The organism is Anaerobacillus sp. 1_MG-2023, assembly GCF_030547345.1.
GTDB lineage: Bacteria > Bacillota > Bacilli > Bacillales > Guptibacillaceae > Guptibacillus > Guptibacillus hwajinpoensis_B.
Genome location: NZ_JAUORD010000022.1, coordinates 1 through 46,945, shown reverse-complemented (window position 1 = coordinate 46,945; position 46,945 = coordinate 1). Strand labels below are relative to the sequence as shown.

Below are 46,945 nucleotides of genomic sequence, written 5' to 3'. Positions count from 1 at the left end.
TGCATTCACTGGCTCCATTCTCCGCAATTGATGGCTCAAAACTTCGCACAAGTGGCTTTTTCGTTCCGCAATACTCACCTTTCCCCAAGAGTGCGTAAGAACCACTTTATTCTAGCGTTTACAAAAGGGACGGAGGGACAGGTAAACCGTCCCCAAAATGATTTGATAAACAATAGTGCACGGAATAATTTCTATTGCAAACAGAATTAAAGTAGCTGGCATTTGTGTTAGTAAAACTCACAAACGTCCTACATTACAGACATTTTGGGAGGGACGAGAAACCTGTCCCTTTGTCCTCCGAGTGGCTCAAAAACTCCGCACAAGTGGCTTTTTCGTTCCGCAATACTCAAGGGATTACTGATTGACTCATATACTTAAAAAAGAAACCCGGATGAACTAATCGATATGATTAGATCATCCGGGTTTTCTTTGAGTATATTTGCGGAATATCTATTTAAAGTGAAGCTTGAGAACCGTTAATGATACTAGTATGCTGCTATAACTGATCCCGATCTACAACGCCACCATTGTTATTTCTAGATATCATTAACATATTACCGATTATAAATAGTGGAGAGAAGATCAAAACAAACCAAAAGAAAGAGAATTAGTATAAACATTCAAGAGGAATGTTTTATAAACATAATTTATATCCAGTTCCTTTTAATAGTGGTAAAGTGAACCTTTGTGAAATAGTAAAAACTCCACTATAGTGGTTTGACACTACAACACTATATATCCTCCCTCTCCTCCAAGTTCATTTACTTTTTTCAATTGTACTTTTCCCTCTTTAGCCATTTGCAAAAGTAATTGATGAACATCTTTATTAGTGTAACCTGCTGTTACTGGAGCTATATCATGCGTGTAAGCACCAGCCAACTTACCTACTTTTAAGTCTTCTTCTATCTCCTTCCGAAGTTCGTCCAATTAAAACACCTCCATAAGATTATTAGTACCAATTTCTATATAAACCAATATAATCCTGTGAAATTTATGAGAATAGATTTATTACTGGTCTGTCTCCTGCTCTACATTTATTTGATAATAAAAAAACATAACGATCGGAATGCCTTAAAGATAAATATAATATTTCATTTTGACTATATTCTCTCATTAGTTTTGGTTTACAAAAAAGTATAACTATCAAAGGTGAATTGATGTTATAAATACGACCCATATTGGCATTAAGGTTTTCTGTTTTCACTCTGAACCGTGCAATCCTGTTATGTATTTAAGATAAAGAGTCATTTGTACTGTCATTTTCTATTCTAAGATTTATTAATTTTTATAGTGTCCTCTGACATCTTACTGGAATTATCTTAAAAACACATAAATGAAGCACGGGTGAACAAAAATGATACTCTAAGAAAAATTGAAAGTTGGAATGCGAACTAGAAACAGAACAATACTGAACTGCCACAATAATTTCGAGCTTAGTGTATATAGAATTTGAAGCCTATATTCCTTAAAATATCGGCTTAAGTTACTTTGAGTCTCTATCCATTAAAAACAAATACAACCTTACTCTTTAGAAATTATCTAAGAATTTATTTTTTTGGTTTGAGTAGGATAAACCACTAATTCTTTATATAATTTTCAAAAATATCTTTATTTAACTTTGCTAGTGGTCTTTTGTGTAAGTTATCGTTATCTAAAAAATTCCCATATAGTAATCTATTTATTTCTTCTTCGGAATTAAATAAGTGGTTATGATTTCGAATTAATTCCTCCTTAAATTCTTTGTTATAAATTTGTCCTTTTTTTAATATTTCATAAACTGAGTCTCGATGAATACTATATAAATCTGCTAGTCCTAAATTTTCCACATTATCTTTTATCTGGTTTTTGTAGGAGAGCACTACCTGTATATCCTCATGATTATTCAAAAAATTCCCAGACTTTACTATATATCTAAAATTAATTAAAGTATCTAAATCAATTCGATCGTCATAAGGAGAGACAGAAATATTATCCTTGTGTTTTGTATGATTACAGCTCGGGCAAGAAGGAACAAGGTTAAAAAAAGACATAGCTAAGAAAGGATAAGTTTTTTTATTGAAAAAATGGTCCAAGTGACTTGTTCTTTTTTTTCCTCTATGTACACGGTTAACATTACTAATATAATTTCTATTACAATATGGGCATACTATTATTCCTATATTTTGAACCATCTCTAAAGCGTTATATCCATTACCATCTAGATTTGATTTAGCTTTTGAGAAATGATTGTTATAAATCGTAACTAAGTATTGTATATACTTAGGATATTTTTTAGATGGAGTTATATATTTATCTTTAACATCTTCTAAAACGCTGAAATTCCCTGTGACTATTTCTTTAAAGCTTTTTTTAGCTCCGTTATTTTTAAACCAATCATCAATGTCATTATAGTTATATCTGCTTTTTTTTATATGCTCTTTTAAAGAATTATAGTGCGTCAGTGCCTGACTTTTTAGTTTATTATTATAAATCTTTATCATTTTCACCTATCCACCTAAGCTCTTTTTCATACTGTTTTATTTTTTCTAGTATTTCTTTTTCCTTTTTCCTTCTACTATAGTGATCTAATTTATCAATATACATCTCTTTTAATTTATTCCTAATAAGTGGTTCACCTATTAAGCTAATTATTCCACTTATCTCTTCTTGCTCCTTCTCTGTAACAGGTTTATTACTATTTAATCTATTAATAACGCTATCAATATTGTATTTAGCAAATTCACCAATGGTCGAATTCATAAAAAAGCTCTTTGAAAATAAAGTATGGATATTACTAGCAAAAGTTTGGTCGATATCCTCTAACTGATAGCTAATAATTTTACTGCTATTTTCGTCCTCTATTAAGGAAATAATATTTTCTTTGGGAAGATCTGATAATATAAATGGTGAATGGGTAGTAATTATAATATGAAAGTAGCAATCGAGTTCTGTGGTGTTTAGAAAACTTATTAATATTGAAATTAATCTTCTACTCCACTCTGGATGCATGAAATTATCTGGCTCGTCCAATAATATAATTACTTTTTTAGACTCTTTTAAGAATTGTAGATTCAACCCAGAACTTATTGAAGATAACAGATTTATAAAAGCTTCTTCTCCTGAACTAGTAGGTTCAAAGTTTATCGATAAAATATTATTAAGATAATTTCGGTCATGATTAACATAATGCTCAATACATCGTAGTAATTTATAAAAGTTTGTATCCTGCTTATTTGTTATAGGAGAAACAATTTGATTTTCAGTGAAATATTTTTCATCTAACTGTTGAGTTACATTAATGAACTCTTTAAAGGCTGAATAATATAATTCTACACTTTCTTTGTCATCAAATGGACCGATTTTATCCATTATTAATCTTAAAATAGTAAAGTAATATTCTAATTCCTGTCCTGTTTTATAGCTAATCATGTGGATTTCATCAGTGATTTCTTGATTCAACTTTTCAAATGATAGATCTTTGTTATCTGAAATTATTTTTAAATAGGTCTCATACGAAAAGTGAAGATATTTTTCAATCGTTGATCTAATAAAAATTGTTTTATTATTTGGCTTATTACTGTTCTGACGCAAGTATTTCAAAAGGAATGTACCTTCGGGTTTTAAATTTAGTCTAGTTTCATAGGAGATTTCAGGTTTTATTTTCACTTCTATTTTCTTCCCTGTTTTAAATATTTCCTCGATATTTGAATTTTCATGTAAACCCTGAATTAAGTTGTACTTTTCTGTGAAGGGAATAGTATTACTGTTAATGTTATAACGGTGAAAATAACCTGTGTAGTCAGGTTCCTTTTGAAAACTAAATAAATTTTTATACCCTTTTCTAAAAAAACTTCTAATGTTTAAATAATTCAATTTTGAGAACTCTTCTTTTTCCAATTGAAGATAATTGCAAAACGAAAACTTTTTATTAGTATACTTTACAATCATACTATAAGCTTCGCTACAGCCGTTTGGAATATTGACAATATCTTTAATTAAGTCACGGCCAACTCCTTCAATTACAAATTCATTATCTCCTATATGGTATAGAATGAAATACTTATGCTTTTCATACATACATTCCCGCTTTCTATCATCCATTCTCATACCTAAAAGATCAATTATATTAGTTTTTCCCGTCCCATTTTTTCCAACAATAGAGGTAATATTATTAACTTTATTCTTAAAAACATTAAATTCTTGGTTATTATTTTCTATTTTTATTTCGTCATTTTGATAAGTTATGCTAAATCTATTTGAAAAAGTAAGACTTAAATCTTCAAGGTTTCGGTACTTTTGAATATAAGTATAAGTAAGCTCCATGTTTATCCACCTTTATATGATGTTTTCCTTATTGTACCAAAAAGGTAATTGAATAGTATTTTCTTCGATCGGATCGGTTAGCGAAATTACGAAATAAACAATAAATACTCAACAAGGCTGTGACTCAAATAAAATGGTCACCAAAATGTTATGGGACAACTTCAATAAAAGCCCTTTTTGCAACATCAAACTGCTCCTGAACGTTTCCTCTTAAGATGTTGGATTACTTGTAGTCAAAAACAGGATGCTGTTGATTTTGTATGTCTCCCATATGTCGCAAATCAATCTTTTATACTAATTATCATAATTTCTTGGAATCGTGGGGACGGTTCTAGCGATTCATGGCCAACTAATTTTTGTTCATTTACTTGACATTTAACCCGGTGAATGCTTTAGATTCTTTATTTTTTATCTTAATATAGAACCAAGAGAACCGTCGCCACTGATTTAAAAAAAAGAAACCCAGATGATCTAATCGATATGATTAATTCATATGGGTTTTCTTTGAGTATATTTGCGAAATATCTATTTAAAGTGAATTTTTAGAACCGTTAATGATACTAGTATACTGCTATGTCTGATCCAGATCTACAACGCCACCATTATTATTACTAGATAGCATCTCTAGAACCGTCCCCATGATTCCTAAGTCCTATTTAACCTTTAACTACTTATAAAAATTTAACAAAAGTGAGCTCAGATCCAAAAGCCTAGGCACATCTTTTGTGAAAGTTTGTTCTAATGAATCGTTCATGAGAGCTAAATCCTTGTTAATCTACATTTTGAGAACTGCTATACACTCTTTTGAAGTAAATCTTTTAATATTTCTATAGCATTTTCTTCCGTAATATTTTTCGAATCGAGTTCTCCTCTAAAAGCCTTAGCGAGAACTGCTTGTTTCAACTTATCAATTTCTTCAACAGCAGGAATAATATTAAGCAATTCCTTTTCCTTAGCAAAAGTCGAGTCTAGTAATTCAACTATTTTCTTCTGCTCTGTTAAAGATGGTATGAAAACCGGTATGTTTTTTATTGTCTTGGCATTTATATTCGGTTGAGTAATTGCAGTTGCACCAAGCCCAAGCATTTGTTGCCCTATTGGAGACATTAAATAGTAGAAGATGAATCTAGAGTCAATTGCTTCTTTAAAACGAAATCTTATTAGGTAGGCACTTGGTATAGCATCATAATCACCATTAAAAACTGCCATTGTTCCTATACTTCCGGTTCGGGTTACTAATAAATCCCCTTTTTTAAGTTGGAATTTATACAATTTCTCCTGGGTAACCTTAACGTAGGGGGGATTGTTTAACTCTATTTCACCATCTTTTGTCATATCGGTAGTTCTAATTGTTGGAAAACCATCAGAAGTATAGTCATTTTTGCTAAATCTTGGTCCATAAAAAGAATCCTTACAAATCTCATCAATATTAGTTAGCAGCCAAGATTGTGGATAGTCCTTTAAAGAAATTGCTTTAGGAAAATATTCTAGTAAGGTACTTTTATCGTTTTTTAGATTTTTTTCTTCAGTTTTGTTATTTTGTTTACGCCACTCCGCAGTCAACTCCCCACGAAAAGCCTTATCCAAAATCGCCGCTCGACGAAGCTCAAACGTTTCCTTTGCTTCATCAATCAATCGCTTCGCTTCATCAATTTTATTTAAAAGCCGTTCTACTTTGTCAGTAATTCGTTTTTGTTCATTTAAAGGTGGCAAAGGGACCGGTAAGGAATTCATGGTTTTAGGAGAAACTCTCGGTAAATTTATACCGCTACTATTAGCATTAGCGAATTGTATCACATGTGGTAAACCAAGATAGTAATTTAAGAGCTTATTTGAAATCAGGTTTTTAGAGCGATATACGAGTATATCTGTTGAAGCTATACCATCAAAATTCACAAATGCATGCTTGTTTAAATAAGGACGTAGTTTACCATAAATTACATCTCCAGATTTAAACACCACTTTTTTGCTTTTCAGACCTTGTGCATTACCCCTTTGTATTATTCCGCCACCTTTTTGCAAATCTTCTAGACCAATATAGTCTTCACTACCATCAGGTTGAATTTGTTCGTTCACGTGATTATAGTATGAATTTAGTTTTATCCACGCCCAATTCTCCGGCACTTCATAAGGCTGCTCTTCTTCCGGCACCAAAGCCTCATCCAACAATTCCTCAACCGTCTTCTGCTTCTTAACCTTCTTACTCATTACGACCCACCTCAGCAGTTTCCGCAACCATACTCACTTCAACTTCTGTATCTTCATACGTAGTCCCACGATCAACCGCACGAAGTTCATCCACTACTTCATTCAACAATCCAACAGCTTGCTCCAACTTCGCAATCGCTTCTTCCGCCGAGTCAATCGGATCAGGCAGGTTTTCATAGACAGACAAAGACTCATCTGCAATTAGCCCAATATCCAAACTATTTTCCTTCTTCGCAATCTCTTCACGAGTAAAGACATTAAATCGCTCATCTTTAATACTTGCTTTGTCTTCTGTCTGGTAAGCCTTCACAAACTCTTCAAAGTGCTTTTCAGTTAACGGGTTTCGTTTACCAAAGCTTGGCATGTTCGTGCGAAGATCATATACCCACACATCTTTCGTATTGTCCTTATCATCCGTTCCGCGGTTAAAGAACAGCACGTTAGTCTTAACACCCTGTGCATAAAAGATCCCTGTTGGTAAGCGTAAAATAGTATGTAGATCACACTTGTCCATTAAGTCTTCACGGATTTTTGCTCCAATGCCACTTTCAAAGAGAACGTTATCCGGTAAAACGACCGCAGCACGCGCTTTTCCATCTGGCTTTAGCGCACGATAGATATGCTGTAGAAAGTTTAATTGTTTGTTCGTTGTTGCATACGTGAGGTCATCACGGGTTGGTCGTTCTCCACCTTGCTTTGTACCAAATGGAGGATTGGTCATGATCACATCGTAGTTCTTTAGATCTTTTCCAAGCTCGGATAGCGTATCCCCAAGGATAATATCACCCTGGATATCGTGAAGCATGGCGTTCATAAGAGCCAATCGGTGTGTATCTTTTACGAGCTCAACGCCTGAAAAGGCTTTGTACTTTTGAAACTCGGCTTCTTTTTCACCAAGGTCAAAGTAGTCATCGGTTTGTTCACGAACGTGACGATCTCCTGCGATCATGAAGCCAAATGTTCCAGCAGCTGGGTCATTGCATCGTTCGCCTGGTTTTGGATCTGTTAAATGAACGATCACATCAATCAGTGTACGAGGTGTAAAGTATTGTCCCGCTCCTGACTTTGTTTCACTTGCATTCTTTTCAAGTAGTCCTTCATAAAGGTCTCCGAGTCCTTCTTCTTTCGCGCTATACCAGTCCAATTCATCGATCGAACGGATAATTTTCTCAAGGTTCTTCGGCTCGTCGATATTTGTTTTTGCGTTTGTATAGATTTGATTAAGGACCGGGTTGCTTTCTTGGCCTAGATCAATCAGTAACTTCTGATAGTGTGTTTTCAGTTCAAGTCCGTGAAGATTCGTTAAAGAATCCCAACGATACTCTTCTGGAATGGCTGTTTCATTTTCCGTTTCTTTCATCATCTTTAGGAATAACAGATACGTAAGCTCTGTTACGTACTGGTGATAGGTAATACCGTCATCTCTTAATACGTTACATAAATTCCATAGCTTCTGTACAATCTGCTGGTTGCCCATTCTTATGCTTGCTCCTTCTCATCATTAACATATAGTGCATAGTTGATTTTACTAACGATGTCATCCAGTTGTCCACCAAATATCTTATTTAATTGTTTATAACCGCCTCTGCTCTTAAACGGTTCAACGTTGAAAGCCTTCTCTGGATCGGGATCTAATACACTTTCATTGATCAATTGCTTCTCGATTCGTTCCAACCATGCCTTTTGGACTTTCGGCCATGGTTTCATCGCATAAATCTTCTTCATCGCATTTTTGATCCGCTCTTCATGGTCAACCAACGGATCACCAATGGCCTGCTGGCGAATGAAGCTAATGATGTCAGCTGCAATATCTTCATTCTTCGTGTCCCGCCATGCGGTTTGTAGACTCTTCTCAGTAAACCCTTGCTGATCAAGTGCAATTTTCAATTCTCTTAACTGCGCGCGCGTTAATTCTTTTGGTCGTGTACAAACAACTTGAAGGGCAGGAATCAAGTTCATGTTTTCTAGAATAAATTCATTAAAGCTCTGCAAGTAGTCTTCCGGTTTCTCCGCTTTGCCGTAGCCGCGCGTCACTTCTTTCACTTCATCTTTGTGTTGAGAGATATACTGAAGGACCGGTCTCCCCCGATTTTCATCGATATACTGAAGAACGTTCTGATTGGCCGTCAGTTCCTCCACAACCTCTTCAGGTTTCGATTGCTTCATCCAATCCACAAACTCATTAATTGATTTGCCACCTGAAATTACTTTGAAATCATCCTGATCCTTTTCCGTCCATCCTTGCTTTTTCCGCTGCACTTTCGCGATCAGTTCTTCTTTATGCTGGGTCTGATGTTCTGTGTTCTTCAACTGTTCGAGTTCTTCCACTAATTGACGAACGGTTATTTTGGGACTTCTCACCACCGGCTTCATAGATGTATATGGCTTGAGTGATTCATACAGCCCAACGGCATCATAAATGGAGAAATGATCCTTTCCAATATCATCACTTCTTCTCGTTGCTCGCCCTAACATTTGCTCATATAGAATCCGAGAGCGCACTCGTCTTAAGAAAACAAGATTCGAGATGTTCGGCACATCGATTCCAGTCGTTAACAAATCAACCGTGACAACGATATTCGGCAATCGTTCATTTTTAAAAAGTCGTATCGCCTGAGATGGATCTTTAATCGTGCCCGTCACCTTCATCACTGTATTGTCACTTATCGGACCGTGAATTTCCTCCAATGCCTCTTTGAAGATACGAACAACCATATCAGCATGGTCATCGGATGCGGCGAAAATCAACGTTTTCCCTAGACTCATTGGATCAATGTAATTGGCTAACTCGGATAAAATAGCACGATTGAAGTTTTCAGTAATGACCATTTTATTAAAATTGGCGACTTCAATATTCACTTCATCTTCTAGTAGCTCCGCCTCTATTTCGCCCGTTCGTGTATTGTAGACTTCTACTGATTCACCGGCAGACCATTGAATGCCATTCTTCTTTAACGTTGTTTCAAATTGATAGGGAGGCTCATGGTCAATGAGATAACCATCGACCACCGCTTCTCGATAAGAATAAGTGAAAACAGGCTTTCCGAAAATATCGACGGTGTGGAAAGCAGGGGTCGCTGTTAGCCCAATTCGAACGGCATCAAAGTAATCCAGCACCTGACGATATTTACTCACGTACTCATTATGATCTCGGAAAAGCTCTTCCACTTCTGACATTTCCTTATCAAGCGTATACCCTCGGTGCGCTTCATCCACGATAATACAATCATACTGATCGACAGTAGGGGCTTCCCGTCCTTCCTCTGTTTTGGAATAGAACAATCGTTTCACCATTCCCTGGACCGTCGCGATCTGCACTTTCGTTTCAGGGTTTGGCAGTGCATCCTGAAGTGATTGAAGCTCAAAAATCTCTGTAAACGAATGATAGCTTTCAAGCTTCGAATCTTTAAATGCCGCTTCCGCCTGTTCCCCAAGAGCCGTTCGATCCACTAAAAAGAGAACGCGATTAAAACGGTTAAGTTTGATGAGTCGATAAATCAAGCCAATTGCCATACGAGTCTTACCCGTCCCTGTAGCCATGGCAAGTAGAATTTCTCTACTTTCATTTTCAAGCGCATTCTCTACAGCCTTGATCGCTTTTTCTTGATACGGACGTAATTGCAAATAGTCTAGCGTTTCATCATGAAGCTTCTTGTTTGCCTCATCAACATCTTTCTTTAGTAAATCTTTTAACCCTTGTGGGGAATACGAGGCTTTGAGTGGTCGTGGGTGATTCGTTTCCTTACGAGCATCCAAAAACCAGATCCCAGACTTCTCTTCAAATTGCTTGATATAGGGACGTCCATTCGTTGCAAACAGAAAAGGAACAAAATAATCACCATATGGCATATGGATCATTTCCTCATCATGCTTGACAACCAATCTAGCATAGTTCTTTGCCTGTTCGATGTCAGAGATAATATTTTTACTTGTCCTTTTTGCCTCTACAATGCCAACAAACTCTAATCCGATAAAGAGAGCATAGTCAGCAAAACCTTTCTTTAGCGGCCACTCCGCAATCGCCATGTTCTTTCCTTTTTCAGGACGCACTTTCTTCCCAAATCTAAGCGTTTCTGTGTCAGCTTCCCAACCCGCTTTTCTTAATTGTTCATCAATAAGAACGCGAGTCTCCGCTTCGGTCAGTTCAAAGCGACTACCAAACGACTTCGCTCCTTTTTTACGCTGCAATTTATCGTCTGATGACACATATGCCTGTTGCTGTCTTAACTTCTCAAGCTCACTCTCAAGCTGAGACACTTTATCCTCATAAGTACTGGAAAGTTCTTGGAGTTCTTCTTCATCCACTACTTGCTTTTGAACAGGCTCCTGAAATGCTGGCTCTTTAAAATGCCAGTCTCCGTATACCTGCATTAACCAGACAGATAAACGAAAAGCCATATGTAATAAAGCATGGGCTTCCTTCTCGGTACCATACCCTGCTTCATGAACCGCTTTGTTCCCTTTACGCCTTATGGTATCTAACATCGTATATAATTCTTCTGTAATCAAATCGTCTCTTCTAAGTGCTTTTAACCGATCAACCTGGTTTGTATCATATGTTTCTTTAATTTCCTCATAAGCGAGAACATACTTCGTCAATGTTTCAGCAAACATGCGTAATTTAATTAGGGTTGTATTCGGATCGCCAAATACATTTCGCTCTGCTGTTTCCCCTAAGTTCGCTAATAAACCCCATTGATCATCTAGAAAATGAAAGTTGCTGTTTTTCATGTGAAGCACCCCCATAAATTCCGAAACCTTATTATGGTTTAATTGTAACAAATATAACCAGTTTGGGGTTAATAGCTGTTTAAAAAGCAGTAAGTATCCATTAATTTCTGCTCTTTAATTAATTTTTCTGATAATATAAGTTATATACATATATTGTAAGGGGATGTTACTGCCATGTTCATAGTAGAGAAAAAGAATAGTGACCAGCAATACCGGGGATACTTTGAACGTATTCAACGTAAAGATCTCCCACATATGAAAAAACCTCCATGGGGATTTACATGGAGATATGAATTGAGTAATCCTCACCGCGAAGTCTATAAGCTACTAGTTGAAGGTTCAAATGATATACAGGCAGGTATTTCATTTGAGTATCATGAAGGGTTTATTCTTGTAGAAGTGATTGAATCTGCTCCTTACAATCGAAATGACACTTCTGGTCTGAAAGTTGCTCCTACCTTATTTGCTTTCGCTTCTAAAACAAGCTTTGACAAAGGATTCGATGGCTATGTGGCCATACATATTAAAAGAGGTAATCAAAAGTTAATAAAGCTTTATCTAGACTTGGGAGCTAGTCACCTTTCGAATGATCGTTTGGTTCTTGATACGTTTGCATCAAGACAGCTAATTAATATATACTATAGATAAAGGAGTGAGATGATATGTTTGGAAATAATCATGTCACCACCGATAAAGAACGTGATGAATTAATTGATGATATTGATAAAAACCAGAAAGGAATCTACGCTCATCCTCATAAGTCAAAAGAGGATAAGGAAGAAACCATTCGGTTGATGAAGGAATTTATTGAGAAACAAAAACAGCGTTAGCATGATAATATGAGTCCTCTCTGAGGGCTCTTTTTTAGATACGAGTAGATTCATACGTTACTACATTACCCAGTGAATGCCCCGGTTCCTTCTATTTTCTATACTACTTAAAATCGGGAGAGCCATCCCCACTGATTGCTTGATTAATAAACTCTCACCGCCACGTTCTTCAACTGTGTATAATTCCGAAGTGCTTCTAATCCTTTTTCTCTGCCAAATCCACTTTTTTTATATCCCCCGAACGGCATTTGAATCCCTCCGCCGGCTCCATAATTATTAATAAAGATTTGTCCAGCTTTGACTTTCTCAGCCACTTTATGTCCTCTCGCAATATCTTTTGTCCAGATACCAGTAACTAATCCATAATCCGTACCATTCGCGAGTCGAATGGCTTCTTCTTCTGAATCAAAAGAAAAAACAGACAGCACCGGCCCAAACACTTCTTCCCTCGCTACTTTACTATAAGAACTTAAACCATCAATTACTGTCGGCTGAAAATAGTAGCCGCCTTCATATCCAGCTACTACCTCACGTGCACCGCCTAATAGAAACGTTCCACCCTCGTCATAAACTGCATTCATAAATTCTTCAATTCGTTCATATTGCGTCCCGTTCAGAATAGGACCAATATCAGGATCTTTCTCCCCCGGTCCAATGACGGCTTTTTCCATACGCTCAACTACCTTTTTTAAAAAAGCATTCTTCACAGATGACTCTACAAGCAATCTTGATCCAGCGGAACAGGTTTGCCCCGCATTTTGCAAAATCGATTTCACGACCCAATTGGCCGCAAGATTCTGGTCACAGTCTGCAAAAACGAGATTAGGAGATTTACCTCCAAGCTCCAACGTAACCGGGACAATATTTCGAGCAGCCGCTGTCATTACAGCTGACCCTGTCTCCACAGATCCAGTAAACGTAATATGATTCACAAATGGATGCGCCGATAGTGCTGCACCGGCTTCTGCTCCATATCCCATTACAAGGTTGAACACACCATCAGGAAGTGCCGTTCGGTCGAACATTTCAGCTAGCTTCACAGCAGTAAGCGGGGTATCTTCCGCAGGCTTCATTACGACAGTATTCCCGGTGGCAATGGCTGCCGCACAGCTTCTAGATGCTACTTGAAGCGGGTAATTCCACGGAATAATGTGTGCTGTAACACCAACGGGCTCACGTATCGTATAGTCTAGAATGCCAGGTTCCACTGGAATTGTTTCACCAAAAACTTTATCCGCTGCGCCAGCATAATACTCAAAGTAACGAGCAGCGGCTTCAACATCAGAACGCGCCTGCGATAGCGGCTTACCCGTATCAAGTGTCTCAAGGTGTGCCAACTCATCTGACGATTCACGAATCATATTAGCCATCTCAAACAATATTGCGCCACGTTCATGTGGCTTAAAGGCTTTCCACTTTTCCCCTTCAAAAGCTTCTGAAGCAGCATCTACAGCAGAATTGATATCCGACACCTTACTTCTTGGGCAGAAGACGATTTGCTCTCCACTTGAGGGAGCGTGCACCGGAATTTGTTCACTAGCTGACGCATACACCCATTTTCCATTCACATAGTTTTGAAGTACCTTCACTTCCTCCCCACCTTTCCATTTCAATTAAAGGCCTCGGCCCCCATCAATATTAAACACAGCTCCTGTTGTCATTCTGGATTCTTCTGAACAAAGAAAAACAACACCATTCGCTATATCAATCGGTTCAATAAGTTCTCCAAGTGGAACCGATTTCTTGAACGCTTCCCGTTTTAAAGCATCAGTATTAACTCCGGTAAATTCCCCTAGCATCCCAGTATCTGATGGGCCAGGATTAATCGCATTCACACGAATACCCTCATCAGCAAGCTCAATCGCAAGCGCTTTTGTAAAAGAAACTACTGCTCCTTTTGATGCGATATACGCGCTTAATCCTGGACGAGCACGCTCTGTAGCAATCGAAGCAACATTAACGATCACGCCGCTACCCTGCTTCTTCATGAAAGGTGTTACTTCTCGGCACATATAGAAGACCGATGTTGTATTCACCGCCATGATCTTTTCCCAGAATGAAGTCGGAATATCTTCAAGAGGTGTCGCCGGTTGCGCCATACCGGCCACATTCACCAGACAGTCAATTCTGCCAAACCTTTCACTCGCAGCGCTAATCACTTCTTTCACCTGCTTCTCATCTGTGAGATCCGCTTCAACATGATGAAGAGAGCCTTCTATGTTCTCATCTATATATACATTGGCATGAAGATCCGTTGCAAGCACATTAGCGCCCTCTTCTAAAAGTTTTCGCACCGTAGTACTTCCCATTCCTCCTGCAGCACCCGTTACAATCACTGTTTTTTCTCTCAACCGCATTCTCTTGACCTCCCTTAAGCCTGTTCATGAATCGCTCGAATAATGGCATCTCCGAGTACGGCTGTTTGCGATTTCCCACCCATGTCAGGTGTGAGAAACTCTGCATCTACCAGTACTTTTTCAATTGAATGCAAAATAATTTCTCCTAAATCAGGACGCCCATTATGTTCGAGCATCAAGGCTGCCGACCATATTTGGGCGATAGGATTCGCTATTCCCTTTCCTGAAATATCTGGAGCTGAGCCATGAATAGGCTCGAACATTGATGGGAATCTCCCTTCAGGATTTAAATTGGCTGATGGCGACAGACCGAGGCCTCCAACAAGTCCCGCTCCAAGATCAGTTAGAATATCCCCAAACAGGTTGGATGCAATCACTACTTCAAACGCCTCAGGACGATTGATGAAATAGGCCGCAAGTGCATCAATATAAATGCTCTCAAGAGCAATACCAGTGTGGTCCTGACTGACTTCACTCACAACCTCATCCCACAGCTTCATCGTATGGGTGATCACATTCGATTTCGTAGCACTCGTCACCTTTTTCCTACCGTGTTCCCTCGCATACTGAAAACTATATTCAGCAAGACGTCGAATGCCTTCCTTCGTCATTACGGTAGTTTGAACCGCCATTTCCTGACTAGTGCCATGATACATCCGTCCACCCATATTAGAGTATTCGCCCTCGGCGTTTTCACGAAAAACAACAAAATCAATTGGCGCCTTCGTTATAAGAGGTGCTTTTACCCCTTTTAATTGTTTAACAGGACGTACATTCACATACTGCTGAAACTCTTTTCGAATTGGCATGATTAAATCCCAGATTGTGATATCATCAGGAACGCGTGTGTCACCAATGGCTCCAAAAAGAATGGCATCGAACTGTTTAAGTTGATCAAGTGCATCGGCAGGCATCATTTTTCCAGATTTCATATAATAATTACTACTCCAAGGGAGCTCTTCGAATTGAAGGGAGAAGCTTGAATCAAGATGCGAAAGCGTATTCAGTACTTTTATCGCTTCATTCATTACTTCTGGTCCAATTCCGTCTCCAGGAATGATCGCTAGTTTCATCAAGCTCCCCCTATTTCCTCAAAAATTGCAGCGCTGCTTCACGGTAGAGCTGCGTTGTTTCCACAAGATCATCAATATCAACATACTCATCTGTTTGATGCGGAACTTCTCGATCGCCTGCTCCTGTCGTTAGTATCGGAATACCGGCTAAATGTAAAAACGTTCCATCCGTTGCCCCAGGCACACCATTGTAGACTGGCGCTTTTCCTGTAACAGCTGTATATGCGGCCGCAACTGCTTTAACGACTGGATCTTCTCGATCTGTGCTCGTCCATGGCCTATCTTCAATAACTTCAAGGCTTGCTTTAAAATCTAAATCCTGCTCTGCCAAACGATCTATAATGGACTGAATCTCCTTTTTGAGCCATTCATGATCCTGACCAGGAACGGTACGAATATCGAGTGTTGTCATGCATTGATCTGGTACGACATTGATTTGAGGCTCGCCAGCTGTTGGTGCCATCAGAATAGTTGGAGTAATGCTTGGCCACCCAAGCTCAACATGCTTTCCAAGTCGCTCCTTCTCACGTTGTTCTAACTCATCAAGCGCGACAATGATTTTCGCCATTCGCGTGTTTGGATTCACACCAGTCAGAGGCATCGCCCCATGCGCTTGCTTCCCGTATACCTGAACCTTGATTCTCATTGCCCCTTTTTGTGACACACATAGTTGATTCTCTTCAGGTTCACAAATAATCGCCCCATCAACTCCATTCGCCCAGCCCTTTTCGATAAAATGTTTAATCCCGATCATCATACCTTCTTCATCACAAGGCACACACATGATGATTTTTCCATTAATCGTTTCACGATCCTGAATGAGTGAATGGATGGCTGTAATCGCACAGGACAAGTTTCCCTTCGTATCATTAGTTCCTCTACCAAACATCCGTCCATTAACAATCTCTGCTCCAAATGGATCGTATGTCCATGATGATCGATCTCCCTCCGTGACAACATCTGTGTGCCCTTCAAATAATAATGTTTTTCCGGGTCTACCCGAATCGAGAATTCCGATCACATTCGGGCGACCAGGCTCAACTTCCTCCATATGCACTTCAAGACCCATTTTCTTCATGTAGCTCGCGACATATTCCGCCACTGCCTGTTCATTTCCATCCTCCGTGCCAGGTCGATACACACTTGGGATTCGAACAAGTTCTTGCGTTAAAGCCACAACCTCTTTACTATCACGCTCGACACGCTGTTTCTGTTCTACTAAAATCATCCGCCCCACTCCTTATGCACTCCAAAGTTTCGTAATCACTTTATTCTGAACTACGGCATGTTTCCTGCTTGTTAGCAAACTGACACCAACATAACCTACAAATGACACAAGAACTGGTAGCACAACAGTATGCATGCCAAATGCATTTGGCATAAATGTATTAAATAGAATATAGCTTCCAACTCCTGTTAGAATGGATGCCATAGCGCCACCAGCATTTCCTCTTTTCCAATATAGACCCATAACAACTGGCCATATAAACGCTGCTTCCAATCCCCCGAAGGAGAACAGATTGAGCCAGATCAGTAACTCTGGGGGGTTAATCGCCATCGCAAAGACTAGAACCCCGATGAGCGTCGTCACTCCCATACTAAAGCGCTTGATCGTTTGATCATTCGCATCTGGCTTTACATAATTTATATAAACATCTTTTACAATTGCAGAACTCACTAGAAGTAATAAAGAGTCCACTGTCGACATAATTGCTGCCATCGGTGCGGCAAGAACAATCCCCGCGAGCCAGGCAGGTAATACTTCCATCGCAATTTGCGGCATTACTGTGTCACCGACTTCAATTCCTGGCAGAACCGCACGAGCGAACACACCGGTTAAATGCATGCCAAGCATTATAAATCCCACGACGACCGTCCCTATAATAAGTGCTCGGTGCATGCCCTTAGAACTTTTATAGGACATCGCTCTTACAGCAACCTGCGGAAGACCTACAACACCAATTCCAACCAGAACCCAGAACGAGGAGACATATAGCGGGGTAAGCGAGCGATTAGAACCAAACGGTGAGATTAAATTTGGGTTCTCTGCAGCAAGATCAGAGACAATCTTCCCCATTCCTCCACCCGCTATTACTGTACCGACTAAGATAATAAGCGTTCCGACTAACATCACAACACCCTGTACTGTATCCGTAATCGCAACGGCTCGGAAACCACCAATAATGACATAAACCAGAACCGAAACAGCAAATATAAATAGTGCACCGGTGTAAGAAAGTCCTGTGAGAGATTCAATTAGCCTCGCCCCACCAACCCACTGAGCAGCCATCGCTGAGAATAGAAAAATGATAATGCTTAAAGCAGAGAGAATGACAACCCACTTGCTCTGATAGCGTTCTTTCAAGAAGTCAATCAGCGTTACCGCACGAATTTTACGTGCCATAATCGCAAATTTTTTCCCAAGAACAGACAAAACAAAATATCCAGTAGCAAGCTGCGTCATTGAGAGAAGCACCCAGCCAAGCCCCATCGTATAAGCAACACCAGGACCACCGATAAAACTACTGGCACTTCCATATGTAGCAATCATTGTCATGGCTAGAATGAATCCACCAAGCTGACGGCTTCCAAGGAAGTATTCCTGAAGGAAATTCGATGTTGATTTCAAATACGTAGAAGCATAGAAACCGACCATGAAGATAACAACAAGGAAAATAAGGAGAGGTAGCACTACTTGCCAGTTCATTGCTCACCCTCCTCATCAAACGGGACTTCTTTAAATAAGAATACAACTGCCAGAATGACAAGGACGAGTATAAGAGCCGTAACTAGAATACAACTGTAGAAAAACCAGGCAGGAAGGCCCCAAATATAGCTATACTCGGCTACAGGCTTTGAACCGAGTCCATAAGCAAATCCATACCATAAAATGAAATTTAAAATGACCAGGCCAACACCTATTAACGCTTCTCGATTCGCCACGCGATATCGCGGATCATCCTGAAATGCTTTTTGATTCTGTTTCATGTTTTTCCCCCTTTACTGAACTTCTCTCCATTATTAAACACCGTTCCTCTCCCTCCACAACAAAAATGAACCACCCTTCCATTCTTTATCTTTTTCCGATATATTTGAATTAACTGACTAATTAAATAATAGCATTCCTAAGATAAAAGAACATTGGACGTTCCGGAAAGCATACCAACTGGTCATTTAACCTCTTGTTAAATCCAAACGATCGGGGGATTACACTTTGTCAAATGCCACCTTTACCGTACATGACATGTTAAGAAGACCTCAATTCAAAAACGCGAGAGTCATCGCAGGAGCAAGGGGACTTCAAAATCTCATCACTTGGGCACACATTCTAGAGTTAACTCAAGTGAAGCACCTTTTGAATGGGAAGGAATGCGTACTTACGACTGGAATTGGCTGGGGCACAAACCTCCAGCATGCAGGCACTTTCATTAATCAACTGATTGAGAAAGACGTCGCATGTCTTTGCATAGAAATTGGCGATTACATTAAGAAAGTGCCAAATGACGTGATTGAAACCGCTGAAAAACGCAACCTTCCTATTATCATTTTCCAAAACGAGGTCCGATTCATTGATATTTCACAGGACATAAACCGTTTAATTTTAAGTGAATCAAGACTCACCCCACCACAGGAAAGCTGGATTAGTAAGTGGTTGACGGGAGAAATGAGTCACAGTAAGGCTAGCATGCATCTTGAACAAGTCATTTCCGAGTCCAGTCCGTGCGGCACTGTTTGTGTCATGACGGGCTTTGATTCAAGCATCCCTTATCAACAAGATATCTTTCAATCATTCTTCTTGAACGAAGGTTTTCAACCAACCGTTTTCCAGGATAGGGTAACAATTCTCTTTATTTTAATTGACCAGAGGCCCATCGATTCTAGAGAAAAACGCCTTAAAAATGTTGTCACTCAGCTAGACACAAAAGTGAGAAGTTTATACAATACCATCAGCTTTGGCGGAGACTTTCACTCTCTGTCCGGTATTTCCGAGAGCTTACGAAGGGCTCAGGAAACAATTACTATACAAGAAACTTTTCAAGTTCAAGAACCATTCTATAAAAACCTTCACCTCCAGCGCCTTATTTTAATGGATGATAAAGCAAACAGCCTCGAAGAATTAATTCGAGACTACCTTGGCGAAGTGATTCAATATGACGAAGAGAATAATACAGAACTGCTGGATACCCTCAGAGTCTATCTCGAAAATTATGGCTCTAAAAAAGACACAGCAGAAAAGCTCTTCGTCGTCAGACAAACGCTATATCATCGGATGTTGAAACTAGAGGAAATCCTAGGAGATAATTTCATACAATCAGACCGGAGACTTGGACTTGAAATGGCCATGCTTGGGTATACATACGTAAAGCGAAAGGAAGAAATTGCTTTAGTGAAAAACAAATAGAGTGAAATAAGAGGAGAGGGTGCGTCATCCCCTCTGGGTTCTATTTAGATAAAATATGTACTTTATTGAAAACACCTATGTCTTTTTAACTAACAATCGAGTTATAGTAATAATATGGTAATTAAATAGAGTAAGAACATAAAGTGAGGAGAAAAGAATGACTACAAAGAAAAAAGTTTTAACACACGATGCCATAATGTCTGTATTAGACTGGTCATACGATAAAGCAATCCATGGAGATATTCCAGGAATGGATGTTGCAATTGAATTTAGAGATAATTATCGTCAAAAAGATAGTTCGTTGGAAGAGAATGTTGATAGCATAATTAGATGGCAAAATACTAAAAGTGCAACTGGTGGTTTCTTATCTGAACTTGGTGGAATAGTTCTATTACCATTAACCCTTCCAGCTAACATCACTAGCGTAATCTTAGTTCAAATGCGTATAATTGCAGCATTTGTTCATTCGGGAGGGCACGACCTGAAATCAGATGAAGTAAAAACTTTTGTTTATACATGCTTAGCTGGTAACGGAGCAAAAGTTATGTTAAAAAAATTGAAACCCTTTAAGTATTCGGACAGATTGTCAGGCTCATCGTCCCACCAACTATTTTCAAAATAGTACCCACGGTATTTTCATTTCGCGCACCCTAGCGATTTTTTTCACAAGAAAAGAACGCCCACATGAGCGTCTTGTTTTGATTTCGACTATTTATAAATGCTTCGATAATATTGAGATACGCTAGCCCTGTTGTATGTCGAATAATCGTCATTTTTCGGAGTGTCTACCGGCTGCGCTTCTGCCCATACTACAAGTATGATCGTAAATATCAGTCCAATTACTATTGTTATTGGCTTTCTTTTCATAAAATAACGCCTCCCCCATTAATATCTACGCGCTATTTTATATATAAGAAGTACATTCTCATTCACTAAGAAATATATTTACGATTTATTAATCCAAACGGGATGACTTCCTCATTTCATTTTTCTTACGACCATGCGATATTTGTACTGCCACGCTATAATAATACTACAGTGAACCTACTTAGCTACGATAGGAGGGCCTCTCATTCCAGCAAGGATGGAGCGTCTTTTTTTGTCTAACCCTTGATCTTTCGGCCTTTATTCAATTTGCCAAGAACTTCATTAAGCGGCAAAAAGTCCGCATATTGTTTCTTTAACGACTTCTGCGATAAATAAAGTATAACGAATATGCATCCGCAACTTATGACCGTCCAATTTAACGCGATCCTCTACATCCAAGCGGCATAGGCGCGTATCAAATCCATGTCTACATTTCGAACGTCACTACCGAGTTCTTTTACGTCCATATAGTCCACAAAGAAACGATAGTATAGGCAGTATTTATTTACGGTTCCTTCCGCCCTATCTTCGGCTACCTTTGCGTTAATGAACTTCTCGTAATGAGTCCAATTTGTGGATAGATTTGCGGTAAGCTTCAGCTATTCTCGTTTGCTTAACGTTCTTACCTTGGCGCAAAACAAAAAACGCCCCCTACTCCGAATTAATTTCGGAATAAGAAGCGTTTTGACCGGTGCTGTACACCGTTTTTCGTAGTAGCGCTACCCTGCGTCTAAGTTATCGGGAAGTCAACGTTGATATAGCGCGATACCTACCGTAGATGGAGCATAGCGGGCTCGAACCGCTGACCTCTACACTGCCAGTGTAGCGCTCTCCCAGCTGAGCTAATGCCCCGTATTATGACAGGGATTTCCTGTCGACAAAATTCATTTTATCATAGCTTTTATTGTGAGGGCAACTTATTTTTTGAAATATGCGAAAGTACATAAAGTATAATGTACACAAAGTATTTTGAGGGGCTTTTACTCATTCTAAAACTTTTCTTCTTCCCCTGCTTCTTCTTTTAATTCCAACTTCCTTTTTTCCAACTCCAGTTTCTTTTCCTCTACCTCTAACTTCTTCTTTTTCAAGTCAAAATTCATTACAAAATATAAAAAGATAAACGTCATCCCAACGATTACGGATATAAATAAAAATAGGTCCAAACAAATCTCCTCCAATATTTAGCTTCGTTCATTAAGTATACTTATAAATATAAACATCATGTTCATTTTTCTTTATTCAACCTGCAATGTTGGTTGAATAAGCTGTTTTAAACCGCCTTACCTCTACCTGTTTAGTGATGCTATACTAAAAGATATATACAATTTTGATAAGGGAGATGAATTCATGAAAGATATCCTTATCCAATATATGAAACGGTTTTCGGATCTCAGTGAATCCGAATTAAGAAAGCTGACAATCGATATTCCTGTTGCTACGTTTAAGAAAGGAACGGTCCTTTTACATCAAGGTGAAGTTCCTGACAAATGCTATTTTGTTTTAAAGGGATGTGTCCGGCTTTACGGTGTCGATAAAAATGGAAATGAGAATACGTTCAATTTCTATACGGAAGAACAGAGTGTCACGATCTTTAATCAGCATACTCCCGACAAAATTTCTCCATACTCTCTTAGCTGCTTGGAAGACTGTACGCTTATTGTAGGTGATTTATCTACTGAGCAGGAAGCTTACGACATGCATCCGGTATTAGAAGAACTGACTCGCAAAATGATTGAAGAAGATATGGGTGCTATGAGAGATAATTTCTCCTCCTTCATTTCTTCGACGCCAGAAGAGCGCTACCACAATTTGATGGAAAAAAGACCCGATTTAATTGACCGGGTTCCCCAGTACCAACTAGCAAGCTACCTGGGAATCAAGCCAGAATCTTTAAGTCGTATTAAGAAAAGGTCGGTAGCTAATCTCAGGATTGTTGATTAGTCCATCGTTACTTTTCTTCCTTTCACCAATAACCAGATCCCAAAACCTAATTCACCGATGACCATGGGAGCCATCAGAATTAATTCTAGTAGCCCAATAACGTTTTCAATTTGTGGGACAAAATTGTACATGAAATGAATAATCGAGTAGCTGAAGCCTGCTATAACAACAAGGATACTAATCACCTTTGGTATCTTTTTTGTATTCATTGCTACCAGGGCCACCGCGATCAGATGAAGGCCAAAAATGATTAATCCAAATGACCAAATTGCTTCAAAAGCTGTGATGGAATCCATCGCTTGCTGTGCCACGCGCGATGACGTACCTAACTCTGAATTTTGAACAACACGATTGGTTATCAAAAGATGTGAAACGGCAATGGCTAGCATGGCTGTATAAAGGAAACGTAGCCACCCTGCTAATAATGCGTAACCAGGATGAAACGGCTTCAAGAAAACATAAAAGCCCCACGAAACAATTAAATCCATAATGATAATGATGAGCCATCCAAGTACCTCAAGACGAAACAAACCTTGAGATGCTTGGATGTTTCTTAATGTCGTTGCCGCATCACCGTCAACGACTAGTGAACTGTGAACATACCCCTGAGCAAAAACCGCAGCAACTATCATAACTAGTAAGGCAATACCAGAAAAGACTGCTGCTTTCTGCTGCATGTTTTGATTCGTTGTTCTCCCTAACCCCATATAAGTGCCTCCTCGACTTTGATGTTAAATCTATTGTATTTCGTCTGAGGAAGACTTTCATTGACTTAAATCAAGAATATACTATTTTTTAAAATTTGGGCAGGTGAATAGCTTAGTAGTTCGATTCTATTTTACTTCAAAATAAAACCCTCTTACGGTTGCAAGAGGGTTTCTTCTTGTTCTATTACATAATAAAAGTCGTATAACCAATAAAAGAAACGCTGTCCCCCAGCGTTTCTCCTCTCTTACCTTCTCTCACGACTCGTTAATCCCATTGCCACAAACCGTACAATGAGTGATGCCACGATACTATACACAATCAGTGCAAACACTGCAGAGAATTCAACGACATATTGTCCAGCGAATTCCGTCGTTGGAAAGATGTTTCGAAATGGATATAATAATGGCGCTGAAAAGTCATAGATCCACTGCACGAATGGAGCTGTTGGATTTGCGCTGAATAATTTCAGCAATATGCGAATTCCAAGAATCGCTTCGATAATGCCAAAAATCAGGCGTACGAGCGATACGAGGAATGATGATAGTGCTCTCATGTTTCTTCACCCTTTTTTAAACTGTCATATCCTTTCTTTACCCTGTTGCGATTGATCACACACGTGTCGTTTTTTTCCAGTGATTGATGGGCATAATGGATGTGGAGAAAGGAGCGTTTACTTTGAGATTACGTAACTTAGTTTATTATATATCCCGCTATCCGCCTGTATTACAACTAGGTGCACTGATTGTGCTGATTCTTATAACGATGGGCTTTATCATGCATCTGGTGGAGCCGGAAATGTTTCCGACCGTTTTCGATGGGGTGTGGTTTGCGATCGTGACGGCTTCCACGATTGGGTACGGTGATACATCACCTGAGACGGTTAGAGGGAAAGCTTTTGCGATGGTATTTATTATGTTTGGCGCTGGCTTTATGACGTTTTATATGGCGAAGCTTGCTTCTTCCTTTGTGATGACGCAGGGGGCGCTTGGCCGTGGAGAGAGAAGTTACGAGCGAGCCAATCATGTAGTTGTGGTTGGTTGGAATTCGCGCAGCAGACATACGATCAAGGCACTTTTATCCAATCAGCCTGAACGATCCATCGTGCTCATTGATCATTCGCTTACGGAAAACCCACTTCAAAAAGAAGGTATTCATTTCATTCGTGGAAACCCTGGTGAGGACAGCACATTAAGAAAGGCGAAGATTAGCGATGCGCATACCGTTCTTATCACAGCGGATCAGTATAAAAGTGAAATTGAAGTGGATATGCAGACAATCCTTACCCTTTTAACGGTTAAAGGGATCAACCCTTCGGTGTATACAATTGTGGAAATTCTTTCGCCTGAGCAAATTGTGAATGCTGAGCGAGCTGGTGCGAATGAGGTAATCGAAAGTGCCCACCTACTCAGTACAGTTATGACGAATAGCGTCTTTTCTCATGGGATTTCGACCACTTTACTTGAGATGCTAACGCATTTAAAGCCTAATCAGCTTGATTTCATGAGTGCTGAGTCGTTTAGTGAAGAGTCCTTTTGTGATGTAGCACAGCAACTAAATGAAAAAGATATCCTGATGATCGGTGTAAAAAGAGGGAGTGAGCTCGTCATGAACCCCTCCCCTTCATTTCTTATTGTATCTGATGATCTCTTACTCGTGATTCACACATAAGATGAGAGCGCGGCGTCTAGTTCTTTCACGTATCGCTCTCCGTATTTCAGCCATTCTTCATCAATTTCAGCATCTTTATTTGTGGGCTCTTGGAACTGATTAAACGATGCTGAGATATTCCCAATATTGCCTTCAGGATCAACACCTGCCTGATACATATGAGAGAGCATGAAAGGCTGTCCAATTTCAACAATTGCGCCATCCGCATCAAGCTCTTTTTTTACAGCTTTGATTGGTACTCTTAGAAAAAGATATCCGTCTTCATCATCGATTTTATAGTCGAAATAGCCGTGATCGTATTCCCAGCCGCCTCCATAGCTATAGCCTAATTGGCGGAGCTTGTCTTCCATAATACTAAGTTCGATCGTTTTCCCTTCAAGTACGGAATTCATTGGAATCATGTGCGCTTCCTCCCTGTTTACGTAGTCTACGCTTATCGTGTCCAATGAGAGAGATTTCATGAAAAAAAAGCGCAATCGCTCGGTTAGTCCCGACAAGTGCTAGAGCTAGACTTCACTGAATTTTATACTTACTTTTCTTTAAATAAAAAAAGAGAGCGCCGAGGCACTCTCTCTTGTTCGTTCTATTCGTTTGTCTTAAGGCGATCCTCAAGCTCAGCTTTTTCTTTTTCGAATCCTGGTTTACCAAGAAGCGCAAACATGTTTGTTTTGTATGCTTCTACTCCTGGCTGATCGAATGGATTCACGCCAAGTAGGTAACCGGAAACGGCACATGCTTTTTCAAAGAAATAAGCAAGGTAACCGAAGTGGTAAGGCGTCATTTCAGGGATGTTCACGATCAAGTTCGGAACATCACCATCTGTATGAGCAAGCATTGTACCTTCGAATGCTTTCTGGTTAACAAAGTCCATTGTTTCACCAGCAAGGTAGTTCAGCTTGTCTAGGTTCTTGTCGTCTTCTTCGATTGTGATCTCATGACGCGCTTTCCCAACGTTCAATACTGTTTCAAACAGGCTACGACGGCCGTCTTGAACGTATTGTCCCATGGAGTGAAGATCTGTTGAGAAATCAACGGATGCTGGATAAAGACCTTTGTTGTCTTTACCTTCACTTTCTCCAAAGAGCTGTTTCCACCACTCAGAGAAATAGTGTAGAGATGGCTCATAGTTCACTAGAAGCTCGATGTTCTTGCCTTTGTTGTAAAGGGCATTACGAACCGCTGCATACTGATAAGCCTGGTTAGATTCAATGTCAGATGTGTTCAAGTCATCTTGTGCATCTTGAGCACCTTTCATCATCTCTTCGATGGAGATTCCACTTGCTGCGATTGGAAGAAGTCCAACAGCTGTAAGAACAGAATAACGTCCACCAACATCATCAGGAATCACGAAGCTTTCGTATCCTTCTTCGTCAGCTAGTGTCTTAAGAGCACCTTTTGACTTGTCAGTAGTCGCATAGATGCGACGACGAGCTTCTTCTACGCCGTATTTTTCTTCAAGGAACTTACGGAAAATACGGAACGCGATTGCGGGCTCTGTCGTTGTACCTGATTTTGAAATGACGTTAACGGACACGTCTTTGCCTTCAAGTACGCTAAAGAGATCCTGCACGTAAGTTGAGCTAATGTTGTTACCTACGAAGAAAACTTGTGGTGTTTTGCGCTCTTCTTTTGTTAGCACGTTATAGAAAGAATGGTTCAGCATTTCGATTGCTGCACGAGCACCTAAATAAGAACCACCGATACCAACGACAAGAAGAACGTCAGAATCTGATTTGATTTTCTCAGCAGATTTCTGAATGCGTGAGAATTCTTCTTTATCATAATCATGCGGAAGCGTTAGCCAGCCAAGAAAATCGTTGCCAGCCCCTGTTCCATTATGTAGCGCATCGTGTGCAGCCTTCACTGCATCCGCCATGTATGTTACTTCATGTTCGCCAACAAACGACAATGCTTTTGAATAATCAAAACTTACTTTTGAAGTCATAATTAGCCTCCAATTATCATTTTTTGTTCTTCACTCACGTTTTACTTTAGCCCAAGACCCATTCGAAATCAAGAACACCGATCCATGTAAGCGATTACCTGGAGAGATTTCTTTCTAAACTCGTTTGACCTTGTGTCCTTATTCACTTCAGAGGACAAATTTCTTCGCTCGATTTTTGACACATTCGATTGAAACCTGAGTTTCAATCGCCTTTAAGCGGAGCTTAAAGGTCGCTGTGTTCGGCAGCCCAGGTGAGCAAATTCATTTGCTCTAACCGGGGCTGCCGAACACAGCGTAAATGGGTCAAAAATCATCCCTAGCTAAAAAGCATAACAAAAAGAACCGCTCCAAAACGGAACGGTCCTATCATTTCACCTTATAGAGAAGCCTTCAAAATCGCCATCACGTCGTCGCGCTCAAGGGATTTGAAATTACCAAACGCCCCATTAGCCATCGCACGGTCAGCGATAAGATCAAGCTGGCTATCGTCAATGTCGTAATCAGCAAGACGGTTTGGTGCACCAAGGCTGCTCCAGAACGCACTTAGCTTGTCGATACCTTCAAGCGCAACATCGCGATCTGATTTACCTTCTTCGCTTACGCCAAGAACTTTGACAGCAAGACGCTTGAACTTATCAACGTTCACGTCAAGATTATGTCTCATCAAGTTCGGGAAGAGAATTGCAAGTCCACCAGCGTGTGGAATATCATAAACAGCTGATACTGCGTGTTCAATGTTATGAGAAGCCCAGTCACCGCGAACACCCATCTGTAGAGATTGGTTTAGCGCTACTGTACCACTCAACATGATTGTTGCACGGTGGTCGTAGTTTTGCATATCTTCAAGAAGTTTTGGAGCTGTGTTCATCACTGTTTCAAGTACAGAGAACTGCATGTTTTCTTGAAGCTCTGTATTTGATTCAGGGTGAAGATACTGTTCAAGTACGTGAGACATCATGTCCACCATGCCGTAAACTGTGTGGTTTTTTGGCACTGTATACGTGTTCTCAGGATCTAGAATAGAGAATTTCGGGTGTACAAGTGGATGTCCCCAACCGTATTTCTCTTGTGTATCCCAGTTTGTGATAACAGAACCTGGGTTCATTTCTGAACCAGTTGCTGCTAGCGTTAGGACTGTACCGAATGGAAGAGCTGCTTCAGGAAATGCTTTCTTCGTTACGAAGTCCCAAGCGTCTCCATCATATTTAGCACCTGCAGAAATCGCTTTTGTGCAGTCAATAACACTACCGCCACCTACTGCTAGGATGAAATCAATGTTGTTTTCTTTACAAATATCGACACCTTTATGAACAGTTGTTAGGCGTGGGTTTGGTTCAACGCCGCTAAGTTCAAATACTTCAGCATCGATTTCGGTTAATGTGTTCATTACGCTATCGTAAACACCATTTTTCTTGATGCTTCCTCCGCCATAAACAACGAGGACTCTTTTTCCGTATTGTGGCACTTCAGTTTTGAGCGCTTCTAGCTGCCCTTTACCGAAGATCAATTTTGTTGGATTTTGGAAAGTAAAATTATTCAATGTTATGTCCTCCTTTAATTCAAATCACGTTTAACTTCGCCTCTAGGCGCAATAAAAACTCACCTTTTATCTTTAGTAATGCAAGAAGTTTAGGTGAGAGTAAATGACCACCAAAAGGATTAATTCGTGCAACTAACCATCAGAAATAAACAGCTTTGATGGAAGTTCCATTTTATTATGCCTCAATCAATTATTAAAATAAAGCAATCTGCTTATAAGAATTAAGAGGAGCTGCTATGTATAATTTGGTGAAGTTTTTATCATGTTATAGAAGAATCAATATGTTTCCTAATAAAAGGAGGTATTCTTATGAGCACATTACAACGATTTGCTCTTGCGTTAGTGATCATCGGAGCGGTCAACTGGGGCCTAATTGGATTTTTCCAATTTGACCTCGTCGCGGCTATATTCGGTGGACAAAATGCTGCACTTGCTCGAATTGTCTATGGCCTAGTCGGGCTAAGTGGACTATATTGCCTAACACTACTTTTCAAACCGACAGAAGAGCTTTCACATGATCCTGATCGCGCAACAACATAAAAAAAGAAGGCAGCCGCGGCTGCCTTCTTTCGTCATTCCTTACTTCTTCAGACGCTTGTTCAATTGAGCTTGACGGTCGTTAGATTCTTTCAACCAGTCTTTAAGTTTATCTTCAAGCGTGTTGAAGCCTTGTGGAGAAGAAGTTTGTTGTGGTTTCTTGTTTCCGCCGCTCGGTGCTGCCGGGCGAGGCTTTCTTTCCGGACGCTCAGGTTTAGGCTGAGTAGCACGGATTGAAAGAGAGATTTTACCGGAACCTTCTTCAATGTTAAGGATTTTTACCTTAACTTCGTCTCCTACAGTAAGTTGATCTTCGATATTTTTTACGTACCCGTGAGAGATTTCAGAAATGTGAACTAGTCCTTGCTTTTGGTCGTCAATTGCAACGAAAGCACCAAAAGGCTTAATACCAGTTACCTTCCCTTCAACGATATCACCGACGTTATATTGCTCTGCCATGAAAACACTCCTAACAAATTTTTTCAACTTTACTAGTATAACATAGATTTCTAATCTAGACAAAACATCATACTAGCCTTTTCTACAAATCATACCTTTCTATTGAAGGAATAGCAAGACAAGAATGTATTATAAAGCATTTACTTTCAAATTAAAATAAACAGAGGGAATGGCTGGTACTTCAGTAATAACAAGGTTTATAGCGTGTGGTAAATAAATACATGAATATTTAATATTGACTGAATTCTTTCCGCTCGCTATAGTGATAAAATGCCATTCAATTGGACTTACTATATTGTATGAGGTGACAAGATGAAATCAAATGATCAATGGTCGTCAAGATTCGGATTTATTTTGGCTTCAGCTGGATCAGCTATCGGGCTTGGTGCACTGTGGAAATTTCCATATATGGCGGGTACAAACGGTGGAGCAGCATTTTTCCTTGTTTTTCTTCTTTTCACTGTTTTAGTCGGTGCTCCAATGCTTCTTGCGGAATTTGTTGTTGGGAGACACTCACAGCAAAATGCCGTTTCTTCGTATGAATCAATTTCCGGGAAAGCAAGCTGGAAATGGCTTGGTTATCTGGGCGTTATCGCCTCTTTCATTATTCTTTCCTTCTATAGTGTCATTGGAGGATGGGTGATTACGTACTTAACAAGAAGCTTCTCTGGTTCACTTACAGGACTTCAAAATAGCCGTTACGAAGAGTTGTTTGGTGAAGTCATTGGAAGTCCTGCAACCGCTCTCCTAACACAGGCTCTATTTTTAGCGATAACAGTAGCCATTGTGCAGTTTGGGATTCAAAAAGGGATCGAAACAGCAAGCCGTTATATGATGCCAGCTCTCTTTATTCTTTTTCTTGTGCTTGTTGCGCGTTCGCTTTCTCTTGATGGCGCAATGGAAGGGGTCTCCTTCTTTTTAAAACCTGATTTCTCTATGTTATCAGCAGAAGGTGTTCTTGATGCCCTGGGCCAATCGTTCTTTGCGCTCAGCGTCGGGATCTCCTTAATGGTTACGTACAGCTCTTATCTTGATAGAAAAGCTGATTTAACAGGATCAGTAGTATCAGTCGTTAGCCTGAACGTGTTAATCTCCTTTCTAGCTGGACTTGCCATCTTCCCTGCTGTTTTTGCATTTGGATTTGAGCCCACAGAAGGACCTGGACTTATTTTCACCGTTCTTCCTGCTGTTTTTAATCAAATGGCGTTTGGTGGTTTGTTTTTCACAGTTTTTCTAGCGCTTTTGCTCTTTGCAACGTTAACATCAGCTTTTTCCTTGATGGAAATCATTGTTTCTACAGTGACGCATGGTAAAGGAAATCGCAAGAAAGTTTCCTGGATCGCAGGATTTTGCGTATTCTTACTCGGGATCCCTTCCGCTTTGTCATTTGGTGTCCTTGGAGACATTTCCATATTTGGCAGAACAATATTTGATACGATGGACTTTCTGGCAAGTAACTTATTAATGCCTATCGGTGCTCTTCTTATCTCTATTTTCGTTTCTCGGAAAATGAAGAAAGAAATATTAGCGGACGAAGTGATGATGTCTTCTAAAATAGGGCGGGTCGTCTTCCCACTCTGGTATGGTTTAATTCGTTACTTTGTCCCAGCTGCCATTACAATTGTCCTCGTTACATCTTTACTTTCATATTAATTTCATTTATATGTATATTCTTTTTCTAAAGTGGGAATAACAGGAGTAGTAAGCTATCTATATTCCCCCTTTTGAAGACGAGGCCAACGCCTCGTCTCTTTTTTTGTCTTCTCATTCGGCCCTTCAACTTTCTAAGAGTAGGATAAAGTATGACTAAGTAAGCCAAACTTTAAATAGCGAATGGATGAGAGGTGATGAAACCGTGTCTATCCCAAGTAAGGAACGGATACAAATCGACAACGTGACGTTGGCATATGAGTATTACAAACATACTAACCCTCATGTCCATACACTTGTCTTCATTCATGGCTTCCTTTCTTCTTCCTTTAGTTTTCGTAAGCTTCTTCCCCTTCTTAAAAAGAACTATCACTTATTGTGCTTTGATTTACCAGGCTTCGGCGAGAGCGAAAAGAACTGTGATATCCACTACTCGCTTCATGAGTATGCTGCTCTTACAAATAGACTTCTTGAACGAATGCAAATTTCAAAAGCTATCTTGATTGGACATTCAATGGGCGGACAAATTGCTCTTCGCGCGTGTATTCAGCACCCAGAACGAATTGAAAAGCTTATTCTCCTATGTAGCTCAAGCTATATTAAATCTTCTTCATTAGCTATTCGATTATGCTCTTATCTCCCTTTTTTTCCACTTTGCCTTAGCTTATCAATGAGTGCCATTAATTTAAGAAAGAATTTTGAACATCTCGTTTATGACCATAAGCTACTCACGCAAGAAGTCATCGATGGCTACACATCCAGTTTTAATGAAAAAGGTTTCTTTCTTGCGCTTTCTCGCCTCATACGAGATCGAGAAGAGGATTTATCTACGAGCACATTAAATAAAATTAATTTTCCCACCCTCTTAATTTGGGGAACCGACGACCGTCTTGTACCTATACGCGTAGGTGAACGCATGAAAAAAGACCTGCCTGACGCAGATCTTCTTACCCTCTCTCATACTGGACACCTTATCCCAGAAGAAAGGCCTGTGGAAGTGTCACAAGCCATTCACCAGTTCTTACAAAAATAACAAAAACCGCACCTCGTAGAGCGGTTATTTGTTTGCGACTAATTGTGGTTCTTCCTTTAGTAAAATACTTAAAAAACCTGAAGTTACGAGAAAAGCTGCTGGAATAATATAAAAAATCGATAAAAAAATAATTCCTCCTGCTGCTGAAACGAGGAGACTAAATCCTCCTACAATAGGTCTTGTTTTCACAAAATAACAACCTAGTACAGCAAACGCCGGAAAAATAAAAGCAGTTAAAAACGAAATATCTTTGACTTGAATTAGAGGTATCACATTAAACCTTGAGAGCACTGCTGCGATAATGCCCAAAACACATCCAGCAACGGCCAGTTTAAACATGCGCTTTTGTTTCATTTTATTCCCTCTCTCATTTTGAACCATACTCTTCTTACATCTATTCGAGTTCGAAACGCTTCATCCTTCTCTTCTTTCATACTTTCCACTAAACGATTCCATTTTAACATGAAAATTCAGCCTTAAGACTGAGAAAAGTTCAATCGTAAGAAACTCCAATTCACTCACATATTTCTATACACTCTAGATAGAGACAAAATGATAACACTTATTAATATTTCACTATTGTAACCGCGATCGAATTTGGAAACTAGTATCAAAACAAACCATTACACCACACTATTTCCCTAAAAGGAAATATATTCTTCCAGATCCAAGTTACTTCAAGTGACAATCCAGTGTTATGGCAGGAAACAAGCTATCAACTGTCAAATATGTTCTTGTATAGGAGACAGAATGAATTGAGGAGATTAGATGAAACGTATACAAACTGGACGATTCCTCGCCGCGATTTTTTTCGTTGCTCTCGGAATCTTTCTTCTTCTTATAAATATCGGCATTATTTCCATGGAAATGACGGAGGCAATTGTCTATTTTTATCCCTTCTTGTTGTTTCTGCTCGGTGGAAAGTACCTTTTTGATGCCCTATTACCTTCAACGAGAAGGAAGAAATGGACAACCGGTGTGCTACTACTCACCTTTGGACTACTTCTGATCCTTGATCGTTTCGAAATAATTGACTTTAGTTTCTGGAGTATTTGGAAACTATGGCCGCTTATATTCGTAATGATTGGCTTTAAATTCCTAGGGAGATATCGAAAAAGCCAGGGGTTCAGTCTCGTTAAGGACCATTCCTATAATAAGCCAAATTGGCAGGTTCATACGATGAATGATTGGAGTTTTGTGTGCGATTATAACTTCGATTTTTCAACGACACTTATCCCAGAGGAAGAAACCGTCATTACGCTGTCAGGATTTGTTGGTGATATTAATATTATTTTCCCAGATGATATCCCATTTAAAATTGACGGTACAGCCCATGTACTTTCGGCTACAATTGATCAGCATAACCAGGACAACGTCGGAAAGGGTCACGCCTTAACTTACAAAACAGACGATTTCGATGACGCTCTCCAACGAATCGTATTCTATCTTGACTTCTCCGTACTTGATTTACGAGTTGATCGGATTTAGAGAAAGGTGCCATAGCTGTGAATAAATCAACGCTCAGATGGAAATTATTCAAGTCGCTTCTTTATACTGCTTTATTTACTGGGGTTCTTTATTTTCTAGTTATTCAAATTGCATTGTTTTTTCAGCCTAATGCCGTATCTGTGCTATTCAGTTTATTATCACCGCTATTAGTCATGATTCTCGTGGTTCTGTTAGGAAGCTATTTCAGCTATAAAGACACGCTCTCCATCAGAAATCGACTTGAAGATATCTCCACCCAAATCATCATTCTTTCGAGAGGCAAGTTCACTGAAAAAATGAAAATGACAGACAAAGATGAAATTGGTCGGATTAGTAGTGAATTAAACGAACTGGCGGACAAGCTTCAGAAGCAAGTAACCTCTCTACAGAATTTAGTTAACCAAAAAGCTGACTTAGCTGAGAAAGCAAGAGGAGCAGCCATTATCGAGGAACGTCAACGACTTGCAAGAGACCTTCATGATGCTGTCAGTCAACAGCTTTTCGCGTTAAATATGATGTCCTCTGCTTCCATAAAGATGATGGATCGAGATATTGAAACAGCTAAATCACAAATGTTGGATGTCGCAGATCTCGCAAGTAAAGCACAAGTTGAAATGCGAGCCCTTCTTCTCCATCTCCGCCCAATTCACCTATCTGAAGATTCATTATGCGAAGGAGTGAGAAAGCTTGTCGAAGAGTTAGAAAGAAAATCAGGAGTTACTTTTCACGTCACACTTGATGATCTTCCGGACCTTTCAAGTGGAATTGAAGAGAATTTATTCCGAATCGTTCAAGAAAGCCTCGGGAATGCGCTCCGGCATGCCGAAGCATCTGTGATTCGAATTACCTTTAAACTTAAGAAAAATCAGTTTATATTACATATAAAAGATAATGGACAAGGGTTTGAAATGAATGAGAACAAAAAAGGAGCATACGGACTAGGTTCTATGCAGGAGCGATGTGATGAAATCGGCGGACAGTTCCGCATCTCTTCTCGGGCTCGTGAAGGAACTCTGGTTGAAGTACGTGTGCCGTTGGAGGGTTTGGATGATGGCAGAGATTAAGATGATGATTGTAGATGACCACGATATGGTGCGAAAGGGATTGAAAGCTTACCTTCTGACAGAACCAGATTTTCAAATCGTAGGCGAAGCTTCTAATGGCAAGGAAGCCGTCACTCTAGTGAATGAAATGAACCCTGATGTGATCTTAATGGATCTTATTATGCCAGAGATGACGGGCATTGAGGCAACAAAAGAAATCATGACCGTGAGGCCAAATACAAAGATCATTATCATAACAAGTTTCTATGATGATGAGCAGGTGTTTCCTGCGATTGAAGCAGGTGCCTTTAGCTATCTTCTAAAAACAGCTTCTGCTGATGAAATTATCTCGACCATTCGTAAGGCCGTTCAGGATGAAAGCGTAATCGAACAGAAGGTCGCTCAAAAAATGATGAACCAATTACGATCAAATCAAAAGAAGTCTTTGCATGATGATCTAACGAAACGCGAAAAAGAAGTTCTGCTATTAATAGGCGAAGGGAAAACAAACAATCAAATTGCCGAAGAGCTATACATTGGGTTAAAAACAGTGAAAACACATGTAAGTAATATTTTGGGGAAACTCGGTGTCAATGATCGAACTCAGGCTGCAGTTTATGCGATTAGAAACGGCATGGTTCGATAACACGTTACCTTCTAGAATATGCCTTTTAGTTTAGCACCCCTCTTAACTGCCTCGCATTTACTATAGGGAGTAGTGATTGAAGGAGGAACTAGCTATGGCAGAGAATTATAAAAAATGGTCAGAGCTTCCGTATGCAGGTGAAAACGAGCCACCTCATAATCCAGAAGAACCTTATGCTGGATCATGGCCGGATTATTATATACGTAATAAACCACCAGGGCGTTTTACCACATTAAGCGGAAGACCCTTTCGACTGGACATCAAGCCACCAGCATCGATCGATTGGGACAATGAGTTAAAAAAAGTCAAACATGCACAGAATCACCTTAATCCGAAGCAAGTCACTTTAGCTGAATATTGGGGGACGGGTGTAGCCAGTAAACAATGGACTCCGATTATTGATAAGTTAATTGATACGTACAACGTAACAGCACCTCGAGCAGCAAGAATTCTTGCAGGCGTTGCAACCGGCATGAATGATGCTTTTACAACGGCTTGGTATTTAAAATACCGTTGGAACGTCGCACGACCAAATCAACTGGACCACGACTTCAAATCCCTGGTCTGTACGCCAAGACATCCCACCTATCCATCAGGACATGCGACGGTAGGAGCAGCTACAGCAGAAATACTTTCTTATTTCTTTCCTGCAGAGCAAGAACGATTAAGAGAACTCGCGAAAGAGTGCGCTGACTCAAGACTCTATGCTGGTGTTCACTTCCCAGTTGATAATGAAGAAGGACTTCGCCTCGGAAAACAAATAGGTTCCATCGTCGCTGCTGAGTTGGAAAGTCAAGATAATGTTCGTGGGCAAACAATTGATGTACCATACCGAGAAAGTCATCACGCTAAATTAGCACCCCCGCCATACAAGCAGGCAATTGAGTATCCATTCGATTCGAAATGTGATTCTTCAACTAAAAATCCTTTTGTGCGAAGCAATACAAAACAACCTAAACCAAAACTCTTTTTTTAACCCCACATTTGAATTGGATCACTTTGCGATTAATCATAAAGTGATCCAATTTTTCTATGTCTTCTTTCCGTACAAATAGAGGAAGTTTCGTTATAATAGATGAAAGATTAGCAGATGAAAGGATCTTACATATGAAGCATTTACTACTTCTTATCCTTATGGTGGTCTCCATTGCAGGATGTCAATCAAGCCAAGAAGAAACAGCCAATATAACGGTTGCCGCAGCGGCTAGTTTAAGTGATGCGATGAAAGAGTTAAATTCTCTTTACGAACAAGAACACCTTGATACAGAAATCACACTAAATCTTGCATCATCCGGTGTTCTAGCCAATCAGATCAAGCAAGGCGCACCTATAGATGTCTACTTCTCTGCATCAGAGTCTTATTTCGATGATATTAAAAAGGAAGACCTGCTTGAAATCGAAACAAATTTACTGCGAAATAAACTCGTTTTAATTAAAAGCCAATCAGCTAAATTGAGTAGCTTTGACCAATTAGATGAAAGTCATGAAGGTCGCTTAGCGATCGGAACGCCTGAAACAGTCCCAGCTGGAGCCTATGCAAAAGAAGCGCTGCAATACGCAAACAAGTGGGATAAGCTAGAAGATCAGCTAATCTTCAGTAAAGATGTACGCCAGGTTCTGACTTACGTTGAAACAGGTAATGCCGATGCAGGTATTGTTTATGAAACCGACTATCGCTCTTCTAGCAAAGTAACCTTGGTTGAAGACGTTCCTACCCAATCGTATTCACCGATCATTTATCCTGCCGGGATCGTCAAAGGAGCTAACGAAGAAGCCAGTGACTATTTCACATTCTTACAAAGCGATGAAGCATTAGCGATTTTTGAATCTTATGGTTTCCAAAGTGACGTGACCGCAAATGACTGAATTCCTCGATCCCATACTAATTTCACTTAAAATCTCTCTCGTCGCAAGCATCATCGTGACAGTCCTCGGGATTATCATTAGTCACCTAATGGCAGGAAAGAATTTTCGCGGGAAAAGTTTGATCGATACCGTTATTATGCTCCCGCTTGTGCTGCCTCCTTCGGTTGTTGGCTTTATTCTACTCGTCCTCTTTGGCGCTTCAAGCCCAATTGGTCAGTGGATTGAGACGATCTTCGAGCACTCACTCGTTTTCACGTGGCAAGCAGGTGTTGTCGCGGCAAGTGTCGTTGCATTCCCGCTCATGTATCAATCAGCTAAAGTTGGTTTTGAGTCAGTTGATCGAGATATTGAGGATGCAGCACGGGTAGATGGAGCAGGAAAATGGACGGTTCTAAGAATCATCTCAATTCCACTTGCTTCAAACGCTCTTATCTCTGGGATTATCTTAAGCTTCGCTCGTGCACTTGGGGAATTTGGAGCGACTTTAATGTTCGCCGGAAACCTCCCCGGAAAAACACAAACCATGCCCACGGCCATTTATGTTGCCATTGATTCTGGTCAAATGACACTTGCCTGGTCCTGGGTAATCGTAACCATTACCATCTCAACGATCATGCTTTTTTTATCTTACCGAGTAGCGATTAAAATATAAAAAAACTCGCTTACGCGAGTTTTTTACTCTTCTGTGTTCATTTCTTCTTCCTCAGACTCAGCCGATGCTGGATAGAATTCTCTCCGCAAGTGAATTTTCTCAATGAAAGAGTCTTCACTCTCACCTTCCGTTCCATAAATCGTCACATCAGAAAATCCTTCTATAAGATAGATCGTTACAGGCTTCTTAAATGGATTCGACCCTTTTCTAACCTCTTCAACTTCAAAACCTAAACTCGCGAGGAGAAGGCGATTATCCTCAAGGTAACGCAACCCTTCTGGAAAATAATTCATCTCAACGGCAACATTTTCTTTGAAAATAACTTCACCATTTTCAAATGTCATTTTCATTGGATCCTTGCGATCTGGCTCAATGCTCTTAGGGAAGTTCGATAAAAATTCCTCACGTGATAAACCTAGTAACTCAGGAGCATTTACAATCAATTCAATCGATGAAGGTTCAAAATCAATCTCTTCTTCAATCTGAGCTTCTTGTTCCTTCACATCATTCGGGACTTCATCCTCATTTTGCTGACTGTTTCCTGATGATTCATTTCCATTCCCGATCGCTTCATCAGTTTGCGCACCGCCAAAGGTCGGAACGCCCCAGACGACTATGTATAGCAATAGCCAAAAGCCGGCAAACATTGCTGCTCTTTTTCTAGAAGATGTTACAAAGGGTTTAATGATATTAGCCGCCATAAGAAGAAATGCGATAACCACCACTGCTTTTAAGAAATCCATCCTCATTCACCTCACAATTAACTATAGGATTATTTGTTCCGCAAATACAACCATTTTCTTCACTATTATGTCGAAACTGTTTTGAACCTACAGTTCCAATGGTAAAAAGAAGGAGAAATGGTTTATGTATCTAACTACAAGAGTAAGCTCATTTATAGGAGGTTCATCATGTCAGCAAACCGTTACGTTAACTTAACTGTCAAAAACTACCGATCTGCTCGAAATGACATTCAAACAGGCGACCTTCTCCTTTGTAGTGGCTCGTACCCAGTTAGTAAAATCATTCAGAACGTATCCAAATCCCAATTCAGTCACGTTGCTCTTCTATTTCGGTGGATGGATCGCATTATGATGCTAGAAAGCGTGGAAAGTTACGGTGTACGCATCGTACCGCTATCTCATTATTTCCAAGACTATCGCAATTCAGGTCATCCATACAAAGGAAAGCTTTATCTTGCAAGGCATTCTCTCACAAAGAACTTAGACGAAAATAAGCGTAATGCAATGCTAAGAAGAGGCGCTGATCTAACAGGTAAGCTTTATGACATAGAAGAAATCCTTAAAATCCTCGCAAGCGTCGTGATTGGCGACTTAGAATCGATACCAAATGACAAATACATCTGTTCAGAGTTTATTCAGGAGTGTTTCCAAAAAGCAGGCATCTCTTTCTCAGACGATGGCCGAGGCTTCATTTATCCAGAGCATATTGCAAGTGATCCAGCTGTTCAACCACTATATAAACTCACTCCTTAACCTGAACCACTATGATTTTTATTGAACAGTTACACTATGTACTGTGGTAAAAAGCCTATTTTCAAGAAACTCCTCCTAATTGTACGGTTTGTCCAGACAGATTGAATTGGTATAAATATACTAATAGTATCCGACAATGATGGAGGGAGTCACTTGACGTTAATCATAATTGATCCAGGGCACGGTGGTACAGACCCTGGTGCAACGTATAAAAATTATCAAGAGAAAAATTTCAACCTTGCTATTGGTCGTATGGTAAGAGATCGTTTATTTTCAAAATACGAAGTAGAAGTGGCATTAACACGCGAATCCGATAAAACCATTGACTTAAAACCTAGAACAAATTTTGCAAATGCGATCAAAGCTGATTTCTATCTTAGCATTCACCATAATGCTGCAGGGGGTAGCGGGTTTGAAACATATATCTATAATGGCACTGTTCCAAATGAAACCGTCCAACTACAATCGACCATTCACAACAAAATTTCAACTGAGATATTAAAGAAATACAACATTTTGGATCGCGGAAAAAAACGCGCCAACTTTCATGTCTTACGCGAAACCAAAATGAATGCATTGCTTATTGAAGTGTTATTTGTTGATAGTGAAAAAGACCTTAAACTCCTCACCAACCCTGCATTTATGACAGACATATCGACTGTCATTGCTGATGCAACTGCAACCGCCATGAAACTTCCGTTAAAACCTAAGCCGGTCGATGGCACTTTATATAAAGTGATTGCGGGAGCTTTTAGCAAGCGAGATAATGCAGAAACCTATCTCAACATGTTAATCCAAAAAGGCTTTGGGGGTTTTATAGCCACCACTGTCGTCAACAAGGAAACAATCTACCGCATTCAAGTTGGCGCATTTAAGGAAAAAGAAAATGCAGAAGTCTTAGCAGAAAAGTTAAACAAAGCAGGTATAGAAACATTTATACTAGTTGAAAAAGGAAACCCGCCTGTGGTGGAACCGGACCCGGTGCCGGTTCCAGACAAAGGTTATAAAATACAGGGCAATGCGGTGTTATCAGCTGAGCAAATGGATGCTTATACAAGAACCATTAATCCTGGAGCCCCAGACCTTGCTGCCCTATATTTGGCCCATAGTAAGAAATATTCCATTCGCGGTGATATTGCTTATGCTCAGGCACTTCACGAAACAAATTTCTTTCGTTTTACTGGCGATGTGAAACCAGAGCAAAATAATTTCGCGGGAATTGGAGCGACCGGAGGCGGAGCAACAGGTGCCACCTTTCCAAATGCTTCGACTGGCGTTCTTGCTCATATCCAACACCTCTATGCATATGCTTCCACCTCTCCTCTTCCGGCATGGGACGAAAAAGTTGATCCAAGATTCGATCTTGTGACACGTGGCTCTGCCACAACATGGCAGGCATTGAATGGAAAGTGGGCTGTTCCTGGTTCCAAGTACGGTGAGCTCATTCTCTCTTTGTACAAAAAAATGATCGAAACCGCATTAGTCAAACTTGAAAAAGAACAGGCAACATTGCAAACGACACTCAAAAACCTTGAAATTTAACATTTAGATGAAAGAGCGTTCCCCGCTTTAGGAGAACGCTCTTTTTCTATAACCGGCTATTTTTATACTTTGAAATAGCAGCCTGTACGTGTGGATGATAGGTTGTTTTTATGTAATCCGTTCCAGATGAAATCCACTTTATCGCCGTTTCTGCACGTACCCCAGTAATCATTATATCCACCCCAAGGAGATTCAATGAGCTGCATAACTTTAACATCATTTCAGAAAACTCTTGATTGAGAGAGGTAACAGACGATAAATCGATAATAAGTGTATTCACCTTCATATCAGCTACTTTTTGAAGTCCTATATCAAGAAGGAATTGAAAACCTACTTCTTCCACAACAGGTTGAAGAGGTAATAATCCCAGTTGATCCATAAGAGGGATTACGTTCACTGCCATGTTCTCCATGCGATCAATCAGTTCTTCTTGTTTTTCATACAAAAGAGTCATATCCCGGAATTCTACCATTGCTCCATACATTTTATCAGATTCTCGTAAAACCCTCGTTTGAATGGTTAAATACAGGTTATAAACTCCCCAGCTATACGGCATAGCTTCAATGAAAAACTCTTCACCCGTTTCAATCGTCCGCTCCACATGGCGCACTTCTTCTGGCGCTAAGGGGAAAACTTCGTATACATTTTCCCCTAACACATCTTGACGCTTAACTTTTAGGATCTTTTCCGCTACTTCGTTAATGTGTATGATGCGAAAATCTAAGTCGATCGCTAAAATACCACATGATATATGATTCAATATATGATCCTGTACTATACTCACTATATCACTCCTATTAGATCAGGCTCATGAAACAAAAGGAGAAGATCGGCACTCAATTCGTCCATTACATCTCTGTCAGTCTATTATAGGGCTTCAAGCTTTCCCATTCCTATTTATTATAACTATCTAAATTCTACACCCATCTTCATTTCCCTGTTTTTGTAAACGAATCGTTTTGTCTACTACAAAACTCTCACCAATCTAGTAACATTCTGAACAAAAAAAACTGCCAAAAAGGCAGTTTTCAATCCCAAGCAAATCGCTGTTCTTTCCACGGATTACCATACATATGATAACCATTCCGTTCCCAAAAGCCCTGCTGATTTTCTGACCGAAATTTAATTGCGCGAATCCATTTCGCACTTTTCCAGAAATACAGATGGGGCACTACCATTCTGATCGGATAGCCGTGTTCTGGGGTTAACATTTTCCCGTTATGTTTGTAAGCAAGAAGGCTCGATTCTGCAAGAAAATCTTCAAGCGGAAGATTCGTAGTCCATCCTTCTTCTGCCTCTAACATAACAAACCTAGCTTCCTTTCGAATGCCTACATGATCTGCTATCGTCCGTGTTGCAATGCCTTCCCATTCATTATCAAACTTCGACCAGCCCGTCACACAGTGAATATCATTTGTTTGTGACGTCTCAGGTAGAGCCATTAGCTGTTCAAAGGTTAGAACCGTAGGGCGCTCAACGAGGCCTCCTATTCTTAAATCCCAATTTGAAAGATCTTTTTCATAATAAGGAACGTCACCAACGTGTAGAACTGGCCATCCCTTCGTTACGCGTTGATTAGGAGGAACACGATCGCTGTTTTGCTCCTTTACTTTACCAAAGTACATACGCCACCTCATTTCATAGCTGTTTTATTTAGTGTAACAGAATACACCGACCCTTCTTTTATAGAATGCTCTATAATAAGCAAAAAGAAAAACACGGAGAGCACTCTCCGTGTTTTTCTTAGTTAAAAGATCATAGCTGCAATCCAGCCAAATAAGATAAGCGGGATATTATAGTGTAAGAACGTTGGGACAACCGTATCCCAAATGTGATTATGCTGACCATCTGCATTTAGTCCTGATGTAGGGCCTAATGTACTATCTGATGCAGGAGAACCCGCATCTCCGAGGGCGGCGGCAGTTCCGACAAGCGCAATTGTTGCCATTGGGCTAAATCCTAATTCCATAGCAAGTGGAACATAAATCGCTGCAATAATTGGAATGGTTGAGAATGATGATCCGATTCCCATCGTAATAAACAATCCGACGATTAACATCAAAAGAGCCGCTAGCGCTTTATTATCGCCTATTAATCCGGAGGCTTGTGTTACAAGCGATTGAACTTCACCCGTTTGTCTTAGAACTTCAGCGAACCCATTCGCTGCAAGCATCACAAAACCAATGAATGCCATCATTTTCATACCGTCTGTTAAAATCGCTTCAGATTCAGCCAAACGAATGCTCCCCGTAATATAAAGGACGATAATACCTGAAAGTGCGCCTAGAATCATTGATTCAGTTGGAATCTGAACGGCAAGGGTAACGACAACAGATAAAATTGCAAATAGGATGGAGCGATTTGAATAACTATATGTCTCAGATGTATCTTCCTGAGCAATAGATAGCTGTTTATACGTCCTTGGCTTGCGGTATGAAATGAAGACCGCAATAAGGAGACCAACGACGAGACCTGCTGTTGGCAATAGCATAGCTGTCGGTATAGAGGAAAGTTCAATTTCCATGCCACTATCAGCCATATTCGACTGAAGAATTTCGTGAAATATTTTACCGAAACCAGCCGGTAACAGAATGTATGGTGCGGTTAGTCCAAAAGTCAAAACAGCTGCTACCGCTCTACGATCCATTCCAAGTTCATTTAACACCTGAAGAATAGGTGGGATAAGAATGGGAATGAACGCAATGTGAACAGGTACTAGGTTCTGAGAGAAACATGAGATGAGAAGAATGACAAAGAGAATAAGAACTTTAGCAAGTCCCTTCTTCCGATCTCCTCCACGACGGTTAACCAGCTTTAGAGCACGCTCAACAATTAATTCAGGAAGTCCAGTGCGAGTAAGACCTACAGCAAAGCTACCTAGCAACGCATAGCTTAGTGCAACAGTCGCTCCTCCTCCAAGTCCTGAACTAAACGCTTCGATTGTATCATTAAGAGAAAGTCCTCCTAATAAACCACCTGCGATCGCTCCAATAACAAGTGCAATGACAACATGTATACGAAAAAGGCTTAGCCCTAGCATGATGAGAACTGCAAGAATAACGGCATTCATAACTTAACAACCTTTCAATCAATCCTTTAGTTTGGTAAATCACTAATAAGTTAACACGAAAGAGCAATCGTGTCAATGGAAGACGCTGGTGCTTCCCTATCTTACCATGTGGCAAGTCACAACTTCTTAGGGATATGATATAATAGACTGACAATTTTATGCATAATATTCTTTGTTTGAAATGGAAGTTAGGTAAGGGTTTCATTCACAAAGATCGAAATGAACCACCAAATGAGCAAAGACTTGATAGTTTATCCTCAACCAATCTTCATTACTTCAATCATTCACTCGATTGAAAGTAAATTTCTTCGGGTACACCATTCATAGGATCAGTTTAGAAAGGAAGATGTTGTCACTCATGGATATTTTGCTAAATTTCCCCCTTTGGGCAGCGCTATTTGGCGTTGTATTTGCCCAGTTTCTGAAAGTACCGATTTATTTTATTGCAACGAAACAAATTAATTGGTCCCTCTTCAACGCAACAGGAGGGATGCCAAGTTCTCATTCCGCCGCTACGACAGCTTTAGCGACAGGAGTTGCACTTGAGACTGGCCTTGATTCTCCTATATTTGCCGTAGCAGCGATGTTCAGCATTATTGTGATGTTTGATTCAACCGGTGTTCGCAGACAAACAGGAGAGCAAGCCATTGTACTAAACCAGCTTGTTCTTAATTTCAATAGATTCGTTTCTGAAGCGAAAAATTGGCAGCAAAAGCAAGAACGAGAGAAAATTGAAGAATTAAAAGAGCTATTAGGGCATAAGCCAATCGAAGTTCTCGTTGGTGGCTTGCTTGGAATTATTTCAACTTTAATTTTATACTACGCTTTTCAAATCGCTTAAATATAGGAGGACTTAAATGCGAATTGTTTCATTATGTCCTAGTAATACTGAGCTATGTGCCTACCTTGGTTTAACAGATCAGCTTGTCGGTATTGATGACTTTTCAGACTGGCCAGAACAAATCAGAAGTCTCCCACGTCTTGGTCCCGATCTTTCAATTGATTTGAAGCAAGTTGAAGCGTTGAAACCAGACCTTATTCTCGCATCACTGAGCGTTCCAGGAATGGAGAAAAATATTGAGGGCATGGACGAACTTGGTCTATCTTATACAGTATTAAATCCCAATTCCCTTGAGGACATTTGTAACGATCTCGTTACTCTTGGAGGGCTTACAAATAAAAAGCAGGAAGCCCTCTCTCTTTCCAATCGTTTCAGGAAATTGATTCAGGAGTACAAGGAAATCAGTGATCAAATCCCAGAAAAGCCGGATATTTATTGGGAATGGTGGCCAAAGCCCATTTTCACACCTGGTAAAACAAACTGGTTAACTGAGATTAGTGAACTGGCAGGAGCGAGAAATTCTTTTCGTGATGTGGAACTCGCTTCTGTTCAAACAGATTGGGCAGATGTCGTAAATCGAAGACCAGACCATATTTGTCTTGCCTGGGTTGGCGTTCGACAGAATAAAGTAAATCCAAAAATCGTTCAAAAACGTCAGGACTGGGACAAGCTTCAAGAAAGTCCCATTCATGTACTTGAAGAATGGCTTTATTGTCGCCCTTCACCACGTTTAATGACCGGCCTCGTCAAACTTGCAGCCATTCTTCATCCTAATCGCTATCCCTCTTTTGAAGGGGAAGATGCTTTCTTAGAAAATGAGAGGTAAACACAAAACGTCGGAGAGAATACTCTCCGACGTTTTGTAGCTTCTGTTATTCTTTCTCACTCATTAACTCTTGTCTGAAGACTTGCATCGACTCTTCTTCATTCAACGTTAACAACATTTCTTCCGTTAAGGTTCCATCACCTTTTTCGATCAGGTATACGTCGAGGGTCTTTTTCCCCCACTCATTATAAACATCATTAACTGTGTCGTAATAGAGATCAATTCGCTTCCCAGTTATTGCACTTCCTGTATCTGCTACAACCCCAAAGCCATACTCAGGAATAAAGAGTACACTACCAATTGGAAAGAGGGACGTATCGGCAGCGATCGTAGAGTAGAGATCCCGTTTTACCTTTACTCCAGAATAGGTGATGCCATATGCAGGGTGCTCAGGTGTTTTCCCTGTTGATTCCTCACCTGCCGTATAGCCTGTAGCCGTTACGGTATGCGTTGGATACTGTGACCAATCCTGAGACGTCGCTAGGCTTGTCCTATCCTCTTCACTGAGTACAGTCTGCTGAGGAAAAATCCACTTCGTTACATCTTGCATTGATAAACCCGATAATAATAAATAAGTTGATAGCAACGCTGCTGCAAAAAGTCCTGTAAAGATCATACCTTTTGCGATCAGCATGATAAATCGCACATTTTCCACTCCTCTCATGATCTATTCATTTCCAGAGAAGTGAAAACCTATTCATCAAGATAATGTACTTTTACACATATAAAAAGCTTCTGCCAACAATTGGCGAAGCTTTTAAAACATCTGATATCCTCTTACACGAAGCATTCTGATCGCAACACCTGCGAACACAGCTCCAACAAGTCCAGCAGTTAAAATAATTGCATCGGCACTTCCTAGTGAAAGAAGATCAGTACCTAACGCTTTAAATGATGAACCTGGTGAGGAAAAATATTGAAAAAACGTAACGTTATCAATAATCATGATAACGATTACAGGATAGACAACTGCCATAATCCATGTCGAGCGAAGAAGCATGTTAAGCAGGAATCCAATTCCAAAGAAAAGCACAATAAACAGCAGCATCGAAATAATCAGCTGTGGAATCGCCATCGTTTCACCCCCGAGTAATCATTGTTATTTTACTGGATTGTCCCATTTTAGTCAATGAACAGAGGGTGAACAAAAGCAAAGCGCAAGCGCCCGGTAGGTCCGACAAGCGCTGGAAGCTTTTCAATTGAACACGGTCTTCGTGTTCAACT

47 protein-coding genes and 1 tRNA gene are annotated in these 46,945 nt (G+C 40.0%); 20 read left to right on the top strand and 28 right to left on the bottom strand.

The features are described from left to right. Positions 1-210 (top strand): hypothetical protein (locus Q4550_RS22565; RefSeq protein WP_303536299.1); only part of this gene is annotated, 210 nt, incomplete at its 5' end. Positions 211-723: 513 nt separating this feature from the next. Here the strand turns inward: Q4550_RS22565 and Q4550_RS22560 are convergent. From Q4550_RS22560 to hsdR, 6 genes are all read right to left on the bottom strand, one after another. After that, positions 724-927: a hypothetical protein gene (locus Q4550_RS22560; RefSeq protein ID WP_303536297.1), complete on the bottom strand. Its 204-nt coding sequence runs from the start codon at positions 925-927 to the stop codon at positions 724-726. 650 nt (positions 928-1,577) lie between these two features. Further along, on the bottom strand, positions 1,578-2,480 hold the full coding sequence (locus tag Q4550_RS22555; RefSeq protein ID WP_303536295.1) for a hypothetical protein: 903 nt from the start codon (positions 2,478-2,480) through the stop codon (positions 1,578-1,580). Continuing rightward, positions 2,464-4,302, bottom strand: a complete 1,839-nt coding sequence (locus Q4550_RS22550; protein WP_303536292.1) for an AAA family ATPase — start codon at positions 4,300-4,302, stop codon at positions 2,464-2,466. Before Q4550_RS22550 ends, Q4550_RS22555 begins: the two co-directional genes overlap by 17 nt. Before the next feature lie 792 nt (positions 4,303-5,094). Further along, on the bottom strand, positions 5,095-6,510 hold the full coding sequence (locus Q4550_RS22545) for a restriction endonuclease subunit S (protein ID WP_303536289.1): 1,416 nt from the start codon (positions 6,508-6,510) through the stop codon (positions 5,095-5,097). Beyond that, complete coding sequence (locus Q4550_RS22540; RefSeq protein WP_303536286.1) at positions 6,503-7,987, bottom strand: class I SAM-dependent DNA methyltransferase; 1,485 nt, start codon at positions 7,985-7,987, stop codon at positions 6,503-6,505. The genes Q4550_RS22545 and Q4550_RS22540 overlap by 8 nt, the downstream gene beginning before the upstream one ends. Positions 7,988-7,989: 2 nt before the next feature. Continuing rightward, the gene (gene hsdR, locus Q4550_RS22535; protein ID WP_303536285.1) at positions 7,990-11,241 is read right to left on the bottom strand and encodes a type I restriction-modification system endonuclease; all 3,252 of its coding nucleotides are present in this window, start codon (positions 11,239-11,241) and stop codon (positions 7,990-7,992) included. Positions 11,242-11,415: 174 nt separating this feature from the next. On the opposite strand from hsdR, the gene Q4550_RS22530 reads away from it, so the two are divergent. After that, positions 11,416-11,889, top strand: coding sequence for a hypothetical protein (locus Q4550_RS22530; protein ID WP_303536283.1), 474 nt, complete (start codon positions 11,416-11,418; stop codon positions 11,887-11,889). A gap of 14 nt (positions 11,890-11,903) precedes the next feature. Next, the gene (locus Q4550_RS22525) at positions 11,904-12,071 is read left to right on the top strand and encodes a hypothetical protein (RefSeq protein WP_303536280.1); all 168 of its coding nucleotides are present in this window, start codon (positions 11,904-11,906) and stop codon (positions 12,069-12,071) included. Positions 12,072-12,214: 143 nt separating this feature from the next. Here the strand turns inward: Q4550_RS22525 and Q4550_RS22520 are convergent, their stop codons facing one another. The 6 genes from Q4550_RS22520 to Q4550_RS22495 are packed head-to-tail and all read right to left on the bottom strand — an operon-like array spanning position 12,215 to position 18,489. Continuing rightward, positions 12,215-13,660 (bottom strand): aldehyde dehydrogenase family protein, encoded by a 1,446-nt coding sequence (locus Q4550_RS22520; protein WP_303536278.1) that lies wholly within the window; start codon positions 13,658-13,660, stop codon positions 12,215-12,217. A gap of 24 nt (positions 13,661-13,684) precedes the next feature. Then, complete coding sequence (locus tag Q4550_RS22515) at positions 13,685-14,428, bottom strand: SDR family NAD(P)-dependent oxidoreductase (RefSeq protein WP_303536276.1); 744 nt, start codon at positions 14,426-14,428, stop codon at positions 13,685-13,687. Between the two features lie 14 nt (positions 14,429-14,442). Further along, positions 14,443-15,501 carry a tartrate dehydrogenase gene (locus Q4550_RS22510; RefSeq protein WP_303536273.1) on the bottom strand — a complete coding sequence of 353 codons (1,059 nt, stop codon included), beginning with the start codon at positions 15,499-15,501 and terminating at the stop codon, positions 14,443-14,445. A gap of 10 nt (positions 15,502-15,511) precedes the next feature. Next, a complete protein-coding gene (locus Q4550_RS22505) occupies positions 15,512-16,729 on the bottom strand; it encodes a M20 family metallopeptidase (protein WP_303536271.1) in 1,218 nt (405 codons plus the stop codon). Positions 16,730-16,741: 12 nt separating this feature from the next. Then, positions 16,742-18,208 carry a sodium/pantothenate symporter gene (gene panF, locus Q4550_RS22500; RefSeq protein WP_303536269.1) on the bottom strand — a complete coding sequence of 489 codons (1,467 nt, stop codon included), beginning with the start codon at positions 18,206-18,208 and terminating at the stop codon, positions 16,742-16,744. Continuing rightward, a complete protein-coding gene (locus Q4550_RS22495) occupies positions 18,205-18,489 on the bottom strand; it encodes a YhdT family protein (RefSeq protein WP_303536267.1) in 285 nt (94 codons plus the stop codon). The genes panF and Q4550_RS22495 overlap by 4 nt, the downstream gene beginning before the upstream one ends. A 226-nt stretch (positions 18,490-18,715) precedes the next feature. Between Q4550_RS22495 and Q4550_RS22490 the strand changes: the two genes are divergently transcribed. Both Q4550_RS22490 and Q4550_RS22485 read left to right on the top strand, forming a co-directional pair. Further along, entirely contained in the window at positions 18,716-19,903 is a 1,188-nt protein-coding gene (locus Q4550_RS22490) for a PucR family transcriptional regulator (RefSeq protein ID WP_303536264.1), read from the top strand. Between the two features lie 157 nt (positions 19,904-20,060). Further along, on the top strand, positions 20,061-20,525 hold the full coding sequence (locus Q4550_RS22485) for a hypothetical protein (RefSeq protein ID WP_303536262.1): 465 nt from the start codon (positions 20,061-20,063) through the stop codon (positions 20,523-20,525). 86 nt (positions 20,526-20,611) lie between these two features. On the opposite strand, the gene Q4550_RS22480 is transcribed toward Q4550_RS22485, so the two are convergent. The 3 genes from Q4550_RS22480 to Q4550_RS22470 form a co-directional block, all read right to left on the bottom strand. Further along, positions 20,612-20,770, bottom strand: a complete 159-nt coding sequence (locus tag Q4550_RS22480; protein ID WP_303536259.1) for a hypothetical protein — start codon at positions 20,768-20,770, stop codon at positions 20,612-20,614. A 779-nt stretch (positions 20,771-21,549) separates the two neighbouring features. Beyond that, positions 21,550-21,622, bottom strand: a tRNA-Ala gene (locus tag Q4550_RS22475). Between the two features lie 137 nt (positions 21,623-21,759). Beyond that, a complete protein-coding gene (locus Q4550_RS22470; protein WP_303536256.1) occupies positions 21,760-21,933 on the bottom strand; it encodes a hypothetical protein in 174 nt (57 codons plus the stop codon). 184 nt (positions 21,934-22,117) lie between these two features. Here Q4550_RS22470 and Q4550_RS22465 point away from each other — a divergent pair, with 184 nt between their 5' ends. Then, positions 22,118-22,711: a Crp/Fnr family transcriptional regulator gene (locus Q4550_RS22465; RefSeq protein ID WP_303536253.1), complete on the top strand. Its 594-nt coding sequence runs from the start codon at positions 22,118-22,120 to the stop codon at positions 22,709-22,711. On the opposite strand, the gene Q4550_RS22460 is transcribed toward Q4550_RS22465, so the two are convergent. Both Q4550_RS22460 and Q4550_RS22455 read right to left on the bottom strand, forming a co-directional pair. Then, positions 22,708-23,418, bottom strand: coding sequence for a DUF4386 domain-containing protein (locus tag Q4550_RS22460; protein WP_303536251.1), 711 nt, complete (start codon positions 23,416-23,418; stop codon positions 22,708-22,710). The genes Q4550_RS22465 and Q4550_RS22460 overlap by 4 nt on opposite strands. Before the next feature lie 245 nt (positions 23,419-23,663). Continuing rightward, entirely contained in the window at positions 23,664-23,972 is a 309-nt protein-coding gene (locus Q4550_RS22455) for a YggT family protein (RefSeq protein ID WP_098444795.1), read from the bottom strand. Between the two features lie 122 nt (positions 23,973-24,094). Between Q4550_RS22455 and Q4550_RS22450 the strand changes: the two genes are divergently transcribed. After that, complete coding sequence (locus tag Q4550_RS22450; RefSeq protein WP_303536247.1) at positions 24,095-25,087, top strand: potassium channel family protein; 993 nt, start codon at positions 24,095-24,097, stop codon at positions 25,085-25,087. On the opposite strand, the gene Q4550_RS22445 is transcribed toward Q4550_RS22450, so the two are convergent. The 3 genes from Q4550_RS22445 to Q4550_RS22435 form a co-directional block, all read right to left on the bottom strand. After that, entirely contained in the window at positions 25,078-25,488 is a 411-nt protein-coding gene (locus tag Q4550_RS22445) for a YugN-like family protein (protein WP_283153760.1), read from the bottom strand. The genes Q4550_RS22450 and Q4550_RS22445 overlap by 10 nt on opposite strands. A 182-nt stretch (positions 25,489-25,670) precedes the next feature. Continuing rightward, positions 25,671-27,032 carry a glucose-6-phosphate isomerase gene (locus tag Q4550_RS22440; RefSeq protein WP_283153759.1) on the bottom strand — a complete coding sequence of 454 codons (1,362 nt, stop codon included), beginning with the start codon at positions 27,030-27,032 and terminating at the stop codon, positions 25,671-25,673. A gap of 376 nt (positions 27,033-27,408) precedes the next feature. Further along, positions 27,409-28,572, bottom strand: a complete 1,164-nt coding sequence (locus Q4550_RS22435) for an iron-containing alcohol dehydrogenase (protein WP_303536244.1) — start codon at positions 28,570-28,572, stop codon at positions 27,409-27,411. Between the two features lie 309 nt (positions 28,573-28,881). Here Q4550_RS22435 and Q4550_RS22430 point away from each other — a divergent pair, with 309 nt between their 5' ends. Next, positions 28,882-29,112 carry a DUF378 domain-containing protein gene (locus Q4550_RS22430; RefSeq protein WP_194219039.1) on the top strand — a complete coding sequence of 77 codons (231 nt, stop codon included), beginning with the start codon at positions 28,882-28,884 and terminating at the stop codon, positions 29,110-29,112. A 39-nt stretch (positions 29,113-29,151) separates the two neighbouring features. On the opposite strand, the gene yugI is transcribed toward Q4550_RS22430, so the two are convergent. Next, entirely contained in the window at positions 29,152-29,568 is a 417-nt protein-coding gene (gene yugI / locus Q4550_RS22425) for a S1 domain-containing post-transcriptional regulator GSP13 (protein ID WP_098444801.1), read from the bottom strand. 312 nt (positions 29,569-29,880) lie between these two features. Between yugI and Q4550_RS22420 the strand changes: the two genes are divergently transcribed. Further along, complete coding sequence (locus tag Q4550_RS22420) at positions 29,881-31,221, top strand: sodium-dependent transporter (protein WP_303536238.1); 1,341 nt, start codon at positions 29,881-29,883, stop codon at positions 31,219-31,221. Positions 31,222-31,423: 202 nt separating this feature from the next. Beyond that, positions 31,424-32,251, top strand: a complete 828-nt coding sequence (locus tag Q4550_RS22415; protein ID WP_303536236.1) for an alpha/beta fold hydrolase — start codon at positions 31,424-31,426, stop codon at positions 32,249-32,251. Between the two features lie 24 nt (positions 32,252-32,275). On the opposite strand, the gene Q4550_RS22410 is transcribed toward Q4550_RS22415, so the two are convergent. Next, on the bottom strand, positions 32,276-32,605 hold the full coding sequence (locus Q4550_RS22410) for a hypothetical protein (RefSeq protein ID WP_194219036.1): 330 nt from the start codon (positions 32,603-32,605) through the stop codon (positions 32,276-32,278). Between the two features lie 414 nt (positions 32,606-33,019). Between Q4550_RS22410 and Q4550_RS22405 the strand changes: the two genes are divergently transcribed. The 6 genes from Q4550_RS22405 to modB all read left to right on the top strand — a co-directional run bounded on the left by Q4550_RS22405 (position 33,020) and on the right by modB (position 37,946). Then, on the top strand, positions 33,020-33,739 hold the full coding sequence (locus tag Q4550_RS22405) for a cell wall-active antibiotics response protein (protein WP_303536231.1): 720 nt from the start codon (positions 33,020-33,022) through the stop codon (positions 33,737-33,739). A gap of 17 nt (positions 33,740-33,756) precedes the next feature. After that, positions 33,757-34,803, top strand: a complete 1,047-nt coding sequence (locus Q4550_RS22400) for a HAMP domain-containing sensor histidine kinase (RefSeq protein WP_303536229.1) — start codon at positions 33,757-33,759, stop codon at positions 34,801-34,803. Next, a complete protein-coding gene (locus Q4550_RS22395) occupies positions 34,790-35,428 on the top strand; it encodes a response regulator (protein ID WP_303536227.1) in 639 nt (212 codons plus the stop codon). Before Q4550_RS22400 ends, Q4550_RS22395 begins: the two co-directional genes overlap by 14 nt. Positions 35,429-35,522: 94 nt before the next feature. Further along, entirely contained in the window at positions 35,523-36,404 is an 882-nt protein-coding gene (locus tag Q4550_RS22390; RefSeq protein ID WP_303536224.1) for a vanadium-dependent haloperoxidase, read from the top strand. A gap of 131 nt (positions 36,405-36,535) precedes the next feature. Further along, positions 36,536-37,294 carry a molybdate ABC transporter substrate-binding protein gene (gene modA / locus Q4550_RS22385; protein ID WP_303536221.1) on the top strand — a complete coding sequence of 253 codons (759 nt, stop codon included), beginning with the start codon at positions 36,536-36,538 and terminating at the stop codon, positions 37,292-37,294. Next, a complete protein-coding gene (gene modB / locus Q4550_RS22380) occupies positions 37,287-37,946 on the top strand; it encodes a molybdate ABC transporter permease subunit (protein ID WP_303536219.1) in 660 nt (219 codons plus the stop codon). The genes modA and modB overlap by 8 nt, the downstream gene beginning before the upstream one ends. A gap of 23 nt (positions 37,947-37,969) precedes the next feature. On the opposite strand, the gene Q4550_RS22375 is transcribed toward modB, so the two are convergent. Further along, positions 37,970-38,689 (bottom strand): hypothetical protein, encoded by a 720-nt coding sequence (locus Q4550_RS22375; RefSeq protein ID WP_303536216.1) that lies wholly within the window; start codon positions 38,687-38,689, stop codon positions 37,970-37,972. A 168-nt stretch (positions 38,690-38,857) separates the two neighbouring features. Between Q4550_RS22375 and Q4550_RS22370 the strand changes: the two genes are divergently transcribed. After that, complete coding sequence (locus tag Q4550_RS22370) at positions 38,858-39,442, top strand: YiiX/YebB-like N1pC/P60 family cysteine hydrolase (protein WP_303536214.1); 585 nt, start codon at positions 38,858-38,860, stop codon at positions 39,440-39,442. A gap of 153 nt (positions 39,443-39,595) precedes the next feature. Then, the gene (locus Q4550_RS22365) at positions 39,596-40,984 is read left to right on the top strand and encodes an N-acetylmuramoyl-L-alanine amidase (protein WP_303536211.1); all 1,389 of its coding nucleotides are present in this window, start codon (positions 39,596-39,598) and stop codon (positions 40,982-40,984) included. A 46-nt stretch (positions 40,985-41,030) separates the two neighbouring features. Here Q4550_RS22365 and Q4550_RS22360 read toward each other — a convergent pair whose 3' ends face one another. The 3 genes from Q4550_RS22360 to Q4550_RS22350 form a co-directional block, all read right to left on the bottom strand. Continuing rightward, a complete protein-coding gene (locus Q4550_RS22360; protein WP_303536208.1) occupies positions 41,031-41,768 on the bottom strand; it encodes a PAS domain-containing protein in 738 nt (245 codons plus the stop codon). A 244-nt stretch (positions 41,769-42,012) separates the two neighbouring features. Next, complete coding sequence (locus tag Q4550_RS22355) at positions 42,013-42,609, bottom strand: sulfite oxidase-like oxidoreductase (RefSeq protein WP_303536206.1); 597 nt, start codon at positions 42,607-42,609, stop codon at positions 42,013-42,015. A gap of 122 nt (positions 42,610-42,731) precedes the next feature. Beyond that, positions 42,732-44,054, bottom strand: coding sequence for a Na+/H+ antiporter family protein (locus Q4550_RS22350; RefSeq protein WP_303536204.1), 1,323 nt, complete (start codon positions 44,052-44,054; stop codon positions 42,732-42,734). A gap of 358 nt (positions 44,055-44,412) precedes the next feature. Between Q4550_RS22350 and Q4550_RS22345 the strand changes: the two genes are divergently transcribed. Together Q4550_RS22345 and Q4550_RS22340 are read left to right on the top strand one after the other, a co-directional pair. Further along, positions 44,413-44,895, top strand: coding sequence for a divergent PAP2 family protein (locus tag Q4550_RS22345; RefSeq protein WP_194219610.1), 483 nt, complete (start codon positions 44,413-44,415; stop codon positions 44,893-44,895). Between the two features lie 16 nt (positions 44,896-44,911). After that, positions 44,912-45,721, top strand: a complete 810-nt coding sequence (locus tag Q4550_RS22340) for a cobalamin-binding protein (protein ID WP_303536202.1) — start codon at positions 44,912-44,914, stop codon at positions 45,719-45,721. A gap of 46 nt (positions 45,722-45,767) precedes the next feature. On the opposite strand, the gene Q4550_RS22335 is transcribed toward Q4550_RS22340, so the two are convergent. Both Q4550_RS22335 and Q4550_RS22330 read right to left on the bottom strand, forming a co-directional pair. Next, positions 45,768-46,355 (bottom strand): 3D domain-containing protein, encoded by a 588-nt coding sequence (locus Q4550_RS22335; protein ID WP_371018701.1) that lies wholly within the window; start codon positions 46,353-46,355, stop codon positions 45,768-45,770. Positions 46,356-46,478: 123 nt separating this feature from the next. Beyond that, positions 46,479-46,796 carry a YuiB family protein gene (locus Q4550_RS22330; RefSeq protein WP_194219021.1) on the bottom strand — a complete coding sequence of 106 codons (318 nt, stop codon included), beginning with the start codon at positions 46,794-46,796 and terminating at the stop codon, positions 46,479-46,481. Positions 46,797-46,945 lie beyond the last annotated feature (149 nt).

Bases quoted from the DNA above. Each gene is read 5' to 3' on its own strand.
- Q4550_RS22505 (WP_303536271.1), bottom strand. From the start codon at position 16,729: ATGATTTTAGTAGAACAGAAACAGCGTGTCGAGCGTGATAGTAAAGAG.
- Q4550_RS22510 (WP_303536273.1), bottom strand. From the start codon at position 15,501: ATGAAACTAGCGATCATTCCTGGAGACGGAATTGGACCAGAAGTAATG.
- Q4550_RS22405 (WP_303536231.1), top strand. From the start codon at position 33,020: ATGAAACGTATACAAACTGGACGATTCCTCGCCGCGATTTTTTTCGTT.
- Q4550_RS22445 (WP_283153760.1), bottom strand. From the start codon at position 25,488: ATGATTCCAATGAATTCCGTACTTGAAGGGAAAACGATCGAACTTAGT.
- Q4550_RS22345 (WP_194219610.1), top strand. From the start codon at position 44,413: ATGGATATTTTGCTAAATTTCCCCCTTTGGGCAGCGCTATTTGGCGTT.
- Q4550_RS22525 (WP_303536280.1), top strand. From the start codon at position 11,904: ATGTTTGGAAATAATCATGTCACCACCGATAAAGAACGTGATGAATTA.
- Q4550_RS22355 (WP_303536206.1), bottom strand. From the start codon at position 42,609: ATGTACTTTGGTAAAGTAAAGGAGCAAAACAGCGATCGTGTTCCTCCT.
- Q4550_RS22465 (WP_303536253.1), top strand. From the start codon at position 22,118: ATGAAAGATATCCTTATCCAATATATGAAACGGTTTTCGGATCTCAGT.
- Q4550_RS22485 (WP_303536262.1), top strand. From the start codon at position 20,061: ATGACTACAAAGAAAAAAGTTTTAACACACGATGCCATAATGTCTGTA.
- Q4550_RS22540 (WP_303536286.1), bottom strand. From the start codon at position 7,987: ATGGGCAACCAGCAGATTGTACAGAAGCTATGGAATTTATGTAACGTA.
- Q4550_RS22480 (WP_303536259.1), bottom strand. From the start codon at position 20,770: ATGAAAAGAAAGCCAATAACAATAGTAATTGGACTGATATTTACGATC.
- panF (WP_303536269.1), bottom strand. From the start codon at position 18,208: ATGAACTGGCAAGTAGTGCTACCTCTCCTTATTTTCCTTGTTGTTATC.
- Q4550_RS22420 (WP_303536238.1), top strand. From the start codon at position 29,881: ATGAAATCAAATGATCAATGGTCGTCAAGATTCGGATTTATTTTGGCT.
- Q4550_RS22455 (WP_098444795.1), bottom strand. From the start codon at position 23,972: ATGAGAGCACTATCATCATTCCTCGTATCGCTCGTACGCCTGATTTTT.
- Q4550_RS22390 (WP_303536224.1), top strand. From the start codon at position 35,523: ATGGCAGAGAATTATAAAAAATGGTCAGAGCTTCCGTATGCAGGTGAA.
- Q4550_RS22370 (WP_303536214.1), top strand. From the start codon at position 38,858: ATGTCAGCAAACCGTTACGTTAACTTAACTGTCAAAAACTACCGATCT.
- Q4550_RS22530 (WP_303536283.1), top strand. From the start codon at position 11,416: ATGTTCATAGTAGAGAAAAAGAATAGTGACCAGCAATACCGGGGATAC.
- Q4550_RS22395 (WP_303536227.1), top strand. From the start codon at position 34,790: ATGGCAGAGATTAAGATGATGATTGTAGATGACCACGATATGGTGCGA.
- Q4550_RS22410 (WP_194219036.1), bottom strand. From the start codon at position 32,605: ATGAAACAAAAGCGCATGTTTAAACTGGCCGTTGCTGGATGTGTTTTG.
- Q4550_RS22440 (WP_283153759.1), bottom strand. From the start codon at position 27,032: ATGACTTCAAAAGTAAGTTTTGATTATTCAAAAGCATTGTCGTTTGTT.
- Q4550_RS22335 (WP_371018701.1), bottom strand. From the start codon at position 46,355: ATGCTGATCGCAAAAGGTATGATCTTTACAGGACTTTTTGCAGCAGCG.
- Q4550_RS22555 (WP_303536295.1), bottom strand. From the start codon at position 2,480: ATGATAAAGATTTATAATAATAAACTAAAAAGTCAGGCACTGACGCAC.
- Q4550_RS22340 (WP_303536202.1), top strand. From the start codon at position 44,912: ATGCGAATTGTTTCATTATGTCCTAGTAATACTGAGCTATGTGCCTAC.
- Q4550_RS22350 (WP_303536204.1), bottom strand. From the start codon at position 44,054: ATGAATGCCGTTATTCTTGCAGTTCTCATCATGCTAGGGCTAAGCCTT.
- Q4550_RS22495 (WP_303536267.1), bottom strand. From the start codon at position 18,489: ATGAAACAGAATCAAAAAGCATTTCAGGATGATCCGCGATATCGCGTG.
- Q4550_RS22515 (WP_303536276.1), bottom strand. From the start codon at position 14,428: ATGCGGTTGAGAGAAAAAACAGTGATTGTAACGGGTGCTGCAGGAGGA.
- Q4550_RS22545 (WP_303536289.1), bottom strand. From the start codon at position 6,510: ATGAGTAAGAAGGTTAAGAAGCAGAAGACGGTTGAGGAATTGTTGGAT.
- Q4550_RS22375 (WP_303536216.1), bottom strand. From the start codon at position 38,689: ATGGATTTCTTAAAAGCAGTGGTGGTTATCGCATTTCTTCTTATGGCG.
- Q4550_RS22330 (WP_194219021.1), bottom strand. From the start codon at position 46,796: ATGGCGATTCCACAGCTGATTATTTCGATGCTGCTGTTTATTGTGCTT.
- Q4550_RS22550 (WP_303536292.1), bottom strand. From the start codon at position 4,302: ATGGAGCTTACTTATACTTATATTCAAAAGTACCGAAACCTTGAAGAT.
- hsdR (WP_303536285.1), bottom strand. From the start codon at position 11,241: ATGAAAAACAGCAACTTTCATTTTCTAGATGATCAATGGGGTTTATTA.
- Q4550_RS22430 (WP_194219039.1), top strand. From the start codon at position 28,882: ATGAGCACATTACAACGATTTGCTCTTGCGTTAGTGATCATCGGAGCG.
- modB (WP_303536219.1), top strand. From the start codon at position 37,287: ATGACTGAATTCCTCGATCCCATACTAATTTCACTTAAAATCTCTCTC.
- yugI (WP_098444801.1), bottom strand. From the start codon at position 29,568: ATGGCAGAGCAATATAACGTCGGTGATATCGTTGAAGGGAAGGTAACT.
- Q4550_RS22460 (WP_303536251.1), bottom strand. From the start codon at position 23,418: ATGGGGTTAGGGAGAACAACGAATCAAAACATGCAGCAGAAAGCAGCA.
- modA (WP_303536221.1), top strand. From the start codon at position 36,536: ATGAAGCATTTACTACTTCTTATCCTTATGGTGGTCTCCATTGCAGGA.